Annotated in this window: 53 protein-coding genes (2 of these 53 only partly in view); 29 read left to right on the forward strand and 24 right to left on the reverse strand. The window is 62.1% G+C overall.

Annotation, left to right across the window (positions count from 1 at the left end):
* Together Q5H92_RS22290 and Q5H92_RS22295 are read left to right on the forward strand one after the other, a co-directional pair.
* On the forward strand, window positions 1-1259 hold the 3' portion of the coding sequence (locus Q5H92_RS22290) for a BamA/TamA family outer membrane protein (protein WP_305013777.1). It extends 604 nt beyond the left edge of the window; only the last 1259 of its 1863 coding nucleotides appear in the window; its start codon lies beyond the left edge, outside the window; it ends in the stop codon at window positions 1257-1259.
* A gap of 217 nt (window positions 1260-1476) precedes the next feature.
* On the forward strand, window positions 1477-1860 hold the full coding sequence (locus Q5H92_RS22295) for an Hsp20/alpha crystallin family protein (RefSeq protein WP_305013778.1): 384 nt from the start codon (window positions 1477-1479) through the stop codon (window positions 1858-1860).
* 301 nt (window positions 1861-2161) lie between these two features.
* Here Q5H92_RS22295 and Q5H92_RS22300 read toward each other — a convergent pair whose 3' ends face one another.
* Both Q5H92_RS22300 and Q5H92_RS22305 read right to left on the reverse strand, forming a co-directional pair.
* Window positions 2162-2485 carry a hypothetical protein gene (locus Q5H92_RS22300; RefSeq protein WP_305013779.1) on the reverse strand — a complete coding sequence of 108 codons (324 nt, stop codon included), beginning with the start codon at window positions 2483-2485 and terminating at the stop codon, window positions 2162-2164.
* A gap of 5 nt (window positions 2486-2490) precedes the next feature.
* Window positions 2491-2766 carry a VF530 family protein gene (locus tag Q5H92_RS22305; RefSeq protein WP_305013780.1) on the reverse strand — a complete coding sequence of 92 codons (276 nt, stop codon included), beginning with the start codon at window positions 2764-2766 and terminating at the stop codon, window positions 2491-2493.
* A 97-nt stretch (window positions 2767-2863) separates the two neighbouring features.
* Between Q5H92_RS22305 and Q5H92_RS22310 the strand changes: the two genes are divergently transcribed.
* Window positions 2864-3742, forward strand: a complete 879-nt coding sequence (locus Q5H92_RS22310; protein WP_305013781.1) for a glycoside hydrolase family 25 protein — start codon at window positions 2864-2866, stop codon at window positions 3740-3742.
* Between the two features lie 79 nt (window positions 3743-3821).
* On the opposite strand, the gene Q5H92_RS22315 is transcribed toward Q5H92_RS22310, so the two are convergent.
* A complete protein-coding gene (locus Q5H92_RS22315; protein WP_305013782.1) occupies window positions 3822-4043 on the reverse strand; it encodes a hypothetical protein in 222 nt (73 codons plus the stop codon).
* A 76-nt stretch (window positions 4044-4119) separates the two neighbouring features.
* Here Q5H92_RS22315 and Q5H92_RS22320 point away from each other — a divergent pair, with 76 nt between their 5' ends.
* From Q5H92_RS22320 to Q5H92_RS22330, 3 genes are all read left to right on the forward strand, one after another.
* On the forward strand, window positions 4120-4563 hold the full coding sequence (locus Q5H92_RS22320) for a septal ring lytic transglycosylase RlpA family protein (RefSeq protein WP_305013783.1): 444 nt from the start codon (window positions 4120-4122) through the stop codon (window positions 4561-4563).
* Window positions 4564-4600: 37 nt separating this feature from the next.
* A complete protein-coding gene (locus Q5H92_RS22325; protein ID WP_305013784.1) occupies window positions 4601-4795 on the forward strand; it encodes a hypothetical protein in 195 nt (64 codons plus the stop codon).
* A 277-nt stretch (window positions 4796-5072) separates the two neighbouring features.
* Entirely contained in the window at window positions 5073-6635 is a 1563-nt protein-coding gene (locus Q5H92_RS22330; protein WP_305013785.1) for an alpha/beta hydrolase family protein, read from the forward strand.
* Window positions 6636-6648: 13 nt separating this feature from the next.
* Here the strand turns inward: Q5H92_RS22330 and Q5H92_RS22335 are convergent, their stop codons facing one another.
* The 3 genes from Q5H92_RS22335 to glgP all read right to left on the reverse strand — a co-directional run bounded on the left by Q5H92_RS22335 (window position 6649) and on the right by glgP (window position 9729).
* Entirely contained in the window at window positions 6649-7023 is a 375-nt protein-coding gene (locus Q5H92_RS22335) for a hypothetical protein (RefSeq protein ID WP_305013786.1), read from the reverse strand.
* Between the two features lie 234 nt (window positions 7024-7257).
* Window positions 7258-7920 (reverse strand): SOS response-associated peptidase, encoded by a 663-nt coding sequence (locus Q5H92_RS22340; protein WP_305013787.1) that lies wholly within the window; start codon window positions 7918-7920, stop codon window positions 7258-7260.
* A 156-nt stretch (window positions 7921-8076) separates the two neighbouring features.
* A complete protein-coding gene (glgP, locus tag Q5H92_RS22345) occupies window positions 8077-9729 on the reverse strand; it encodes an alpha-glucan family phosphorylase (protein WP_305013788.1) in 1653 nt (550 codons plus the stop codon).
* A gap of 249 nt (window positions 9730-9978) precedes the next feature.
* On the opposite strand from glgP, the gene Q5H92_RS22350 reads away from it, so the two are divergent.
* From Q5H92_RS22350 to Q5H92_RS22365, 4 genes are all read left to right on the forward strand, one after another.
* A complete protein-coding gene (locus tag Q5H92_RS22350; protein ID WP_305013789.1) occupies window positions 9979-11871 on the forward strand; it encodes an alpha-amylase family glycosyl hydrolase in 1893 nt (630 codons plus the stop codon).
* A gap of 112 nt (window positions 11872-11983) precedes the next feature.
* Window positions 11984-12691 (forward strand): SDR family oxidoreductase, encoded by a 708-nt coding sequence (locus Q5H92_RS22355; protein ID WP_305013790.1) that lies wholly within the window; start codon window positions 11984-11986, stop codon window positions 12689-12691.
* 119 nt (window positions 12692-12810) lie between these two features.
* Window positions 12811-14637 carry an alpha-amylase family glycosyl hydrolase gene (locus Q5H92_RS22360; protein WP_305013791.1) on the forward strand — a complete coding sequence of 609 codons (1827 nt, stop codon included), beginning with the start codon at window positions 12811-12813 and terminating at the stop codon, window positions 14635-14637.
* Between the two features lie 93 nt (window positions 14638-14730).
* The gene (locus tag Q5H92_RS22365; protein ID WP_305013792.1) at window positions 14731-16368 is read left to right on the forward strand and encodes an MFS transporter; all 1638 of its coding nucleotides are present in this window, start codon (window positions 14731-14733) and stop codon (window positions 16366-16368) included.
* 86 nt (window positions 16369-16454) lie between these two features.
* On the opposite strand, the gene Q5H92_RS22370 is transcribed toward Q5H92_RS22365, so the two are convergent.
* The 7 genes from Q5H92_RS22370 to thrA form a co-directional block, all read right to left on the reverse strand.
* A complete protein-coding gene (locus Q5H92_RS22370; RefSeq protein WP_305013793.1) occupies window positions 16455-17756 on the reverse strand; it encodes a protoporphyrinogen/coproporphyrinogen oxidase in 1302 nt (433 codons plus the stop codon).
* Window positions 17757-17779: 23 nt separating this feature from the next.
* On the reverse strand, window positions 17780-18409 hold the full coding sequence (locus Q5H92_RS22375; protein ID WP_305013830.1) for a hypothetical protein: 630 nt from the start codon (window positions 18407-18409) through the stop codon (window positions 17780-17782).
* Window positions 18376-19065, reverse strand: coding sequence for a c-type heme family protein (locus Q5H92_RS22380; protein WP_305013794.1), 690 nt, complete (start codon window positions 19063-19065; stop codon window positions 18376-18378). Before Q5H92_RS22380 ends, Q5H92_RS22375 begins: the two co-directional genes overlap by 34 nt.
* Window positions 19066-19211: 146 nt before the next feature.
* Window positions 19212-20507, reverse strand: a complete 1296-nt coding sequence (thrC, locus tag Q5H92_RS22385; RefSeq protein WP_305013795.1) for a threonine synthase — start codon at window positions 20505-20507, stop codon at window positions 19212-19214.
* A complete protein-coding gene (locus Q5H92_RS22390) occupies window positions 20504-20926 on the reverse strand; it encodes a hypothetical protein (protein ID WP_305013796.1) in 423 nt (140 codons plus the stop codon). Before Q5H92_RS22390 ends, thrC begins: the two co-directional genes overlap by 4 nt.
* 8 nt (window positions 20927-20934) lie before the next feature.
* The gene (locus Q5H92_RS22395) at window positions 20935-21867 is read right to left on the reverse strand and encodes a homoserine kinase (RefSeq protein WP_305013797.1); all 933 of its coding nucleotides are present in this window, start codon (window positions 21865-21867) and stop codon (window positions 20935-20937) included.
* Window positions 21868-21960: 93 nt separating this feature from the next.
* Complete coding sequence (gene thrA / locus Q5H92_RS22400) at window positions 21961-24414, reverse strand: bifunctional aspartate kinase/homoserine dehydrogenase I (RefSeq protein WP_305013798.1); 2454 nt, start codon at window positions 24412-24414, stop codon at window positions 21961-21963.
* Between the two features lie 117 nt (window positions 24415-24531).
* Between thrA and prfA the strand changes: the two genes are divergently transcribed.
* Together prfA and Q5H92_RS22410 are read left to right on the forward strand one after the other, a co-directional pair.
* A complete protein-coding gene (gene prfA, locus Q5H92_RS22405; protein WP_305013799.1) occupies window positions 24532-25605 on the forward strand; it encodes a peptide chain release factor 1 in 1074 nt (357 codons plus the stop codon).
* 104 nt (window positions 25606-25709) lie between these two features.
* Window positions 25710-27272: a hypothetical protein gene (locus Q5H92_RS22410; protein WP_305013800.1), complete on the forward strand. Its 1563-nt coding sequence runs from the start codon at window positions 25710-25712 to the stop codon at window positions 27270-27272.
* Between the two features lie 21 nt (window positions 27273-27293).
* Here Q5H92_RS22410 and Q5H92_RS22415 read toward each other — a convergent pair whose 3' ends face one another.
* Complete coding sequence (locus tag Q5H92_RS22415; RefSeq protein WP_305013801.1) at window positions 27294-27878, reverse strand: hypothetical protein; 585 nt, start codon at window positions 27876-27878, stop codon at window positions 27294-27296.
* Window positions 27871-29412 (reverse strand): 2,3-bisphosphoglycerate-independent phosphoglycerate mutase, encoded by a 1542-nt coding sequence (gene gpmI, locus Q5H92_RS22420; protein ID WP_305013802.1) that lies wholly within the window; start codon window positions 29410-29412, stop codon window positions 27871-27873. Before gpmI ends, Q5H92_RS22415 begins: the two co-directional genes overlap by 8 nt.
* Window positions 29413-29596: 184 nt before the next feature.
* On the opposite strand from gpmI, the gene Q5H92_RS22425 reads away from it, so the two are divergent.
* From Q5H92_RS22425 to Q5H92_RS22445, 5 genes are all read left to right on the forward strand, one after another.
* Window positions 29597-29998, forward strand: coding sequence for a DUF4783 domain-containing protein (locus Q5H92_RS22425; RefSeq protein WP_305013803.1), 402 nt, complete (start codon window positions 29597-29599; stop codon window positions 29996-29998).
* Between the two features lie 249 nt (window positions 29999-30247).
* The gene (nadC, locus tag Q5H92_RS22430; protein WP_305013804.1) at window positions 30248-31114 is read left to right on the forward strand and encodes a carboxylating nicotinate-nucleotide diphosphorylase; all 867 of its coding nucleotides are present in this window, start codon (window positions 30248-30250) and stop codon (window positions 31112-31114) included.
* Window positions 31115-31245: 131 nt separating this feature from the next.
* Complete coding sequence (locus Q5H92_RS22435) at window positions 31246-31878, forward strand: hypothetical protein (protein ID WP_305013805.1); 633 nt, start codon at window positions 31246-31248, stop codon at window positions 31876-31878.
* A gap of 27 nt (window positions 31879-31905) precedes the next feature.
* Window positions 31906-32277, forward strand: a complete 372-nt coding sequence (locus Q5H92_RS22440; RefSeq protein WP_305013806.1) for a hypothetical protein — start codon at window positions 31906-31908, stop codon at window positions 32275-32277.
* Between the two features lie 185 nt (window positions 32278-32462).
* Window positions 32463-33209, forward strand: coding sequence for a ZIP family metal transporter (locus Q5H92_RS22445; RefSeq protein ID WP_305013807.1), 747 nt, complete (start codon window positions 32463-32465; stop codon window positions 33207-33209).
* Window positions 33210-33516: 307 nt separating this feature from the next.
* On the opposite strand, the gene Q5H92_RS22450 is transcribed toward Q5H92_RS22445, so the two are convergent.
* The 3 genes from Q5H92_RS22450 to Q5H92_RS22460 are packed head-to-tail and all read right to left on the reverse strand — an operon-like array spanning window position 33517 to window position 35802.
* Window positions 33517-34476 carry a S41 family peptidase gene (locus Q5H92_RS22450; RefSeq protein ID WP_305013808.1) on the reverse strand — a complete coding sequence of 320 codons (960 nt, stop codon included), beginning with the start codon at window positions 34474-34476 and terminating at the stop codon, window positions 33517-33519.
* Between the two features lie 51 nt (window positions 34477-34527).
* On the reverse strand, window positions 34528-34851 hold the full coding sequence (locus tag Q5H92_RS22455; RefSeq protein ID WP_305013809.1) for a chaperone modulator CbpM: 324 nt from the start codon (window positions 34849-34851) through the stop codon (window positions 34528-34530).
* A gap of 15 nt (window positions 34852-34866) precedes the next feature.
* On the reverse strand, window positions 34867-35802 hold the full coding sequence (locus Q5H92_RS22460) for a J domain-containing protein (protein ID WP_305013810.1): 936 nt from the start codon (window positions 35800-35802) through the stop codon (window positions 34867-34869).
* A gap of 420 nt (window positions 35803-36222) precedes the next feature.
* Between Q5H92_RS22460 and Q5H92_RS22465 the strand changes: the two genes are divergently transcribed.
* From Q5H92_RS22465 to Q5H92_RS22485, 5 genes are all read left to right on the forward strand, one after another.
* Window positions 36223-36747 carry a DUF6799 domain-containing protein gene (locus Q5H92_RS22465; RefSeq protein WP_305013811.1) on the forward strand — a complete coding sequence of 175 codons (525 nt, stop codon included), beginning with the start codon at window positions 36223-36225 and terminating at the stop codon, window positions 36745-36747.
* Window positions 36748-36921: 174 nt separating this feature from the next.
* Window positions 36922-37917, forward strand: a complete 996-nt coding sequence (locus tag Q5H92_RS22470; RefSeq protein WP_305013812.1) for an aldo/keto reductase — start codon at window positions 36922-36924, stop codon at window positions 37915-37917.
* 138 nt (window positions 37918-38055) lie between these two features.
* A complete protein-coding gene (locus tag Q5H92_RS22475) occupies window positions 38056-38934 on the forward strand; it encodes an alpha/beta hydrolase family protein (protein WP_305013813.1) in 879 nt (292 codons plus the stop codon).
* Window positions 38935-39061: 127 nt separating this feature from the next.
* Complete coding sequence (locus Q5H92_RS22480; RefSeq protein WP_305013814.1) at window positions 39062-39982, forward strand: helix-turn-helix domain-containing protein; 921 nt, start codon at window positions 39062-39064, stop codon at window positions 39980-39982.
* Window positions 39983-40051: 69 nt separating this feature from the next.
* Window positions 40052-41419 carry a lysophospholipid acyltransferase family protein gene (locus Q5H92_RS22485; RefSeq protein WP_305013815.1) on the forward strand — a complete coding sequence of 456 codons (1368 nt, stop codon included), beginning with the start codon at window positions 40052-40054 and terminating at the stop codon, window positions 41417-41419.
* An 87-nt stretch (window positions 41420-41506) separates the two neighbouring features.
* Here Q5H92_RS22485 and Q5H92_RS22490 read toward each other — a convergent pair whose 3' ends face one another.
* The 3 genes from Q5H92_RS22490 to Q5H92_RS22500 form a co-directional block, all read right to left on the reverse strand.
* Window positions 41507-43264 (reverse strand): hypothetical protein, encoded by a 1758-nt coding sequence (locus Q5H92_RS22490; RefSeq protein WP_305013816.1) that lies wholly within the window; start codon window positions 43262-43264, stop codon window positions 41507-41509.
* Window positions 43265-43605: 341 nt separating this feature from the next.
* A complete protein-coding gene (locus Q5H92_RS22495; protein ID WP_305013817.1) occupies window positions 43606-44919 on the reverse strand; it encodes a chromate transporter in 1314 nt (437 codons plus the stop codon).
* Window positions 44920-45043: 124 nt separating this feature from the next.
* Window positions 45044-46018: an isopenicillin N synthase family dioxygenase gene (locus Q5H92_RS22500; protein WP_305013818.1), complete on the reverse strand. Its 975-nt coding sequence runs from the start codon at window positions 46016-46018 to the stop codon at window positions 45044-45046.
* 159 nt (window positions 46019-46177) lie between these two features.
* Here Q5H92_RS22500 and Q5H92_RS22505 point away from each other — a divergent pair, with 159 nt between their 5' ends.
* The 4 genes from Q5H92_RS22505 to Q5H92_RS22520 all read left to right on the forward strand — a co-directional run bounded on the left by Q5H92_RS22505 (window position 46178) and on the right by Q5H92_RS22520 (window position 49937).
* On the forward strand, window positions 46178-47017 hold the full coding sequence (locus tag Q5H92_RS22505) for a hypothetical protein (protein ID WP_305013819.1): 840 nt from the start codon (window positions 46178-46180) through the stop codon (window positions 47015-47017).
* 204 nt (window positions 47018-47221) lie between these two features.
* Window positions 47222-48526, forward strand: a complete 1305-nt coding sequence (locus tag Q5H92_RS22510) for an AAA family ATPase (RefSeq protein WP_305013820.1) — start codon at window positions 47222-47224, stop codon at window positions 48524-48526.
* A 30-nt stretch (window positions 48527-48556) separates the two neighbouring features.
* On the forward strand, window positions 48557-48823 hold the full coding sequence (locus tag Q5H92_RS22515) for a hypothetical protein (protein WP_305013821.1): 267 nt from the start codon (window positions 48557-48559) through the stop codon (window positions 48821-48823).
* A 73-nt stretch (window positions 48824-48896) separates the two neighbouring features.
* Window positions 48897-49937 carry a 5-methylcytosine restriction system specificity protein McrC gene (locus Q5H92_RS22520; RefSeq protein WP_305013822.1) on the forward strand — a complete coding sequence of 347 codons (1041 nt, stop codon included), beginning with the start codon at window positions 48897-48899 and terminating at the stop codon, window positions 49935-49937.
* 97 nt (window positions 49938-50034) lie between these two features.
* Here Q5H92_RS22520 and Q5H92_RS22525 read toward each other — a convergent pair whose 3' ends face one another.
* Entirely contained in the window at window positions 50035-50292 is a 258-nt protein-coding gene (locus Q5H92_RS22525) for a hypothetical protein (RefSeq protein ID WP_305013823.1), read from the reverse strand.
* Between the two features lie 135 nt (window positions 50293-50427).
* On the opposite strand from Q5H92_RS22525, the gene Q5H92_RS22530 reads away from it, so the two are divergent.
* Together Q5H92_RS22530 and Q5H92_RS22535 are read left to right on the forward strand one after the other, a co-directional pair.
* On the forward strand, window positions 50428-51036 hold the full coding sequence (locus Q5H92_RS22530; RefSeq protein ID WP_305013824.1) for an RNA polymerase sigma factor: 609 nt from the start codon (window positions 50428-50430) through the stop codon (window positions 51034-51036).
* 80 nt (window positions 51037-51116) lie between these two features.
* The gene (locus Q5H92_RS22535; RefSeq protein ID WP_305013825.1) at window positions 51117-52298 is read left to right on the forward strand and encodes a S1 family peptidase; all 1182 of its coding nucleotides are present in this window, start codon (window positions 51117-51119) and stop codon (window positions 52296-52298) included.
* A gap of 168 nt (window positions 52299-52466) precedes the next feature.
* On the opposite strand, the gene Q5H92_RS22540 is transcribed toward Q5H92_RS22535, so the two are convergent.
* Both Q5H92_RS22540 and Q5H92_RS22545 read right to left on the reverse strand, forming a co-directional pair.
* Window positions 52467-53234 (reverse strand): LytR/AlgR family response regulator transcription factor, encoded by a 768-nt coding sequence (locus tag Q5H92_RS22540; protein ID WP_305013826.1) that lies wholly within the window; start codon window positions 53232-53234, stop codon window positions 52467-52469.
* Complete coding sequence (locus Q5H92_RS22545; protein ID WP_305013827.1) at window positions 53218-54972, reverse strand: sensor histidine kinase; 1755 nt, start codon at window positions 54970-54972, stop codon at window positions 53218-53220. The genes Q5H92_RS22540 and Q5H92_RS22545 overlap by 17 nt, the downstream gene beginning before the upstream one ends.
* Window positions 54973-55235: 263 nt before the next feature.
* Between Q5H92_RS22545 and Q5H92_RS22550 the strand changes: the two genes are divergently transcribed.
* On the forward strand, window positions 55236-56608 hold the 5' portion of the coding sequence (locus tag Q5H92_RS22550; protein ID WP_305013828.1) for a collagen-like triple helix repeat-containing protein. The gene runs 16 nt beyond the window's last position; 1373 of the gene's 1389 nt are visible here — the first part of the coding sequence; it begins with the start codon at window positions 55236-55238; its stop codon lies off the right edge, out of view.

Raw genomic sequence — 56608 nt, forward strand, 5'->3', positions numbered from 1 at the left:
CCATTGCGGGCCGCGTGGTGCTCAAGCGCGGCCCGGCGGTGGTGTTCGACTCGCTGCAAATTGTGGGCAACACCAAGACCAAAAAGCGCTTCCTGACCAAGTACCTGCAGATTTTCCCGGAGCAGCCCTTCAGCCAGCAGCGCGTAGCCGCCGCCGCCCAGCTGCTGCGCCAGCTGCCCTACCTGCGTCTGCGCGCCGAGCCCGAAATCCGGTTTGCCCGGGGCCGCGCCCGCGTGTATTTGCTCATCGATGACCGGCCCAGCAACCAGTTCGACGCCATTGTGGGCATCCTGCCCAATGCCAACGCCCAGCAGACCGGCGTGCAGTTCACCGGCGACGTCACCATCAACCTGCGCAACATCAAGGGTGGCGGCAAGCAGTTGGGCCTGCAATGGCGCAAAACCGACGCCCTCTCGCAGCTGCTCGATGCCCAGTACGTGCACCCCAACTTCTTCGGCACGCCGCTGGAAGTGTCGGGCACCTTCAACCTCTACAAGCAAACCGACGCCTTCACCACCGTGCAGCCGCGCCTGCAGGTGACTTACCCCACGGTGCGCGCGGGCCGCATCAGCTTTTTCGCCGAGCAGCGCAGTTCTTCGCTCGACTCGCTGCGCGACACCACCGTGCTGCCCACCAACCTCGACTCGCGCTACACGGCCTACGGCCTGGCATACGCCTGGACCAGCCTGGATGACCTGTTTTTTCCGCACCGCGGCTACTTGCTAAACGCTCAATCGGCGGTAGGCACCAAAACCATCATCCAAAATGCTCAGCTGAGCGCCGAGCTTTACAACGGCATTCCCATGCAATCGACGCAGTACACGTTTGCCGTGCGAGCCGAGCGCTACTTCCCCGTGAAGCGGGCCGGCGTGCTGCTGGTGCGCCTGCGCACCGAGGGCTTGCTCAACCCGCGCCTTTCCACCAACGACCTGCTGCGCCTAGGCGGGCTGAACTCCTTGCGCGGCTTCAACGAAAACCAGTTTTACGTCAGCTCGTTCGCGCTGGCCACGGCCGAATTCCGCCAGTTTATCGGCGCCGATTCCTACGTGTTTTTGTTTGCGGACCAAGCCTATCTGCGCCACGATGCCGTGGATGAAAAATTCGGTGACCAGCCCACCGGCCTCGGGGCAGGGCTGAGCTTCCGCACCGGCGCGGGCCTGTTTCAGTTCGTGTATTCGGTGGGCCAGGCCAGTAGCATCAACCAGAAGTTCGCGCTGAACGCCTCCAAGATTCACTTTGGTCTGACCAGCCGGTTTTGATGCCTGTGAGCGGGCAATAGGTGCCGAATACCCGCCATTTTGTCGCCTTTTTAAGCGCCGAAAAATGGTTTTATGCCAGCGTGGCCGACATTGCTGAATTTGGATAAAAATGACGGCCAATACGGCTGATTTTCAGGCACACTAAGCCTTAATTCAGATTGGTACATCATTTGTAATAGATGGTCTGAAGCCGACGCCTAAAACCCGGCTCCCAACCATGAAACTCATCAGCCCGAAATTCATCCGTTCCATTGCCCCGCAGCTCGATTTGCTCAACACCATCGGTGGCGGCGTGGCCCAGCCCCAGCTCCGCGTCGACCAGCGTCCCAAAGGCGTGATTCTGCGCGTGGCTATGCCCACCGTGCCGGCCGACAGCTTCCGCGTGGTGCTTAACCAGCAGAAGCTCACTGTGTTCGGCGAGTACCGCCACGAGCCCGACGACCAGCTGGCCGCCCCCCTCTTCGTGCAAACCCTCGACCTGCCTAACAACCTCGACCTGGCCCGCATCGATGCCGTGCACGAAGGCAACGAGTTGCAGGTCCGCATTCCCTTCCTCAACCCCAGCGACCAGCAGCGCGAAATCGACATTCGTCACAATTAATTTCGGGTTTCAAACCGAATTAATTTCGCTGACTATCTGTTAATTAAATATCCATAACGCCGGGACCGACCGGCACCGCAGTCCATCGATAACGCCGGGTCCGACCGGCCACTTTCCGAGTCTTCTGGTTTTCACCATTGAGCCACCGCCCGCAGCGGTGGTTTTGTTTTTTTGGGCGCTGAACCTCTCTTTTTAGAATGTCATGCAGAGCGCAGCGAAGCATCTCGCATGCTTCAACTAATTACTGGTGGCGGGCAAGATGCTTCGCTGCGCTCTGCATGACGTTCTTTTCCATCGTCACCTACCCAAACAGCGGCACCAGTAGCACAAAACTCATCAGCAGTGCCAGGTAAAACCAGCCCATCACCTGGCCCCGGTAGTGCCGCGGCAGCCGGTTGCTGAGCACCAGCATGGCCGCGATGACCAACGCCAAGTGCGACACGAAAAACACCATCGTTTTCAGCCAGTTGCTCACGATGGTGTTTTCGGGCTGCATCTGGTTCGATTCGCCCAGTCCCGAGGTGAGGTACTGCAGGCCATAGAAGGCCACGGTTTCGAAGGCCACAAAGAGCAGCAAACCAATGAAGAGCGATTCTTTCGAGGATTTCGGCGATACGTCGGCCATGGCGGTTAGGGGCGCGGGCGGCCCTGCACTTCGGCCGAGCGGGCCTTAATGTACAGTTCCTCCACCTTGGTGCGGGCCCAGGGCGTGCGGCGCAAAAAGGTGAGGCTGGACTTGATGCTGGGGTTTTCGGCGAAACAGTTCATGCGCAGGCGCGCGTCGAGCTCAGGCCAGCCGTAAGCGGCCACCAAATACTCCAGAATAGCGGCGAGCGTGACGCCGTGCAGTTCGCTGATGAGGTGGCCGGATTCGTCGCGGGCGTCGGCGGCGCGGAGGAAAGACATGGCAAAGGCGGATGGTGCGAAACGCAAAGTTGGCGAAAAGCCGCCGGCCGGGGCACGACGGGGCCGGGTCCGTCGTTATTTTTGAGCCGCACCGCCCATGCCGACCCCCTCCCCCACCCGCCGCGCCCCCGCGCCTGCTCCGCCCCGCGCCCCCCGCCAGGCCTGGCGTAGCGTGCTGCTGGCCGGGCTGCTGATGGGGCTCACGGTGGGCGGCTACTATTACCTGCGCCACCAGGTGCAACTCAACCGCTACGCCCGCCGGGCCTGGGCCACGCTCACCCAAGGCGGCCTCACGGGCCGCGAGAAAACACCGCTGCTGGCCGGCTACTCGGTGCACGGCATCGATGTGTCGGCCTACCAGGGCCGCATCGACTGGCCCGAGGTGGCCCGCAACCGGGTGCGCTTTGCCTTTATCAAAGCCAGCGAGGGCGCCACCATGCGCGACGCCCGCTTTGCCCGCAACTGGCGCGAGGCCCGCAAGGCCGGCGTGCTCTGTGGGGCCTACCACTACTTCCAGCCCAACCGCGACGGCCAGGTGCAGGCCGACCTCTTTGCCCGTACCGTGCCCCTGGCCCCCGGCGACCTGCCCCCCGTGCTCGACGTGGAAGCCGCCAATTTCCACGACGTGGCCGTGCTGCGCCGCGAGGTGGCCCGCTGGCTGCGCCTCATCGAGGCGCACTACGGCGTGCGGCCCATTCTTTACTCCAACCACAGCTTTTATAAGCGCCACCTGGCCGGGCATTTCGATGCCTACCCGCTCTGGCTGGCCCACTACGAGGTGGAGCGCCCCGCCATGCCCCGCAGCAAGTGGATAATCTGGCAGCACTCCGACGAATCGCACGTGCCCGGCATCCGGGGCGTGGTCGATTTCAACGTTTTTCAGGGCAATTTCAAAGACCTGGAGGCCCTGCGCGTGCCGCCTGCCCCGGCCCCAGCCCCGCCCAAAGCGCTGAAGTCCAAATCCCGGCATCGCTGAAACCCGAAAAAGCCGCCCGCCTGCCGCTTCCGGAGAAGCGCGCAAGCCGGGCGGCTTTTTGCGTAGCGAGGTGGTTGGCTTACATTTTATCTTTGGCCATCATCTTGCCGTCCTTCTTCATGGCCTTGCCGTCTTTCTTGGCCATCTTGTCTTTCGAGCCCATTTTGGCGTCCTTCTTCATCATCTTGCCGTCGGCTTTCTCCTCTTTTTTCATCATCTTGTCATCGCCCTGCTGCGCGTGAGCCGCCAGGAAGGTGCACGAAAGAGCCACGGCCGAAGCCAGTTTCAACAGGTTTTTCATGGTTTTGAGTTGGTTGAAAAAGTTGGTGTTGGGTGAGAAACTCGGCCGAAAGGTTATCGCAAATGATTAATTTTAGATGAAGCAGAATCACAAGGCCAAAATTCTATACGCCACCTTCTTACGATGCCTGTTGTGGCTGCTGCCGGGCCTGTTTTTGCTGGCCTCCTGCGGGGGCAGTCGCAACGCGGGCAATGGCAGCACCAAAGCCCCGCGCGGCACCTACACCCAAACCGGCCTTGGCTCCTACTACGCGGCCAAGTTCAATGGCCGGGCCACGGCCAGCGGCTCTACCTACCGCCCAGGCCAGATGACAGCGGCCCACAATACGCTGCCCTTCGGCACGGTCATCCGGGTCACCAACACGCGCAACGGCCGCTCCGTCGATGTGACTGTGACGGACCGGGGGCCGCACACCAAGGGCTACATCGTGGATGTGTCGCGCCGCGCCGCTGAGCAGCTCGACATTGTTTCGGCGGGCGTGGTGCCGGTGCGCCTCGTCGTCATCAAAGCCGCGCCGTAGTCCCGTTTCTTTGTTTTCCGAAACTGTTTCTTTTGCCATGAACATCCGTAAAAAAGTCCGCTGGACGCTGCCGCCCAATACCAACCGCTACGCCGCCCTCGACCTGTGGGTGCCCGCCGCTGAAGACGAAGGCTGGTCGGAGACTGAAGTTCAGCACGTTATCGACGAAGTGGTGGAAGCCGACAACGATGCCGCCGGGCTCGAAGTACTGGCCTGGTACACGGCCTCTTAGCCGGCAGCTGCCTAACGCCGTCTTCCACATCTTGTGCCCCTCGGACTCTGCCGCTTGCGCCAGAGTTTGAGGGGCTTTTTCGTGCCATTTCAGCGGGTATTTCAGCCGAAAAATGGCAGTCGCCAAAACGCATTATAAAACTATGCCGCTAAATATTTTGATAAAATTTATATCGAGTCAATTCACAAAACAAGATTTTATTGTACTTTTGAACACAGTCTCTATTTGACAACCGCGAGTCGGGTTGCTGCGACTCGAAAACCAGAGACCCACTGCTATGAAAACATTCCGTATTCAATTAATTATCAGCACATTTATGATGCTGATAATCCAACTAAGCAACAACGCCCAGGCCGGTGCAATCGACAAACCGCTACTGGCAGGCCAATGGACAGGCCAGCTGACGGTGCCGGGCGGTAGTCGCCAGGTTTCCATTACCATAGCCGAACGGCCCGATGGCACCACAGTGGCCCTGCTGGATATGGCCGCCGCCAAGCTCAAAAACAGCCCCATGCGGGTGGTAAGCAGCCCCGACAGCGTGGCTTTTTATGCCGATAAAGCGGGCTGCCGGTTCGTGGGCTTGCCCGTGGCCGAAGGCAAGCGGCTGCGCGGCCAATGGCAGCAGCCCGGCTTCCGCGCCACGCTGGTCCTTGACCGCACTCCGACGGGTACCGCCCCGGCTTCTTCAGCGCTCAAAGGCAAATCGATGGCCTACAAAACCGAAGAAGTGCGGGTGAGCAGCCTCAGCAGCCCCAATCCCGAACTGGGCCTGGGCGGCAGCCTGAGTATGCCGCTCGGTGCCGGACCATTTCCGGGCGTGGTGCTCTTGGCCGATGGCAGCAAAGCCGAGCGCGCCGAAGGCACCTACGACCTGCTCGATGAACTGGCCGATTACCTCACGCGGCAGGGCCTGGCCGTGCTGCGACTGGAAGGCCGGGGCACGGGCCGCTCGGCCGCCATCCCGGCGGCGAACTCCCGCAACGAGCTGGTGGCGGATGCGCAGTCGGCCCTTGCGTTTCTACGCTCGCATTCGGGCATCGACCCGCTGCGGGTGGGCCTGCTGGGGCACGGCGACGGCGCCAACGTGGCCCTGCAGGTAGCGGCAGCAGCGCCCACGCCGGCCTTTCTGGTGTCGCTGGGCGCGGCGGGCTTGAGTGGCCAGGAGCTTCTGGCGCGTCAAACCTCGCTGGTGAATCAGCCGGGCGAGCCCGATACTGCCCAGTTGGCCTGGGACCGCAAAGAAATGCAGCTGATGACGCTGGCCCGCCGCGAAGCCAAAAAGCAGCTGGCCGCCGGCACCTCGGCCCAGCAAGTGCAGGTGCGCGTGGCCCAGGAGCAAATGCGCCTGAACGCCGAAGCCCAGAAACGCAGCGACGCGCTGTACAAGCGGCAGTACGCCATGCTGGAAATCATTCGGCAAACGCCCAACAATGCCCAGGCGCAGGCCATCGTGGCCAATATGCTGAAGCAGATTTACCCAAGCCTGCCATCGGCCACGGCGCAAAACCGGGCGGCCCAGCTCACCAGCCCGTGGTACCGCTCGCTGCTGGCCACCAATCCGCAAACCGACTTGGGCAAAGTGAGCTGCCCCACCCTCCTGCTACACGGCACCGCCGACTCGCAGGTGCTCACGGCCAGCAACTTGCCGCTGCTCGAAAAAGGCATGAAGGCCAACAAGCGCGTCAACAGCCAAAAGCTGGAAGGCCTGAACCATGATTTTCTGGCCCCGGCCAGTGCTCAGGCCCTGGCGGCCGGCACCGAGCAACACCCCACCGCTTCGGCCGATGCCCTGGAGGCCATTCGGGAGTGGGTGGTGCAGCAGGTGAAGATTTCGAATTAAGGCCAGGAAAACCTTACTGGGCCAGCGGCTGGGACTGAAACGCCTGTCGCAGCCACGCGCCGGCCAGCGCGGCGAGCCCGCCGCTTAGCCCGGCTACCAGGCCCGCCACCAACACCAGCGCCGGCACCGAGCCGCCCAGTGGCAGCAGTTCCGCCACGCGGTGCGCCAGCAGCCCGTCGTTTTGGTAAGTCAGCCACGCGGCGGGCAACAGCCAGCTAAGCGCGGCCCCGCCGAAGCCCGCCCAAAAGGCCACGCGGCCCGTGGGCGCAATGGCCAGCCCTACCACGAAGGCTACCACGGCCAGGCTCCACCACGGCAAGTCCAGCTGCACGGCCGAGGCCAGCACGAGAATGAGAATCGGTAGTAGCCAGGGGTTGCGCCAGTTCATGCGGGCAAGATAAGTCTTTGCTGAATACTGTCATTGCGAGGAGGTACGACGAAGCAATCCGTCCTGTCAAAACCAGACACGCCCTTTCACCAGAAAGCCTCGGCACTGCGCAGTGCCGGGGCTTATCACATTATCAGGCTGGTCGCTGAGAACAGACGGATTGCTTCGGCTCCGCCTCACAATGACAGGCACCACCTGCAATGACAGGCACCACCTCGCAATGATAACGACTACTCAGGCTGCTGCCAGCACTTCCGGGTCGTTGTTCGCAGGCGAGTTCACCCGCTTGCTGATAATGTATTCCTTCATAGCCGCAGCATCGTAGGGTACGAGCAGTTCCTGGTGCGCCTTCAGGCCCAGGCCATCGTCGAGCCAGGCCTGCTCGGCGGCGCGGGTGGGCAGGATGACGGGCATGCGGTTATGGATGTTGGCCATCAGCGCGTTTGGTTCCGTCGTGATAATGGTAAAGGTGGGGTGCAGCTCGCCGGTACTGCGGTCGAGCCACTCGTCCCAGAGGCCAGCGAAGGCGAAGGGCTGCTCGTCGCGCAGCAGGATGCGATGCGGCACCTTACCGGCTGGCGTGGCCTGCCACTCAAAGAAGCTGTCGGCCAGCACTAGGCAGCGCTTGCGGCCCAGCAGCTGCCGAAAGCTGGGCTTCTCGGCCAGCGTCTCTGCCCGGGCGTTGATGGGTTTGGGGCCGGCGCTGGGGTCTTTGCTCCAGTTCGGTACGAGGCCCCAGCTCAGGAGTTGAATCTGGCCGGGCGCGGCGTTGGTGATGATGGGCAGACGCTGGGAGGGCGCGGCGTTGTAGGTGGTTGGCGCCGGCTCGGTGAACGTGGCGTCGAAACGCTGCTCAACGGTTGGAGCCGGGACGATGAAGGTGTAGCGACCACACATGGCAAGGCGGTGATTTAGAATAAAAAAGAACGTCATGCTGAGCGCAGCCGAAGCATCTCTATCGCAAGGAGCAATCCAATCGGATTACGTTATTTGCGCGGTAGAGATGCTTCGGCTGCGCTCAGCATGACGTTCTGATTACGCCATTCGACCTGCTTACGCCTTATACAGCAGCTCGTAGTATTCCTTGGCCATGCGGCCGCTCTCGAACTCCGGTTCCACGTCCTTCATGGCGGTTTTCACCACTTTCAGGAAGTTTTTGGGCTGGTCGTAGTACAGCGGCAACACGGTGTTTTCGAGCACATCGAGCAGCGTGGTAGCCTCTTGGTCGTCCTTCACGTTCTCGGGCAAGGTTTCCTCGGCGTGGGCGATGAGGAAGCCGTTTTCGCCGTCCTTGCAGAACTCGGGAATCCAGCCGTCGGCGATGCTCAGGTTCACGCTGGCGTTCATGGCGGCGGTCATGCCGCTGGTGCCGCTGGCTTCACGCGGGAAGCGCGGCGTGTTCAGCCAGATATCAGAACCCTTTTTGAGGGCGGCCGACAGGCCCAGCTCGTAGCCGGTGAGCACGGCGCAGTTCGGCAGATTGGCAGTGCGTTTGATAATTTCATTGAACAAAGCCACTGCACCGAAGTCTTTCGGGTAAGGCTTGCCCGCCCAAATCATCTGAATGGGGCGTTTGGTGTTGCTGGCCAGTTCCACGAACCGCTCGAAGTGGCGCAGGATGAGGTCGGCGCGCTTATAGGCGGCGAAGCGGCGGGCCCACACGATGGTGATGACCTCGGGGTCGAAGACGTTGCCGGTCTGGTCGGCCACGATTTTAAACAACTCCTTTTTCAGTTCCTGCTTGCGGGCCAGCAGGTCGGCGTCGCTCTTGATTTTGAGGGCGGCGGCCAGCTGCGGGTCGCGCCAGTAGGTGCCGTTCTGGCTGTTGGTGATGGGGATGATGGGGCAGATGCCCTCAAAGTGGCCCCACATTTCGTTGGCCACGCGGCCGTGCACCTTGCTCACGGCGTTGGCTTTGCGGGCGAAGCGCAGGGCGGTGAGGGTGTAGTTCAGCGCGTCGCCGGTGCCGATGCGGGCCTCGCGGCGCACGGCTTCCTCCGGCATGGTGCCGAAGAAGGTCATGTCGAGCAGCAGCTTCATGGGACGCTCCTCGTTGCCGGCCAGTTCGGGCGTGTGGGTGGTGAACACCAGACGCTTCTGCACTTCGGCCAGGTCGCGGCCGTGCTTTTCGTAGAGGTAGAAGGCCAGCGGCAGGCCGTGGCCCTCGTTGAGGTGGTAGACGTCGGTTTTGCGGCCGAGCACGTCGAGCAGCTTGCCGCCGCCCACGCCCAGCAGGATGCTCTGGGCCACGCGGGCCGCCGCGTCCGGGTCGTAGAGGTGGTGCGAAATGGTGCGCGAGATGTAATCGTTTTCCGGGATGTCGGTGGTGAGGAAGAACATCGGCACGGTGCCGAACACTTCCGGAGCGAGATACAGGGCTTTCACATGCACATCAGCGCCGTGAATGGTGATGGGGAACACAATGCCCGTGTCCTGCAGAAACGAATAGTGCTTCTGGCGGAATTCAGCGCGCATGGTCTGGTCTTCGGCGCGGCCCTGGTCGTAGTAGCCGAAGCTCCACAGGATGCTAATGCCGACGAGGTTTTGCTTTAGCTCGAAGCCCGAGCGCATGTGCGAGCCGGCCAGGAAGCCCAGGCCACCGGAGTAGGTTTTGAGGGCCTGGTCGACGGCGAATTCCATCGAGAAATAAGCCGCCGCCGTCTTGTATTTGGCCGCGGGCGCATAGGGTTTGAATGTAAATGCCATAGAGGGGTATGGTGCCGGCTGGGGCTGGCAATGAAAGAAAATTCGGGGTGGAAAAAGAAATTTTTACAAGCTAAGCAATAGCTCAAAGAAGCCGCAATGTGCAAACGTTTCGACAAATAACGCGAAAAGCTCATATTAAGCTTGCGCTAAACGGCTTGCTCCCTAACGGCAAGCAGCGGAGCGGAGTTAGCGGACCCGCCCGGGAAGTTGTTATTTTGCCCCCTCTCCCCCCAACTATCCCTGTTTATTATGACATTTTCCCGCTTACTGCTGGCGCTAGCATTGCCCCTGTTAACTGCCGCCACCAGCCCCGCCGCGGTAGCCGCCACGCCACTAAGCAGCTCAGTTGCGCCCCCGGCCAAAGCCGCGCCCGGCGTCCGCATCGACCCTACCTATTGGTGGGTGGGCATGAAAAACCCCAAGCTGCAGCTGCTGGTGCACGCGCCGGGCATTGCCAGCGCCACGGCCAGCATGGCGGCCTACCCGGGCGTGACGCTGGAGGGCAGCCAGAAACTGGAGAGCCCCAACTACCTCGTTGTCAATCTCAACATTGCCCCCGACGCAAAGCCGGGCCAGTTGAAACTGAGTTTCAAAGGCAGCAAAACCCTGACCTACACCTACGAGCTACGCGCCCGCAACACCGACCCGCAGCGCACGCAGGGCCTCACCCAGGCCGATTTCATTTACATGCTGATGCCCGACCGGTTCGCGAACGGCGACCCGAAGAACGACGTGGTGAAGGGCACCCGCGCCCCCCGCATGGCCCGCGACTCGATGTACGCCCGCCACGGCGGCGACCTGAAGGGCATTCAGAACCACTTTGCCTACTTCAAGCAACTGGGCGCCACGGCCATCTGGCCCACGCCGCTGGTGGAAAACGACATGCCCAAGGCCAGCTACCACGGCTACGCCGTGACGGACTGCTACAAAATTGACCCACGCTACGGCACCAACGCCGAGTACCAGCAATTTGTGAAAGCCGCCCACGCCGACGGGCTGAAAGTGGTGCAGGACATCGTGCTCAACCACTGGGGCAGCTACCACCACCTCTTCCTCGACAAGCCAGCGGCCGACTGGTTCCACGCCTTCCCCAAGTTCACGCGCTCGAACTACAACGCCTACGCCCTGAACGACCCCTACGGCTCGAAGCGCGACTATCAGCTGTTCAACGACGGCTGGTTCGACACGACCATGCCCGACGTGAACCAGGGCAACCCGCTGGTGGCTACCTATCTCATTCAGAACTTTTTGTGGTGGGTAGAGTCGACGGGCATCGACGGCTACCGCATTGACACCTACCCGTATTCGGAGCCGAATTTCCTGATGCAGTGGGGCAAGGCCATTGGCGAAGAATACCCCAAGCTGGCGCTGTTTGGCGAGGCCTGGGAAGGCACCGAGGCCGAGCAGGCTTTCTTTGCGCAGAACATTTTCCCGCCCGTCAATGGCTTTAAGTCGAACCTGCCGGGCGTGCTCGATTTTCAAATCTGCTTCGCCGTTTTAGATGCGTTGAAAACCGAGAACGGCGACCTGAGCAAGCTTTACCACGCCCTGCAGGGCGACTGGCTGTACGTGGACGCCACGCGCAACGTACCCTTCCTCGACAACCACGACATGAGCCGCTTCTATTCGGTGATTGGCGAGGACTTCAACAAGTTCAAGACCGGCATGGCCTGGCTGCTGACGCTGCGCGGCACGCCGCAGCTCTACTACGGCACCGAGGTGCTGATGAAGAATTTCTCGAACCCCGACGGCAAGGTGCGCGAGGACTTCCCCGGCGGCTGGGCCGGTGACAAGACGAACTACTTCGTGTCGCGTCCCGGACAGGCCGGCGAGGCGTTCGACTACATCAGCAAGCTGGCCAACTACCGCAAGGCGCACCCGGTGCTGAGCAGCGGCAAGCTGATGCAGTTTATCCCGCAGGATGGGGTGTACACCTACTTCCGCTACAACGACGCCGGCGAGTGCGTGATGATTATTGCCAACAACACCAAGGAAACCAAGAAGGTGGACGGGACGCGTTTTGCCGAGCGCACGGACGGCTTTTCGTCGGGCGTGGAAGTGGTGAGTGGGGCGACGGTTTCCGACCTGAAAACGCTGAACGTGCCGGCCCACACGGCCTGGGTGCTGGAACTGCGGAAATAGCGCAAGGTTTCGCGAGGTTAAAAGAGGTTTCGCAAAGTCTGGCGTTGTAACTTCAACTGACCCGCGCGAAAACCTTGCGAAACCTCTTTTAACCTTGCGAAACCTTGCGCTCATGAATGACCTCACCGACCAAGTAGCCATCGTATCCGGCGCGAGCCGCGGCATCGGCCGGGCCATTGCCCTGCTGCTGGCCCTGCAGGGCGCCAAAGTGGTGGCCGTAGCCCGAAACGAGGGCGAGCTGGAAGAACTCACCCAAAAAACGCGCGGCCTCTGCATCGTGGCCGACATTTCCATTGAGGAAGACGCCCAATATGTAATAACGGAAACGCTAAACCACTTCGGCCGCTTGGATATTCTCATCTGCAACGCCGGGGTGGGCTCCTTTAATGAGCTGGAAAACTTCGAAGCCGCCGAGTGGGACCGGATTTTCGACACCAACGTGAAGGGCACCTTCCTGCTCTGCAAGTCCGCGGTGCCGCATTTCAAAGCTCAGAAGCGCGGCCACATCGTAGGTATTACCTCCGATGTGGCCAAGCGCACCTTTGCCCACGGCACGGCCTACGGCGCCAGCAAATTTGCCCAGGACGCCGTGCTGGCCAGCCTGCGCAAGGAAGTGCGCCCGCACGGCGTGAAGGTGAGCACCATCTACCCCGGCCTGGTCGATACCTACTTCAACGACACCACGCCGGGCAGCGCCGAGGCCGAGAAAACCCACCTCCGCCCCGCCGACGTGGCCCAGGCCGTGCGCTACGTGCTCGAAGCCCCCGCCCACGTGGTGGTCGACGAGCTGATGCTACACCCGCTCACGCAGGAATGGTGAGATGGTGAAATGGTGAGGTGGTGAGTTTGACGTTCGAATGGCGCAAACTGCGCAGCCAGAACGTCAAACTCACCACCTCACCATTTCACCATCTCACCAATTGACTATCTTGCCGCATCATGAAACAACTGTTGCTGGCTGGCAGCCTCCTTGCGTTGGCTGCATTCGCTTTGCCCAACCCGCCCGTGGACAAAAAACGCCCCGCCGCCCCCCAGGACCCCAACACCACCGCGGAGGTGCCCCAGGACAATAAGCTCGTCATCTACCAGCTGATGACGCGCCTGTTCGGCAACAAAGTGGCCCTGAACAAGCCCTACGGCACCATCACCGAGAACGGCTGCGGCAAGTTCAACGACATCACCGACAAGGCGCTTGACGAAATCAAGAAGCTGGGCGTGAGCCACGTGTGGTACACTGGCGTGATTGAGCACGCTACCATGACGGACTACACGGCATCCGGTATTCCGGCCGACGACGCCGACGTGGTGAAGGGCCGCGCGGGCTCGCCCTACGCCATTAAGGACTACTACGACGTGGCCCCCGACTTGGCCGTGGTGGTAAAAAACCGCATGCCTGAGTACGAGGCCCTCATCAAGCGCACCCACGACCACGGCCTGAAGGTGCTGATGGACTTCATCCCCAACCACGTGGCCCGCTCCTACAAGTCGGATGCCAAGCCGGCGGGCGTGGTCGATTTGGGCGCGGCGGATGACAAAACCAAGGCCTTTGCGGCCAACAACAACTTCTACTACCTGCCCGGCAAAGCCTTCGTGGTGCCCGCCAACTACAACCCGCTTGGCCCCTTGAAAGGCCCGCGCGAGGACGGCAAGTACGCGGAGAACCCCGCCAAAGCCACCGGAAACGACGTTTTCTCGGAAGCACCGAGCGTGGATGACTGGTTCGAGACGGTGAAGCTGAATTACGGCGTGGACTACCAGAACGGCCGCAAAACCCACTTCGAAACCGTGCCCGACACCTGGAAGAAGATGCGCGACATCCTCCTGTTCTGGGCCGGCAAAAACGTGGACGGCTTCCGCTGCGACATGGCCGAAATGGTGCCTGTCGAGTTCTGGGCCTGGGTCATTCCGGAAGTGAAGAAGGTGAAGCCCAACATCATTTTCATGGGCGAAGCCTACAATGCCAAGGAGTATAAAACCTACCTCGACAAGGGCAAATTCGACTACCTGTACGACAAAGTGGGCCTTTACGATGGCCTGCGCCGCCTGATGACGGGCGGCGGCAACACCGAGGACATCACCAAGGTGTGGAAGGAGGAAAGCAACGGCTTCTCGTCGCGCATGCTGCGCTTTCTGGAAAACCACGACGAGCAGCGCATTGCCAGCAAGGACTTTGCCACCGACCCGCGCCGCGCCATCCCGGCCATGACCGTGACGGCCACCCTGGCCAGCGGCCCGGTCATGCTCTATTTCGGGCAGGAAGTGGGCGAGCCGGGCAGCGGCGCCGAAGGCTTCAGCGGCGAAGACGGCCGCACCAGCATCTTCGACTACTGGGGCGTGCCCGAGCACCAGAAGTGGCTGAACCAGGGCAAGTTCGACGGCGCCAAGCTCAGCCCCGAGCAGAAAAGCCTGCGCGAGTTCTACGCCCGCCTGCTCACCGTGACCAGCCAGAACGAGGCCCTGCGCAAAGGCCGCTTCTACGAGTTGCAGGACGCCAACAACCTGGGCAAGGAATACAACCAGCGCTACCTCTACGCCTACCTGCGCTACACCGACAAGCAGCAGGTGCTGGTGGTGGTCAACTTCAATTCCGACAAGACCTACCGGCCCACCATCAATATCCCGGCCGAGGCGATGAAAGCCATGGGCCTGAGCCCCACCAAATTCTACACCTACACCGACCTGCTCGACACCGACGAGCCCCGCAACGGCCTCAGCCTGACGCTGGCGCCGCTGTCGGCCTATATTTTCGAGATAAAGCCGCGCTAACGTTTGCGCTGTGTGGCGTAATTCCCTAAATTTGAAGGCTGTGGTGCCCCGGTTTCGGGCGCGTCGCAGCCTTCACGCTTTCTCCCCTTCTTCATGGCCGCTCCCACCGCCGCACCCACCACTAGCACCAGCGCCAAGCCCCGCCTCAGCTTCTGGCAAATCTGGAACATGAGCTTCGGCTTCCTCGGCATTCAGTTCGGCTTCGAGTTGCAGAACAACAACATCAGCCGCATTTTCGAAACGCTGGGGGCCAACAAGGACGACATTCCCATTCTCTGGATTGCGGCGCCGCTCACCGGCTTGGTGGTGCAGCCCATCATCGGCTATTTCTCCGACCGCACCTGGCATCCGTTCTGGGGCCGGCGGCGGCCCTATTTCTTCGTGGGAGCCGTGCTGGCCACGCTGGCGCTGATATTCATGCCCAACTCGTCGGCCCTCTGGATGGCCGGCAGCATGCTCTGGATTCTGGATGCCAGCATCAACATCAGCATGGAGCCGTTTCGCGCCTTCGTGGGCGACAAGCTGCCCGGCGAGCAGCGTACGTCGGGCTTTGCTATGCAAAGCTTTTTCATCGGCGTGGGGTCGGTGATTGCGGCGCTGCTGCCCTGGATTTTCACCAACTGGTTCCATTTCAGCAACACCGCCCCGAGCGGCGAAATCCCACCTTCGGTAAAATGGTCGTTCTATCTCGGCGCAGCCGCCTTCATCCTGGCCGTGATGTACACGGTGTTTACCAGCACCGAGATTCCGCCCGATAACATGGAGGAATTCCGCAAGGAAAACGCCGAAGCCGGTATTCTCGACGGGTTGAAGGAGTCATTCATGGGCATTTTCCGGATGCCTACGGCCATGCGTCAGTTGGCCTTGGTGCAGTTTTTCACCTGGTTTGCGCTGTTTTCGATGTGGATTTATTCCACCAACGCCGTCACCAGCAACATCTACAACATGAAGGTCGATAACGCCTTTTTTGCCAAAATCGACGGCCTCATCAATAGCCGCGCCCAGCAGCCCGGCCCTGAGAAAACCACCAAGGAGCTACGTGCACTCCAGCAGGACCTCAAAGAAATCAAGCAGTTCCAAAGCGAAAAGCCGGATAAAACCCTCACCATCAACCTCGCCAACTACTACGTTGCCAACGGCAACGCCCTGCCCGAGGAGAAGGCCACCCTGCAGCGCGTACAAAAGCAGTACAACGACGGCGCCGACTGGCTCAGCCTGGCGTCTTCGGTGCGCAACGGCGTGGCGGCCCTCTTCGCCTTCATCATCCCGCTGATTGCGGCCCGCACCAGCCGCCGCAAAACGCACACGCTCTGTCTGCTCATCGGCGGCCTGGGGCTGCTCTCGCTGCAGGTCATCTCCAACCCCACGTTCATCGTGGTATCGATGGCTATGGTGGGCATTGCCTGGGCCAGCATTCTGTCGATGCCCTATGCCATTCTGGCGGGCTCGCTCCCGGCCAACAAGATGGGCTACTACATGGGCGTTTTCAACTTCTTCATCGTGATTCCGCAGATTGTGGCCGCCACCATTCTGGGGTATTGCACCATGCACTTTTTTCAAGGCAATACGCTGCACACCATCGCCCTGGGCGGGTTCTCGATGGTCCTGGCCGGCCTGCTTACGTTGCGCGTGAACGATACAGATGACGCCTCCACCGCCAGCCCGCCGCTGGAGGAGCCGACCGCCACGCTCGGCTACAACACCCTCGGGCAAGCCAACCCGGAGGTATAATTTAGTCGCCTCAATCACAAAAAAGGCCGCTTCTGTTTCGGAAGCGGCCTTTTTTGTGGCAAGTATTTTTCGCGGCAAACTTTCGCTCAACCCTTTATCAGCATCTCGGCCACCTCGCGCCCGGTGGCCAGCGCGGCGTTGAGCGACGGGTAGGCGGCCCAGTCGCCGCAGCGGTACAGGCCCTCGGCCAGCTTGAGGGGCTGCTCCACGGGCTGGCCGGCCAGATACACGGGCAGCGCCGCCGCAATGCGGTAGCTGCGCAGGTGCTCCCACTGCCGCGCCGCCGGCCCAAACCACGCGGCCAGCTCCTCGCGCACGCCGGCCGTGAGCTCGGCTTCGCTCAGGCTGCGTTCGCCGTGGGTGCTCACGGAGATGAGCGAGCGGCCAGCCGGGGCGTAGGCGCCGCTCACATCGGCCGGGAAGGCCACGTTGTGGACCAGCGCGCCGGGGGCGGCGTTGAGGCGCAGGAGCTTGTCGTTGCGGCCGGGCGAGTGGCCGCCGGGCGTGGCGAAATAGGTGCAGGTAGTGATGCGCGCCGCCGTGGGGAAGCTACCGGCTTCGGTGCCGGGCGAGTCGTCGGGGTTGCCGCTGCGGCCGGCCAAGAGGCGCAGGGTGGTGAGGCCATCGGTGGCCATCACCACAGCGCTGGCTTCGAGCACTTTGCCCGACGTCAGCCGCACCTGCGAGCCATCGACAATGGCGGCCACCGGCGAATTGAGCTGCACCGTGCCGGCGGGCAGGCGCGCCGCCAGCTGCTCGGGCAGCTGCTGAATGCCGAGGGCAGGAATGGCCGCGTCGCCCGTCACGAATTGCTGGAAGACAAACTCGAAAAAATTGCTGGCCGTGGTCAATTCCCTATCCAGAAAAACGCCGCCGAAAAACGGCTTGAAGAATGAGTCTATCATCTGCGCGCTCCAGCCGTAGCGCTGCAGGAAGCTGAGCGTGTCGGTGGCCGGGCGGGCCAGCAGTTCCTCCGGCGTGTGCTTCAGCACGTGCCGCACCAGGCTGAGGATGCGCAGCTTATCAGGCAGCGTGCCTATGGGCGAGGCCAGCGCCGAAAATGCCGCTAATGGCCGCTGTAAGGGGTTTTCGAGGGTGGTTTCCTGGCCATCGGCCAGCCGGATGACGGCGCCGGAGCGGAAAGCTTTCAGGTTCAGGGCGCCGTAGTCGAACAGGCGCCGGGCCTCGGGGTAGTTGGTTTGTAGCACCTGAAAGCCGCGGTCGAGCCGGAAGCCCTCGGGCGTGACGTCGGTGCGCACGCGGCCGCCCACGGCATCGGCCGCTTCGAGCACGAGCACCGGCCGGCCGGCGCGGTGCAGCCAGGTGGCGCAGGCCAGGCCCGCCATGCCCGCGCCGATGATGATGATGGGAAGTTGAGGAGTACTCATGTAACGAAACTGGAAAGAACAGGTCAGCCATACAAACCGACACCAAACTCCTGCTTATACGCTTGAATCTGCTCGTAGCTAAGGTCGCGGTGCAACAAAAAGGTTGGCCCATCGCGCCGCCACTCTTTTACCTGCACTTTCAGATGGTACCAGCGCCGGACTTCATTCCGCAAAGTTTCCTGGGCTTGTGCTGTCAGTACTTCGAAGCGGTAAACTTCTCCTTCGTTGAACTGAATAAAGTTGTCAATGCCGCTTGCCGTGATGCGGTTAGTCAGGTGCTCTCCCTTAAAGCCCCGATAGGTGATTTCCACTGTGGTAGCAGCGTTCAGCGGAAAGGTAATTCGCTGCTGACCAATGTTCAACAGCAGTTCCTTGCCTGTGCTCAGCAAATGGCCTTCTGCGGTAATAAACCGGTCAGGCCAGTTCTTTCTAATGAAAAAGAACATCCCTAGCCAACAGATAAAAGCGCAGATGAAAACAGCCACTCCGCTACCACGGCCTAACAGCCACACCATGGGATAACCTAACGGAATAACCAGCAGCGAGAGGTACATCAGGCGCCGGGCTTTAGCAGTATCCACCAGCAACAGACGCAACTTGACCGGGGGCACCTTGTGGCTCAAAACAGCTTGGGCATCTTGTGCTCCTTCCACTTCTTGCGCGTTTTCATGGTCCAGAACTCGGCCACGCCGGGGCGTTGCAGGCGGAGCTGCCAGGCCCCCATGGGCTGGCCCAGGCGGTAGCCGGTGGCCTGGTCCTGCGGGAATTTCTGCTTGATGAGGGCGTAATCGGCCGCCGGAATATCCTTCCCGACCTCGCCGTGGCAGCGCAGGCACAGCGCGTTGTTCACTGTAATCGGCCGCTGGTAGAAAAACACCTCCTGCGACGTGCGCTGGATGGTGCGCGTGGTATCAGAAGCCATTTCCGCCGCCGCCAGCACGGCTTGGTTGGCCGGGTTGCGCGGCCGGTTGCTCACGCGCCGCGCCGTGGCCTTGAGCACCCCGGCCAGCGAATCGACGGCGCTGTAGGTTTCGGGGCGGCAGAAGGCCGCCGCCCGGGCCACGCCGCCGGTCGCCAGCTCGCGGGCCAGCGTGCGGCGCAGCAGCGTGTCGGCGGTGGCGGTGAGGGAGTCGCCGGCCCAGCGGGTGGCTTTTAGCAAATCCTTGGGCATGATGCGCTTAACTTCCCAGTTGGCGGTTTCGATGCCAATGCGCTTGCTGTCCTTCAGGTGCTCGACCTGGTCGGAGCTGCAGGCAGCGAAGGCCAGCACCAGAGCCGGCAGCGCAATTTTACAGAGCAGGGTTTTCACGTATGTTAAAGCTGGTTGAAGCAAGATAAAAGCACGTCATGCAGAGCGCAGCGAAGCATCGTCACCTTGATTGTAGATGATTGCGTTGCGCGGTAAAGATGCTTCACTGTGCCCAGCACGACACTCTTCCCCGAACAACGTTTCGGCTACATCAGGCAGGCTTTGAGTTCTTCGTAATCAACCGAGATAGGCACACTTCGTTTGGCACGGCCCTGCAGGGCCTGCACCACGGCTGGCAGCTCAATGGCCCGGCCCAGAACGGGCTCCACCACATCAGGGAATTTGACGGGATGGGCAGTGGCCAGAATAATTCCGGCCGCTTCGGGGTGCTGGGCTTGGTAGCGGCGCAGCGCCGCGTAAGCCACCGCGCCGTGCGGGTCGAGTAGGTAGCCATGCTCATTCCACACCTGGCGGATGGTGGCCACGGTATCGGCGTCGCTCACCGTGTCGGCACCGAGGGCGGCGCGCATCTGGGCCAAGTCGTTGTCGAACAGCTCCAGAATGCGCACGAAGTTGCTGGGGTTGCCCACGTCCATGGCGTTGGAAAAGGTGGGCACGGCGGCACGGGGCGTGAAGGTGCCCGTGCGCAGGTAGGCCGGCACGGGCTCGTTGGCGTTGCAGGCCGCGATGAAATGCCCCAGCCCCAGCCCCGACGCCCGCGCCAGCAGCCCGGCGCAAATGTTACCAAAGTTGCCGCTCGGCACCGACACCACCGGCGGCGCGGCCCTTTCCGGCCACTGCTGCATGGCGAAGCAGTAGTACAGCTGCTGTGGCAGCCACCGCGCCACGTTGATACTATTGGCGGAAGTGAGGAAGCGTTTCTTCGCCAGCTCCGGGTCCTGAAATGCCTGTTTTACCAGCGCCTGGCAGTCATCGAAGGTGCCCTGCACTTCCAGCGCGGTAATGTTTTGGCCCAGGGTGGTGAGCTGCTGCTCCTGCACCGGACTCACCTTGCCGGAGGGGTAGAGAATAACGACCTCCACGCCCGGCACGCCCAGAAAACCGCTGGCCACGGCCCCGCCGGTATCGCCGGAGGTGGCCACCAGCACGGTCACGGGCGGCGTGTCGCCGCGCTGCGCGAAGTAGCCCAGGCAACGGCTCATAAACCGCGCCCCCACGTCCTTAAATGCCAGCGTCGGCCCGTGAAACAGCTCCAGCGCCGCCACGCCCTCGGCCACCGGCACCAGCGGAAAGGCAAAGTCCACTGCCTCGGCACAGATGCGGTGCAGGGCATCGGCGGGGATGGTGCTGCCCACGTAGGGCTGCATCACGTTCAGGGCCACGGTGGCCTTGCTCAGCGTGCGCAATTCGCGCCGGAAGCCGGGCGCGAACCTGGGGATGGTTTCGGGGAAATACAGGCCGCCGTCCGGCGCCTGCCCGGTGATGGTGGCTTGGCGGAAATCAACCAGCGGCGACTGGTGGCGAAGGCTGTAATATTTCATTTTGTATGAATCGTATAGCAATTACTACCTGTGCTAAGCAGCTTCGGCAACGCCGCACCGATTAACACTTGGTATTCCAGTTGCTGATTATTTGCGCCAGCATACTTGAAGCACAAGCTGCTCTTTTTTATCTTATCCGGCAGTTCTTCAGGCACGTCTACTTCGCAATAAGCCAACTGCTTCCAGCTCTTATCAAAAAACAGGATGCGGCTATGCCCATGCAATACAACGGCTGCCTGCACGGTGTAGAAATGCGTCATCACATGATAAAGCACTTCACCGGTTGGGCCCTTCACACTACCCAAATACTTTTTGATGTTTTTCGCGCTGGGCTGCTTTTGGCGGTAAGCATCAAATAACAAATGATGCTTCTGAATATGAGGTGGTAGCGCAGCATTGATTCCGAGAAACAGTAGCACGAAGAGCCTCATATTTCTTCCACCACATACGCCCCCTGCGTCCCCACCGGCCCCACGTATACATTAAAGGCAATGCCCAACTCGGCAAACACGCTGCCCAGCGCCGCGCCCACGGCCCGCGCCGTTTCTTCCGTCCGGTTCAGCATAAAGATGGACGGCCCCGAACCCGAAATACCGCCCCCAATGGCACCCGCTGCCAGGGCCCGCACCCGCGCCTCGGCCAAGCCAGGAATGAGGGGCAGCCGCGCCGGCTCCACGATGTAGTCATCCAGTGAGCGACCAATCAGCTCATAGTCAGCCGTCAAAAAACCAGCAACCAAACCGGCCACGTTGGCCCACTGCCGCACGGCCAGGCCCAGCGGCACCTGCGTGGGCAGCACCTTGCGCGAGTCGCTGGTTTTCACCTCAATCTGCGGGTGCACCACGGCCACCCACAGCGGCGGGGCCGCCAGCGCCACGATATCTATGCTGGGCTGTAACGCCCGCACCACCGTGAAGCCGCCGAAAATGGCCGGCGCGATGTTGTCGGCGTGCCGCGCGCCGGAGGCCACGGCCTCGCCTTCCATCGCAAAATCCACCAGCTGCATTCTACTGAAGCGGCTGCCCAGCAGGGCGTTGGCGGCCACCACGGCCCCGGCGGCGCTGGCGGCGCTGCTGCCTACCCCACTGCCTGGCATAATGCCTTTCATGATTTCTACCTCGAAGCCTACTGCTTCGGGCACTTCTTTCAGCAGGGCCAGCAAGGCCACGCCAGCCACATTTTGCAGCGGGTCGGTGGGCAGGTTGTAGGGGTCGAGATGTTGGATGCGGACGCCGGGCGTAGCGCTGCGCGTGAGGCGCACGGTGTCGTAGGGAGCGGTCAGGGCGAGGCCGAATACATCGAAGCCGCAGCCGAGGTTGGAAAGCGTGGCGGGGGAATGAACGAGGACGGAATCAGGCATGAATTGTAGCGTGGACTCTGCGAGTCCGCGCATGGAATGGTGGGCAATGATTGAGCAATAGAACCAAGTAAGCGCGGACTCGCAGAGTCCACGCTACAGCCTCGCAGCTCTGATAATATCCGCAAATACGCCAGACGCCGTGACCTCCGCCCCGGCCCCGGCACCTTTCACCACCAGCGGCTGGTCCACGTAGCGGTCGGTGTAGAAGAGCACCACGTTGTCCTTGCCGCGCAGGTCGTACAGGTCGTGCCCTGGCGCTACCTGTTGCAGGCCCACGGCGGCGCGGCCATCGGCATAGCGGGCCACGAATTTCAGGCGCTTGCCAGCAGCCGTGGCGGCATCATACAGGGCTTTGAAGTGGCTTTCGTGCGCCGCCATCTGGGTGTAGAAGGCTTCCACGTCGCCTTCGAGGCAGGCGGGCGGCAGGAAGGTTTCGATTTCGATGTCGCTCATTTCCATCACCTGGCCGGCTTCGCGGGCGAGGATGAGGATTTTGCGGGCCACGTCGGAACCGCTCAGGTCGAGGCGCGGGTCGGGCTCGGTGTAGCCTTCGGCCTGGGCCTGGCGCACCACTTCGGCGAAAGGCCGGCTGCCGTCGTAGTTGTTGAACACGAAATTGAGCGTTCCTGAAAGCACGGCCTCCATGCGCCGCACCACGTCGCCGCTGCGCGTGAGGTCGTTGAGCGTGCCGATGATGGGCAGGGCCGCGCCCACATTGGTTTCAAACAAGTAGCTGGTGTTGAATTCCTTCGACAGGCTTTTCAGCTTCGCATAATGCGCGTAGTCCGACGAAGCCGCCACCTTGTTACAGGCCACAATGGCCACGCTCTTGGCCAGCAAATCGGCGTAGATGCCGGCAGCGGCCGGGTTAGCCGTCACGTCCACAAAAATGGAGTTGCGCAGATTGCGGCCGATGATGAGCTGGGTAAATTCCTCCAACGTCTGAGCAGGGGCCTGAGCCAGCTCCTCGGGCCAGGCGGTGAGGTCGAGGCCGTTTTCATCCACCAGGCAGTGGCGGCTGTTGGCAATGGCCACCACGCGCACCTGCAGGCCCAGCTTTTCAAGCAGGTGCGGCTGCTGCCGCGCCAGCTGTTCTATGAGCTTGCTGCCCACGTTGCCGGGCCCCAGGATGAACAGGTTCACCTGCTTCTTGGTGGCCTCGAAAAAGGCCTCGTGCAGCACGTTGATGGCCTTGCGCACGTCCTGCGCCCGAATCACCGTCGAGATATTCTTCTCCGACGCGCCCTGCGCGATGGCCCGGATGTTCACCCCGTTCTGCCCCAGCGCCCCGAACAGCTTGCCGCTGATGCCGGGGTGGTCCTTCATATTTTCGCCCACCAGCGCCACGATGGCGAGGTCCTTTTCGGGCCGCAGCGGCTCGATGCGGCCAGCGGCTATTTCGGTGGCAAACTCCTCATCTACCGCTACCTGGGCGGGCGCGGTATCCTGCGCGTTCACGCCTACGCAAATGGAATGCTCGGAGGAGCTTTGGGTAATGAGAATCACGTTGATGCGCTCGCGGGCCAGGGCCGCAAACAGCCGCTTCGAGAAGCCGGGGATGCCCACCATCCCGCTGCCTTCCAGGTTCAGCAGCGTGAGGTTGCCGATGCTGGAGATGCCCTGCACCACGGTAGCGGCGCGCGGCGGCGCCACTTCCACCAGCGTGCCGTAGTCATCGGGCGCGAAGGTGTTTTTTATCCAGAGCGGAATCCCGCGCTGCATCACTGGCTGAATAGTAGGCGGATAGAGCACTTTGGCGCCAAAGTGCGACAGCTCCATGGCTTCCTGGTAGCTGATGCGGGCAATGGGCCGGGCGCTGCGCACGAGGCGCGGGTCGGCGGTCATCATGCCGCTCACGTCAGTCCAGATTTCCAGCTTCTCTGCATCGAGGGCGGCGGCCAGCAGGGCGGCGGTGTAGTCGGAGCCGCCGCGGCCCAGCGTGGTGGTGGCGCCGTTGCTGTCAGCGGCGATGAAACCGGGCACGACCCAGATTTCAGCCGGCATCTTCTCCTTGAAGCTCGCTACCTGCTGTTGAGTCGTCACCATGTCCACTTCGGCCGTGCCGAAGCGGGAATTGGTGCGAATGAGCTGCCGGGCATCGGCCCAGACCACGTGCATGCCCTGGGCCTGCGCGGCGGCCGCCACCAGCCGCGACGACAGCAGCTCGCCGTAGCTCATGAGCCGGTCCAGCGTCCGGTTCGACAATTCGCCGAGGGCAAAAATGCCTTTGCAAAGCTCCGTCAGCTCCTCGAAACGGTCATAGACCGATTCGTAGACCGAAGCCAGGGTTTCTTCCGAAACGTTGGCCAGCAGCTTCCGCGCGGCTTCGTCGTGCCGCGCCAGCAGCAGCTGCAAGGTTTCGGAGTAGCTAGCGTCGCCCGCGGCGGCGGCGCGGCCGGCCCCAATCAGCGCATCGGTGGTGCCGCCCAGGGCAGACACGACCATCACAACGGGCGCTTCTACAGCGGCTTGGGCCACGATGGCCAGGGATTTTTGGATGTTTTCGGCCGAGGCCACGGACGTGCCGCCAAACTTCAGTACCTGCATAATCAAACTCCGGCCGGCGGGCGGCGGTTGGGTGACAACACTGAATGAACCCCTCGCCTACATAGCGGTGTTTAGATTCAGTATCTTTGCAAACTACTGACTAATTCCCGAACACCGATGCTCGATAAACTAGAAGCTATTAACCAGCGCTACGAAAACGTCAACGAAGAGCTGATGCAGCCCGACGTGATGTCGGACCTGAAGCGCTACAAGTCCCTGAACAAGGAATACAAGGAGCTGGGCAAGATTGTGGCGCAGTACCGCAACTACCAGCAGGTACTCAGCAACATCGAAAACGCCCGCGAAGTCATTGCCACCGAGAAGGACCAGGACTTCCGCGAGATGGCCAAGGCCGAGCTCGACGAACTGATGCCCGAGCAGGAGCGCCTCGAAGAAGTTATCAAAGACCTGCTCCTGCCCAAGGACCCCAACGACTCCAAGGACGTCATCATGGAAATCCGGGCCGGCGCGGGCGGCGACGAAGCCGCCATCTTCGCCGGCGACTTGCAGCGCATGTACATGCGCTTCGCCGAAAAGCAGGGCTGGAAAATGGAGCTCATGGACGCCATGGAAGGCACCGCCGGCGGCTACAAGGAAATCATCGTGGCCGTGCGCGGCGAGGACGTGTACGGCAAGCTCAAGTTCGAAAGCGGCGTGCACCGCGTGCAGCGCGTGCCGGCCACCGAAACCCAAGGCCGCATCCACACCAGCGTGGCTTCCATCGTGGTGATTCCCGAAGTGGAAGAGTTCGACGTAGAGCTGAACATGGGCGACATCCGCAAGGACTACTTCTGCTCCAGCGGCCCCGGTGGCCAGTCGGTAAACACCACCTACTCGGCCGTGCGCCTCACTCACTTGCCCACCGGCCTCGTGGCCCAGTGCCAGGACCAGAAGTCGCAGCTCAAAAACTTCGACAAAGCCCTGGCCGTGCTCCGCTCCCGCGTGTACGACATGGAGCTGGCCAAGAAAAACGAAGCCGACGGCCTGGTGCGCAAAAACATGATTGGCGGCGGCGACCGCAGCGACAAAATCCGCACCTACAACTACCCGCAAGGCCGCGTCACCGACCACCGCATCGGCTATACGGTGTATAACCTGGCCAGCGTGATGGAAGGCAACGTGGACGACTTCGTGGAGCAGCTCCGCATCGCCGAAAGCGCCGAGCGCCTGCAGGAAGGCGTCACGAAATAATTCACCAGGAGGGCCGGCAGTTGCCGGCCCTTTTGCTGGCGTCGCAATTCTTTTCCAGCTTTTATCGTTTGTTTGCCGCGCTGCTAATTCGTGCGTCCTCCCCTATGCGCTACCTCTTCCCGCTGTTTCTCATCCTTAGCTGCTGCCTCACTTTCCTGCCCGGCTGCGAGCCGAAAGAAGACCTGGTGCAAACCACTGGCAAGCTGGAATTTGACCGCGACTCGGTGAAATTCGACACGGTGTTCACCACCATTCGAACGGTGACGAAACGGCTGTGGGTGTACAACCGCAACAGCGGCGCGGTGAAAACCGACGTGAGCCTGGCCGGCAAGCAGGGCACGACTTATTCGCTGATTATCAACGGCGATGCCGGCAGCTCAGTCAACGGCGTCACCATCCGGGGCAACGACAGCCTGCTGGTGCTGGTGCGCGCTGTGCTCGGCGACAACAGCACGACCAAGCCCTTCCTGCTGGAGGACCAGGTGAATTTCCGCACCAACGGCAACGAGCAGAACGTGAAGCTGGTGGCTTACGGCCAGAATGCCTACTTCCACCGGGCCGATATAATCAATGTACCCACGGGTAATAAAACGGCTATCTGGCGTAATGATAAGCCGCACGTCATCATTAATACGCCCTACAAGCAAGGCACCAACACCTTCAACGTTGGCGTGTATGTGGTGAGCGGTTCGACGCTGCAGATTGAGCCGGGCACGAAAATCTATTGTCACGCCGGGGCCACTATTCAAGTAGATGGCACACTCAAAATCAACGCCGCGCCCAACCTGACGCCCGGCGATACCACCGCCGCCAAACGCGCCATGGTACTCTTCCGGGGCGACCGGCTGGAGCCGTTCTACAACGAGGTTGCCGGGCAGTGGGGGGGCATCTTTTTCACTTCCACCAGCCGCAACAACGACATCCGCTACACGGAAATCAAGAACGCCAATTTCGGCGTTTCCCTGCTCAACACCGACGCCAACTCCGCGCCTATTGACTTGTGGCTGGATAACGTGATTTTCCGCAACATCTCCGGCTCCAACCCCAACTACGTGGGCACCGGCCTGCCGCCCGGCGGCATCATCGGCGTGCGCAGCACCATCACTGCCACCAACTGCCTGCTCACCAACTGCGGCGAGTATGCCGTGCGCGGCTTCGGCGGCACGTTCAACCTGAACTTCTGCACTATTGCCAACTACACGCCCTCGTTCCAACGCCAGACTTCATCGGTTTCCTTTTCCAACGAGCTGAGCGATGCCGTTGGCAATCCTGTGAAATTTCCGCTGGTTATCAACCTGACCAACAGCATCGTGTGGGGCAACTACGAGAACGAACTGGAACTCGTCAACAACGCCGACCCGAACTACACCATCAATATTCGCAACACGCTGCTGCGCACCAAAGACTTTCAGGCCGCCACCAACGCCACCAACAAGCCCGGCCTGGGCGCCACCGCCCTGGCCAACCTGGTCACGGTAGCAGACCCGCTCTTCGTTCGCACCACGCTCACCAGCAGCCGCCCCGACTACCGGCTGCAGGACACCTCGCCCGCCAAACGGCGCATGCCGTACACTTCAGCTAGCCCGCCCATTTCGGTGCCCGCCGTTGACCTGCTTAATCTACAGCGTCGTACCCCAAACCAGACCAGTCTGGGGGCTTACGAGTAAGCAGCGTTTAAGCGGAATCTGCTACTCCACGCGCCCCGCGGCCATGTAACGTAGCGTATCGAACAGCACCAGCTTCTGGGTGCCCAGCACTTTATAGGCCCGCAGCTGCCCGTTGCTGAGCTGTAGTTGCAGCTGTTTCTGGGCCGAAAACAACGGATTGTCTTGGTTAATGGTGGCGGTAATGTCCACCGGCGCCCCATTTTGCTGCACCACCGTGAGGCGGGCCACCGGCGCATTGGGCTGGCCGGGCAGGCGCGTATAGGTGCGGCGCAGCAACCCGCCGGGCAACGCCACCGAATCGACGGCGTAGGCGCCACGCAGGGCGGCCTTGTTGATGTCGGCTTGGAAGAAAATCTGCAGTTCATCGGACCACTTCACGGCCGGCACCCGCACAATTTCGGCAGCTTGGTTGCGCAAGCTCACGCGCTTCGTGACGGCGGCCCGGCGCTGGGCCAGTTGCGCAATCTGCTTATCCAGCAAGCCTTTTACGTCGAAGTATAACGGCCGGCGCGCAGCCGGCGCACTCGGGCCCGCGTCACCGCAGGCCGTGAGCACACTCAGCCCGGCCAGCATCGCGGCCGCCAGCGCAACGCTTCGCTTACGCATTCGGAGCGGCTGGGCGGAGAATGCTCAGGCCCGTCATTTCCAGCGGCTTGGGCACGCCCATCAGCTCCAGGATGGTGGGCGCGAGGTCGCCCAGCTTGCCGTCGGCCAGGGTGCCGCGGTAGTCGTTGTCGACCAGAATGCAGGGCACCAAGTTGGTGGTGTGCGCAGTGTTAGGCGAGCCGTCGGCGTTGCGCATGTATTCGGCATTGCCGTGGTCGGCAATGATGATGCTGGCGTAGCCGGCCGCCTGGGCGGCTTCCACCACGGCGCGGGCGCAGGCATCGGTGGTTTCCACGGCCTTCACCACGGCCTCGAACACGCCGGTGTGGCCAACCATGTCGGGGTTGGCGAAGTTGAGCACCACGAAATCGGCCGAGCGGGCCTGCAGCTCCGGTATCAGGGCGTCGCGCAGGTCGGCGGCGCTCATTTCGGGCTGCAGGTCGTAGGTAGCCACTTTGGGCGAGGGCCGCAGGATGCGCGTCTCGCCCTCGAACTCATTCTCCCGGCCGCCCGAAAAGAAGAACGTGACGTGCGGGTACTTCTCGGTTTCGGCAATGCGAATCTGCTTCTTGCTGTTAGCCGCCAGAACTTCGCCCAGCGTGTTGTTGAGGTTATCCTTTTCAAAAATGGGCGTCACGCCCACGAATGTATCGTCGTAGTTGGTCAGGGTCAGGTAATGCAGGTTTAGGCGGTGCATCTGAAAGGCATTCATGTCCTGCTGCGTCAGCACTTCCGTGATTTCGCGGCCCCGGTCGGTGCGGAAGTTGAAGCACAGCACCACGTCGCCCTCCTGAATGGTAGCCAGCGGCTGGCCGTCGACCCCGGTTTTCACGATGGGTTTCAGGAACTCATCGGTCACGCCGTCTTTATACTGCTCCTGCACGCTCTGAATGAGATTTTGCGAGGGCGTGCCCACGCCGTTCACCAGCAGGTCGTAGGCCACTTTCACCCGTTCCCAGCGGCGGTCGCGGTCCATGGCGTAGTAGCGGCCCACCACCGAGGCGATTTTGGCGCCGTTGCGCTCGTTGTGCTGCTCTAGGTCGTTGATAAAGCGCACACCGGATTTCGGGTCGGTGTCGCGCCCGTCGGTGAAGGCGTGAACGAACACGCGGCGCACCCCGGCCTCGTGGGCAATGGTGCAGAGGGCTTTTACGTGGTCGATGTGCGAATGCACGCCGCCATCGCTCAGCAAGCCAATGAGGTGCAGGGGTTTGTCGTTGGCAATGGCGTACTCAAACGCCTTCGTCAGCGCGGGCATCTGGCCCAGCTTCCGCTCGCGGATGGACTTGCCGATGCGCACCAGCTCCTGGTCGACCACGCGGCCGGCCCCGATGTTCATGTGGCCCACTTCGGAGTTACCCATCTGGCCCTCGGGCAGGCCCACAGCCTCGCCCGAGGCCTGCAACGTGCTGTGCGGAAACCGCTGCAACAGCTCGTGGTAGAACGGCGTATTAGCTGCATCCACCGCCGACACGGCCGTATTCGGGGCAATGCCCCACCCATCCAGAATCACCAACAAAACCTGCTTATTCATGCCGCGAAGATACGGCCGACCCGCCTATGGGTTGGAATTATCTACCTTCGCATTTGCTTTGCCTTGTTTTTCTTTCCATTAAGTTTACGGACGCGCTTTTTCGCATTAGTTTGCAGCACGTTTCACTTCTTGGCACCATTTTCGCTCCGAACCAGTCGCGTATGACGCACTTATTACCCTTATAATGAAACGCTATTTTGTTAGGACGCTATTTTTAGGATGGCTCTTCCTGTTGGTGGCTGGCGCGGCGCACGCGCAAACCGATATTCTCGGGGCGGTGCGGTCGGCGTTGCGCAATGGCTCGTCCCGCGAGCTTTCCCAGTACTTTGCCCCCACCGTAGAAATTGGTTTTGACGGTGACAGGCAAAGCTACAACTCGACCCAGGCCGAGATTGTGATGAAAGACATCTTCGCCAAGAATGCGCCCAGTACGTTCGAGTTTATTCACCAGGGCCAGAGCGGCGAAGGCATTCAATACGCCATTGGCCGCTACACGGGCCGCGGCGGCGCCTACCGGGTTTTCGTTAAGCTGAAGCCAACCCGTGGGGCTCCACTGATTGACACACTGGAATTTACGAAAGAATGAATGTGAGCCCCGACCCAATCAGGTCGGGGCTTTTTCGTGGGCCTGAACCGAGTCGTTTAAGTTAAGAAAGCATGTCACGTCGAACGCAGCCGAGACAGCTCGCGTGCTGTCACTAATTCCGTTGATTGGATTACCTCGGCACGCGAGCTGTCTCGGCTGCGCTCGACCTGACGGTTCTGGTGGCTTCCTCCGTTGCTATAGTATTACGTCCGGTTTTCCCAGCCGCCGCAAGGGCCGTACCTTTGCGCCGTGCAAATCCCTCCCGCTCCGTATCTGACTCCCGAAGCCATTACCACCTTCATCCGCACGGCCCTGGCCGAGGACGTGGGCGACGGCGACCATTCGGCCCTGGCCGCCATTCCGGCCGATGCCCGCAACCGCGCCCACCTGCTGGTGAAGGGCGAAGGCCTGCTGGCCGGCATGGCGCTGGCTCCGCTGATTTTCAAGGAAGTGGACCCGGCCCTGCAACTAACGCCGCTGCTGGCCGATGGCACGCCCGTGAAACACGGCGACATTGCCTTCATCGTGGAAGGCCCGGCGCGCAGCATCCTCACCGCCGAGCGGCTGGTGCTCAACTGCATGCAGCGCATGAGTGGCATTGCCACCTACACGGCCCATTTGAATAACCTCATTGCCGGCACCACCGCCAAGCTGCTCGACACGCGCAAGACCACGCCCAACTTCCGCCTGTGTGAGAAGTGGGCCGTGCTCATTGGCGGCGGCGTGAACCACCGCTACGGGCTGTTCGACATGATTATTCTGAAGGACAACCACGTGGACTACGTCGGCGGCATTGCCCAGGCCATTGCAGCCACGCACGCCTACTTAGCCCAAACTGGCCGGCAGCTACCCATTGAAATCGAAACCCGCTCCCTAGAAGAAGTGCAGCAAGCCGTAGAGGCCGGCGGCATCACGCGCATCATGCTCGACAACATGAAGCCCGACCAGCTGCGCGAGGCGGTCGCCCTCGTGGCCGGCCGCTACCCCACCGAGGCCAGCGGCGGCATCACGGAGCAAACCATAGCCGAAGTGGCCCAGACCGGCGTGGACTACATCTCGGTGGGTGCCCTCACACACTCCGTCAAGAGCCTGGATTTGAGCTTGAAAGCGTATTAATTCCTTTTTAAAAGAACGTCATGCTGAGCGTAGTCGAAGCATCTCTACCGCGATACTAATCAGATTTACTACTACGGTAGAGATGCTTCGGCTGCGCTCAGCATGACGTTCTACCTAGCCATACCCACTATATGAACCAACCCAACCAACGGGGCGGAGGCGGCGGTTTCCGCCAGGCGCAGCAGGCATCGCCGCTGGCCATTCGCACCAAAAAATCGCAACTTACCACCGATGCTTACACCAAGATGGTGATGGGCGAGGTGTGGAAAAAAGACTGGCCCTACGCCCTGATTCCGTTCGTGCTGGGGCTGCTGCCGGCCATTTTCCTGCCGTCGTGGTGGTGGATTGCCTTAGCCGTAGTGCTCACCATTCTGTTCGTGCTGTTCCGCTCGGCGCAGGTGACGGGCATTACCCAGATGGAGCAGAGCAAGCCGCTGTTTGAGCGCATGGCGTTTGAGATGGATAACAAGCAACTGCTGCTGCGCGTAGGCCCCGAAAAGGAAGGCAAGGCCATGCAGCTGACCTGGGACATGATTGACCGGGCCCGCCGCGACCCCGACGCCTACCTGCTCTACCTGAAGCCCGGCACGCCGCCGGAAGGACTGGCCGCGTGGCGCCTGTGGCTGGCGCGCACGTTTGATGTGCCGGTGTTTTTACATTTGCCTTTCAAAATCTTCAACGCCGACAACGACCGCAAGCTGTTTGAGGCCCTGTTGCGCCGCAAAAACCTGCTGCCCGCCGAAGCCGGCGCGGCCACCGTTTAAATTTTAACCTCTGCTAATTTTACTTCGATGAAATTGACCTCCACCCTGTTGCTGGCCGTTTCCGCCGCTACTTTGGCCCTGACTTCCTGCAGCAGCGAGCCCTCCGACTGGCGCCCCGACGAGAAGGTATCGACCGACCTGGTGGCCCCCGGCACCCGCGACACCGAGAACTTCGACCATTCGGTGCCCAACGCTTCCATCGAAAACGCGCACTCGCCGCTGATAGAGGCCGCCGAAGCCGACAATCAGAGCCCGGCCTCAGCTACGATGCGCGTGACGCCGGAATCGGCCACGTCGGCCAACGCGGAAGAGGGCATGATTAAGCGCGGCAAAATGGACGACGCCGGCAAATCGAGCCAGGCGGATACGGCCGAAAACGGCCACGCCATTCAGCGCTAACCCGCGCGGCATATTTCGGTTGTTATCGATTGGGTGGCAGCTTTGCCCGCCGGCTGGCGGTCGCAAAGCTGCCGCTTTGCGTCATTTTGGAATGAGGAATGGGGAATGAAGAATGAAGAATTGGCGCTTGTGGCGTCGGTTTCTCGTTTTTCATTCCTCATTCCTTATTCCTCATTCTTTGCGTTATGGGGTTTGCTATTTTCTTGCTGCTGCTCACGGTGCTGGGCGCGGGCGCGGCGGCGGCGTGGGTGCCGGTGGCGCAGGGCGGCCGCTGGATGAAGCCGCTGCTGGCCTTTAGCGGCGCCTATCTGTTCACGCTCACGGTCACGCACATTTTGCCCGAGGCGCTGGAACTGCTACCGGGTCATTCGGCGCGGGTGGGCTATTGGGTGCTGGCGGGCTTTTTCGGGCAGCTGCTGCTGGAGGTGCTGTCGCAGGGCGTGGAGCACGGGCACGTACACCACGAGGCCGCGCACGGGCACGACGCGCCGGGCCGGGTGCCGTTTTTGCTGCTGGGGGCGCTGGTGGTGCACTCGTTTCTGGAGGGCAGCATCTTGGTGCGCAACCCGGAGGTGGGCGACATCAGCCAGAATTTCTACGCCATTGTGGTGGGCGTAGCGCTGCATCACATGCCGGCGGCGTTTGCGCTGGCCACGCTGCTGCGGCTGCGGCTGGGCAGCTTCCGGCGGGTGTGGCCGGGGCTGCTGATTTTCGCGCTGGCCTCGCCGGTGGGCATTCTGTTCAGCAACTACGTGGTGCTGAGCAAGCTGCTGAGCACGGGGCTGTACGCGGCGCTGCTGGGGCTGGTGGCTGGCAATTTCCTGCACGTATCCACCACCATCCTCTTCGAAACCAGCCCCGAGCACCGGCTCAACTGGCCCAAGCTGGGCGCTACACTGGCGGGGCTGCTGCTGGCGCTGGCAGTGGCGTAGCGCAGTTTTGTGAGCCGGAGTTGGCATTCCAAGTCACAGCTCCACTTTCAAATGAAGTCGTTTAGAAAGTCTGAAAATTTAAAACTGAACGTCATGCTGAGCGAAGTCGAAGCATCTCTACCGCGCAAGCATATCATTTACTACTGCGGTAGAGATGCTTCGACAAGCTCAGCATGACGAGCTGAAGACTTCCTAAATAGCTTCCATAGCAGGAACGGTGGTTTGCAATACGTTATAAAGTCATTTGGCTGCAGTTTTATCTGGCATCAAGCCAGTAAAGACCCCGCTATTCTTTCGGCCAGACTACTTATTGCTTCGCCTTGTATTCTTCTCTAATCCAGCCAATGGCACGCGCCACTACTTCTGCTGGCTTGAGCGGTTCGTCGGGGGCTATTGAGTGGCCATACCGTACCAGGCGGCGGTCGGCGAACACGGCGGTTGTCAGCAAGAGAACGGACCCATCGGACAAGTAAAAGCGGCTTCTGCTGGTAGACACGCCGCACGTGCCCGCCCCAAAGCTGCGGGTGTGTTTCCGGGCTTTGAAGGCAACCGCCACGGCCTCGCCCGAGCTGGCCGTTAAGGTATCGGTCAGCACAGCCACTACCGGGCTAGTAGACTTCAACGTGTAATAACTGGCTGTTTCTGCCTGTACATCGCCGTCAAATAAGGCCTTGCCTTTTTCGTAGCGCCAAACGGCTTTCGTATTGTTCGGGTCTAAAGAGTAACCCAGCGTGTCTTCTCCCAAAATCGGCCCTACCCCCACGAGCATCGGCCACATATTCCCCCCCATGTTTCCTCTCAAATCCACGAGCCAGCCTTTTAACTCTCGTTTATCCCGCTCCTTAATTTGGGCCTGCACGTGGGCGATGTACGCGTCCAGCTTTTCCTGGCTGCCGACAACCCAGGGAATTCTGATGTAGCCGATGTCCTGGGGCACCGGCTCGTCGGGGTATATTGGGGGTTGCTGGTCAGCGGGGGCCTCGGGGCTATTTACTGGGCTGGCGGGCACAAAAGCACTGTGCTTATCGCCCAAGGCAACGATGGCCAATAAAACCGCTGGATAGGCCTGCTCAATTGTTTTGGCGCCGCTTGCCTGCGCTAGCAGATTCTTCCTGAAATTTACCCAGTTTATCGCCGCCCGGTTGATGGAATTGGCTTGCATGATACCGGCCACTTCCTCCAGGTATTTCTGCACCGCAGGGGCGGGCGGTCTACGTTGGGCATCACAAGAGATAACGAGGAAGCATAAAAGACAGAGCTTGACCATCCTGTTTGCGTGGGGTGTTGAGGCGAAGCTCAAGCAGACTCAGACAGTTGCTTATAAATCCAAGGTAGGCCCAACACCCAATAAAAACGCCTCCAGCTGGCGGGCGCGGGCCGTTTCGCGGGCCAGCAGCGTCTGCAGGCGCACCAGGCGCTGGCGCATGGCCAGAATCACGTCGAGGGCTTCGGGGGCCAGGCCCAGCTCGTGGTGCAAGCGGGCGAGGCGCGGCAGGTCGTCGGGCTCATCGACGATAACGGTTTCGGGCGCGGGGGCCAGGCGCAGCAGGCCGGCTTGCAGAAACTCGTGCAAGGCTGTGGGTGCCAAGCCGTAGCGGGCCGAGCATTCCTGAAAAGTGAGGGTGATGAAGTGCGTTTCCATGGCAACGAAACAAGGTTAGGCTTCGGGACGAAAGGCGGCCAGTTGCTGAATCAGTTCTTTTTCGGGCTCGGTGAGGTGCTGCGGGAGCGTCAGGTTCAGGCGCAGGTACAGGTCGCCGAACTGGCCGTCCTTGCGGTACACGGGGAAGCCTTTGCCGCGCAGGCGCAGGCGGGTTCCGTTCTGGGTTTCGGGCTTGAGCTTGATTTTGACGGGGCCGCTGAGCGTATCCACGGTTTGCTCGCCGCCGAGCAGGGCTTTGTAGATGCTCACGGGCACGTCCTGGGTGAGGTCGTCGCCGGTGCGGGCGTAGCGGGCATCGGGCCGGATGCGAAAGGTGATGAGCAGCGAGCCGTTGGGTCCGCCGTTGCGGCCGGGGCCGCCCTGGTCGCGCAGCCGGATGGTCTGGCCGTCGGCCACGCCGGGCTGAATGGTGATGCGCAGGTTTTTGCCGTTCACCGTAATGGTGCGCGGGCCGCCGTGGTAGGCTTCCTCCAGGCTCAGCTCCAGCTCGGCCGAGTAGTCCTGACCGGCGCCGGGGCGGCTGCTCCGGCCCCCGCCGCCGCCCATGTTGCCAAACAACGAGCCGAAGAAGTCGGAGAAATCCTCGCCTTCGCCGCCGAAACCGCCCCCAAAGCCGCCGCCCTGGCCCTGAGTGTACTGGCTCCAATCGAAGCCGCCGCCGGGCTGGCCGCCGCGGCCGGCCCCGCCGCCGGGCTGCTGCTGGTAGCGCTGCCAGTCGGCCCCGAACTGGTCGTACTTCTTGCGCTTTTCGGGGTCGCTGAGGACTTCGTTGGCCTCGTTGATTTCCTTGAATTTTTGCTCCGCGCCTTTGTCGTTGGGGTTCACATCGGGGTGATGCTGGCGGGCGAGCTTGCGGTAGGCCTTCTTGATTTGCTCGGCGGTGGCCGTCTTTTCGAGGCCCAGCGTCTTGTAATAGTCTTTGTAATCCATCGCGGGAAGGAGTTGAAGAGGCCGTGGTGCGGCCGGGCAGCAAGTTATCTGCTATTCGTACATACGGCGTTTGCGGTTGCAGAAATACGCCCGCTTATTATCGCCACAAGCCGCCCCCGACAACGGCCCGGCCCGCTGTCCGCATAGGTGCGGCAGAACCAATCCACTAACACCAATAGGGGCGTACAGACCAGCAGCAAGGCGTACAGACCAGCAGCAACAAACAGGCATCAAAATTGAATATGGCCTTTTTGACCAAACTTTTTCAGCCAGAAATCGGTACAAACCGGACAACTGAAACATTTTTCTAATTTGCACTCGTACATTAAGAGAAGATGAAGTTGAATGTAAAAAAAGGTGTAACTTGCGTTCTATTAACGATTCACCCAATGCTTAACTTATTCTATTTTTAACTTTACCATGAAATACCCGACGCTCATCTGCCACATTCTCGTGCTGTTGTTGCTCACGGGCGCTGCGGCCCAGGCCCAAACTAAACTGCCACCCCGCCGCCCTGGGGGCGCCGTGCCGGCACGAGCCAAACTGGCCGCCAACGGCGAAGGCCGCAAAGACGGCCTGACCATGGAAAAAGGCCGCGTCATTCTCACAGAACTGGGCATCTCGAACCCGCTCACGGCCGACAAAAAGCTGATTAACGGCACCACCATCAGCGCCGGCGGGCTGGTGACGGCCACCAATGGCACCACCACCCAAATCAACGAGGGCGACCATGTGTCGCTGAGTGGGCGCGTCACCTCCCGCCGCGAAATTGCGGTGGCCGACAGCCTGGCCAAAATCAAGTCCTTCGATGCCTTACATCCCGGCAAGCGCGAGAAAATGCAGGAAGCCGCCGAGAAAAAGGAAAAAGCCCGGGCCAAGCTGGCCGAGCAGCGCGCCAAAAACCTGGAGAAAGTAGCCGAGCGGGCCGCCCGCCGCAAGAAATAAGCACCGGCTCCCACTGCTGGCCGCGCGCCGCTTCGCTTTCGGGCGGGGCGGCGCGTTTGCTTTTGAAACCAGCGGCGGTTTGTGTTGCAGAAGCGGGGTTTTGTGTAGCTCCGGTCCCCACCCCGGGCCGGAGCTTTGTGTTATCAAAAAACACTCACATCCAACCCTAACAAGATGAGCGATATCAAACGAGTAGCCCTGGGCAGCCAAGGCCTGGAAGTGCCGGCCGAGGGCCTGGGCTGCATGGGCATGACGGCCGGCGTGAACGGCATGAGCGTGTACGGCGAGGCCGACGAGGCCGAAAGCGTGGCTACCATCCACCGCGCCTTAGAGCTGGGCGTGAACCTGCTCGACACGGCCGACCTGTATGGCCCCATGCTGAACGAGCGGCTGGTGGGCCGAGCCATTGCGGGCCGCCGCCAGGAGGTGATTCTGGCCACGAAATTCGGTTTTGAAGTAGACGATGCCGAAACCTGGACGGGCCAGTACAATGGCCGGCCCGAGTACGTGCGCAAGTGTATCGAACGCTCATTGCGCAATCTGGGCACCGATTACGTCGACCTCTATTACCTGCACCGCATCGACCCGAAAACGCCACTGGAAGACACGGTGGGCGCCATGAGCCGGCTGGTGGAGGAAGGCAAAGTGCGCTTCCTGGGTCTAAGCGAAGTGACGGCCGAAGAGCTGCGCCGGGGGCACGCGGTGCACCCCATCACGGCCTTGCAAACCGAGTATTCGTTGTTTGACCGGGGCGTGGAGGAAAACGGCGTGTTGCAAGCCACCCGTGAGATGGGCATCGGTTTCGTGGGCTATTCGCCGCTGGGCCGGGGCTTTTTGTCGGGCGATATCAAGACGCCAGACGACTTCGAGGCCAACGACTCGCGGCGCTGGTTCCCGCGCTACCAGGGCGAGAACTTCTATAAAAACCTGGCGCTGGTGGAGAAGCTGCAGACGCTGGCACAGGCCAAAGGCGTGACGGCCGCGCAGCTGGCCCTGGCCTGGGTGCTGGCGCAGGGCGTGGTAGCTATTCCGGGCACCAAGCGCCGCAAGTACCTGGAAGCCAACGTAGCGGCGGCCAGCCTCGTGCTGACTCCGAATGAACTGGCGGAGTTGGAAGCCATTATGCCGGTTGGCAGCCAAGCAGGCGCGGCTTACCCGGACGGGTTTTAAAAGGGTTTCAGGTGCAAGGGACATAACATTCAAGCACGTCACGCTTCAACTGCGCTCAGCATGACGTGCTTGAATTTTCCTTACACTATCACTACGCAATGGAATGGCGAACTTGCCGGCCTATTTTCCTGAAAGCGTATGGACTATTTTGTTGGCTACCGCGAGCTGCAAGTGACGGACAGTGAGCGGAACCTCACGTTTCCCCTGAGAGTGCTGTACCCTACGCCCCTACCCAGCCAGGCCGAAAGCGTGGGCCTCTATACGCTGGACGTGGCGCGTAATGCGCTCATCGGCCCGGGCGTGTTTCCGCTGGTGCTCATCTCGCACGGCACGGGCAGTTCGGGGCTGGTTCACCGGAATCTGGCCCACTACCTGGCGCGGCAAGGTTTTGTGGTGGGCCTGCCGGAGCACCCGCACAACAACCGCGACGACGACGCCTGGGCCCACACCACCCAAAACCTGATGGCCCGGCCCCGGCATCTGCAACTGGCCATTGATGCCTTGTTTGAGCATTTTCCAGCCTCGCTGAAGCCGGACACGGTGGGGCTCATTGGCCATTCGCTGGGCGGCTACACGGCGCTGGCACTGGCGGGCGGGCAACCCACCGCCACCCCGCGCGACTCGCCCGACTGGCAGCAGCGGCCCATTCCGGTGCCGGCCGATGCGCGGGTGAAAGCCCTGGTGCTGCTGGCGCCGGCCACACCCTGGTATCTGAACGAAGGCGCGTTGCACCACGTGCGGGTGCCCATCCTGCTGATGGAGGGCGCGCAGGACGAGCACGCCACCGCCTGGCACGGCCAGATTGTGCTGAACGGTGTGCCCGACCGCCGCCAAATCATGCACCGCGTGGTGCCCAACGCCGGGCATTTTTCCTTTTTGAGCCCGTTTCCGGCGGCGCGGGTGAGCCCGGCGTTTCCGCCGTCGCAAGACCCGCCGGGGTTTGACCGGGCGCGGTTTCAGGAGGAGATGAAGGCGGAGATTCTGGCGTTTCTGACGCGGGAACTGGGGGCTGGCTGAGTACCATACTGTCATCCTGAGCGCAGCGAAGGACCTTATCACGCAAGAAAAAGTCGTTTCACCATGATAAGGTCCTTCGCTGCGCTCAGGATGACAATTAGCGAACAAAACGACACTACCACCACTCATGAAACAGCCCAGCAAAGATTTCCAGGTGCTGCATACCGTCACGGACTACACGCGCTTTTGCGGGCGGCCGGCGCCGGCGCACCCGCTGCTCACCATCATCGACCTGAGCGAGACGCGCGGGCAGGCCCGGCCCACGGGCCTCACGCCGGTGGTGCCGCAGCTCTACAGCATCTGGCTGAAAAAGGGTCTGAAGGGCAATATTTACTACGGTCGGCAGTCCTACGATTTTGGCGAGGGCGTGCTGGGCTTTCAGGCGCCGGGGCAGGTGTTTGCCATTGACGAGACGCTGGACTTGTCGGAAATCAGCGGCTGGATGCTGGTGTTCCACCCCGACCTGCTCACGAAGTACCCGCTGGCCAAGAAGATTCTGAGCTACAGCTTCTTCTCTTACGATGTGCACGAGGCGCTGCACCTTTCGGCCAAAGAAGAAGCGGTGCTCGATGGCCTGCTGCGCAACATCAAGGCCGAGTACGAGCAGCCCATCGACGCCTTCAGCCAAGATGTGCTCATTTCCCAGCTGGAGGTGCTGCTGAGCTACGCCAACCGCTTCTACCACCGCCAGTTCCTGACGCGGCGCACACCCGCGCACGACCTGCTCAGCCGCTTCGAAACCCTGCTGACCAGTTACTTCGCCCACGAAGGCGAGCAGCCGCTGCCCACCGTGCAGCACTTCGCCGATGCCTTGAGCGTGTCGCCGGCCTACCTCAGCGACCTGCTGCGCACCCTCACCGGTCAAACCACCCAGCAGCACCTGCACCATGCCCTCATCGAGCAGGCCAAGCACCTGCTGCTCAGCACTTCGCTCACCGTGAACGAGGCAGCATTTCGGCTGGGGTTCGAGTATCCGCAGTATTTTACGCGACTCTTCAAGAGCAAAACGGGGCTCACGCCGGCGGCCTTCCGGTTTTCGGCGCAATAAGCGGGCGGCCAGAGCGGGCCGGATTGCGGAGCTTACGGCTACCTTCGCCCGCCTTACGTATTCCCGCTCATGCTTTTCTATACTGTGATGAAACCGCTGGTGCAGGTGGCGCTGCGGGTGTTTTTCCGCCGCATCGAAACCCGGCACCGCGAGCGCCTGAACCAGCCCGGCCCCCTGCTCTTCGCAGGCAACCACCCCAACACCCTCATGGACCCGCTGCTGACGGCCATTCAGACGCGGCAGCCGGTGGCGTTTCTGGCCAAAAGCACGTTTTTCGTCAACCCCATCGTGCGGGCCATCATGCAGTCGGGCAACTCCATTCCCATCTACCGGCGGCACGACGCCGAAGTGGACGGCGCCCGCGCCACCCCCGAGCAGGTAGCCGCCCAAAACGAAGCCAGCTTCGGCCGCTGCTACGATTACCTGGACCAAGGCGGCACCATCATGATTTTTCCCGAAGGCACCAGCGTGAGCGAGCGCCGCCTGCGCCCCCTCAAAACCGGCGCCGCCCGCATTGCGCTGGGCGCCGAGGCCCGGCACGACTTCAAGCTGGGTTTGAAGGTGGTGCCGTTGGCCATCAACTACTTTGACCCCAGCCGCTTCCGCTCCGACGTGCTGCTGAACGTGGCCCCGCCCATTCGGGTGGCCGACTACGCCGCCGCCTACGCCCAGGACCCCGAAGCCGCCGCCGACCAGCTCACTGACGCCATTCGGGAGGCGCTGGAGCGGCGCCTGGTCATCACCCGCGACGCGGCCGAGGACGCCTTCGTGCAGCAGGTGGAGCGCACCTTCGGCAACCACCTCAACCCCGACGACGACCCCAACACGCTCTACGACAACTTCCAGCTCAGCCAAACGCTGCTGCAGGCCCTGGCCTGGTTCGAGCAGCACGCCCCCACCCGGCTGGTGGCCATGCGCCTGCAGTTCCAGACCTACCTCGCCGACCTGCGCCGCTTCCGCATCACCGACGAAGCGCTGGAGGGCCAGCGGCGCGGCACCTTCGCGGGCCTGCTCAACCTGTTTTTTGGCGCGCCGGTGTGGCTTTACGGGGTGCTGAACAACTACCTGCCCTATATTCTGCCCTCGGTCGTAGCCAAACGGGCCACCAAAGAGGCGGAGTTTGTGGCGCCCATTATGCTGGTGGTGGGCATGATTACGTTCCCGCTGGCCTACGCGCTGCAGGCCGCCGCCGTGCAGCACTACCTCACGCACGACTGGCGCCTCACGGTCCTCTACGTGCTCAGCCTGCCCCTCACCGGCTTCTACGCCCTGGGCTACTGGAACAACCTGAGCGCCCGCCTCGAGCGGCTGCGGGTGCTGCGTTTCTTCCGCGCCACGCCCACTTTGGGCGAGGAACTATTGCAGCGCCGCGCGGGCCTGGTACGGCAGCTGGAAGAGGCCCGGAAGGAGTACCTGGCGGGCCGGGCAAAGGCGTAGGTGCAATAGAAGGGTAACACTGAAAAAAGCACGTCATGCTTCGACTCCACTCAGCATGACGTGCTTTTTTGCTGGCTCTCTGCCCCCTTATTCCAACGGCATCTGGCCGAACCACATGGTTTTGCCGCTCTTATTCTCACCGAAATACACGATGCTATTTTTGCCGCCCATGGGCAGCTGCGGCATCGAGTTGTTGAGGAAATACTGCTCGTTGCCGAACTTGGTGAAGTTGCTGAGCTTGGCCGAAGCCAGGTCGATTTTGGCCACCGCCGGGTAGTAGAGCACCTTGGCCGTACCCGATTCCATGCCGCCCATTTCGCGCACGCCCGTGATTTCGCCTATCATCCAGTACACGCTGCGGCCGTCCTGGCCGAGATAGGTGTGCTGCTCGTTGGGGTTCTGCTCGCTGAACTTGTTGTTTTCCTGGCGGCGCACGCCGTACTGGGCGCGCAGCTGGCCCTTGTTGTCGAAGTGAAACATCATCACGTCGCGGTAGTCTTTCAGGTTTTCGCTGCTGCTCATACTGGTACCGCCTTTCCCAGCCAGGCTCATCAGCCCCCCGGCCAGCCCGCCGCCGCTGGAGGCCGTTTTTTGCGCCCCCAGTCCCAGGCCCTTGCGCTCAAATTTGAAGGCCTGGCCCTGAATGAGCAGGTCGCCGTTGGGCAGAATCGTGCCGCCCGTCACCTTGAAGCGCTTGCCCGTGTACTCGGGCGTGCGCTTTTGCGAAGGCGGCGTTTGCAGCTTCTTCTCAAACTCCTCAATCGGCGTGCTGCTGATGAAGCGCACCGCGCCGTCCTTAATCTGGGCCAGTTGGAAGTTTTTGGCCTTGAAGGCTTCCTCTTCGGGCTCGCGGGTGCCGCCGTTGGCGATTTGCGAGGGAATGTACTTGGCGAAGTATTCGTCGGCTTTGTCGTTGGCCGGGCCGAAGAGGGAGACGGTACCGTCGGCGCTTTGGGCCATGCCGTTCACCAGCCACGCGCCGTTGGGCGAGGCCAGGGCCACCCGGCCGCGCTCCTTGGTATCGGCGCCCACGCGCACGAAGGCGTAGTTGGTGGGCGCGTCGGCGTTCTTCTTGCCGGCCACAGGCGAGGGCGCAAACACGAAGCCCAGGTCGTATTCGGGGTCGGCGCTGTCGTCGGCGTCCTCGTCGCGGTCGCCCTGCGGGTCCAGCTTTTTGGCTTCCACCACGCTCATGGGCTTGTCAAAATTCAGCGGCGTATCGGCCACCAAATCCAGGTCCTTGTTGAATTTGAGGACGTGGAATTCCTTGTACATCTTCATCGGGTCCATGCCCTTGCCGATTTTGTCCTTTACCGAAGTAAGGACCACCACGGTGCCCGTCTGGTCGTAGTCGGCGTGGGTGAGGTACTGGTAGTAGGCGCCGTTGTCGCCGCGGGGCTTCACCTTTTCCAGGATTTCCACCTTCTTGTTGTAGCCGCCCCACACCCAGTCCCACTTGTAGTGCACCTGCTTGCGGCGCAGCACCAGCGTGCCCATCATATTGGGCTCTACGGTCACGCCCAGCACGTCGTACAGGTCGCCCTTGTAGCGCTTCACCTTTTCCATAGGCTCCTCGCTTTCGTCCATGCCCTTGAAGTTGAATTGCTTATCGAAGTGATAGGTTTCAAACTTCACCTTGCGGTTGGTGGCCTTGGTGCAGAAAGTCAGGTCCACCTTATTGGCCGGCTCGTCAATTTTCACGTCGTCGAGAAAGCCGCGCTTGGCCTTGCCCGACACGTCGTGGGTTTTTTCAAGGGCCAGCTTCTGGGCCAGCAACGGGGCAGGGAGCAAGGCGACGGCCACGGCAGCAGCCGGCAGCCAGCACCCAAGGGCACGGTTTTTCATCAGAACGAACAGAAAAAGGATGGATGGCGCGGCCAACGTTTTAGCCCTGACAAAGGAACCCGTCCCTCTTGCCCTCGTCAATCCGTGCCAGCGGGCATATTTCCGTCCGTGCTGACACGGAGAGTTGGCGTGCCAGACACTTTCTCCTACCAGAAAGCCCCGGCCCCGAGAAAGCGCACCCCCAACCCTTCTCCTCAGGAGAGGGGAGCCGGACGAGAATTTTCTGGAAATGATAAAGCCCAGGCACTACGCAAGGCCGGGGCTTTGTCAAACTGTTAAGCCAGACGCTGGAAACAAGACAGATTAGCTGCACTTCGCTTGCTTCGCCACGCTCGCAATGCCTACCCCAACACCGCTCCTGCCAACAGCGCCACCGCAATGATGGCCACACTCGGCACCTTGTCCCAGAGCAGCAGCAGGAAGGTGGTGCCCACCAGCAGCGGGTTCAGCGGCAGCGTGTCGATGGGGCCCAGGTGGAAGGGCAGGTCCAGCAGGCGGTAGGGCAGCGGGTGGTAGAGCAGGAACGTGGCCGCGCACACCAGCCCCGCGCTCACGGCGTTGATGCCCTCCAGCGAGGCCTTCACCACGCGGTACTGCCGCAGCCGGTCCCAGAAGCGGATGACGAAGAAGATAAGGAAGGTGCCCGGCAGGAAAATGCCCGTCACGCCCACCAGCGCGCCCAGTACTTGCATGCCCACGCCGCCCCCCGCCGGCCGCATGGCCAGCGCCCCGATGTAGGCCGCCACCGAAAAATTGGGCCCTGGCATGGCCTGCACCAGCCCCAGCCCCGACAAAAACTCCGGCCCCGTGAGGTAGTGTTTAAACTCCACGAACTCGGCGTAGAGCAGCGGCGCCAGCACCTGCCCGCCGCCAAACACCAATGAGCCGTTGCGGAAGAAATTTTCGAACAGCCGCACCGGCAGCAGGCGCGTGTAGTGCCCCAGCACGGCCGCCCCCACCAGCGTGCCCGACCACAGGAAAAAGTTGGCCCACTCCACGCGCAACGGCTTTTTCTCCTGCTCGATGGCATGCTTGCGGTAGCGCACCGTCGTCACGGCGCCGCCGGCCAGCAGCAGCAGCGGCAGCATCCAGGGCAGCTGGAAAAAGTAGGCCAGCATAGCCGCCGCCACCATCAGCCCCACCGAGGTTTTGGTGTGAATGACCTTCTCCGAAATCTTGTACGCCGAGAACGCCACAAACCCCACCGCCACCGGCTGCACAAACTGCACCAGCGCTGCCACCCGGGCCGGGTCGAGGTAGCTCAGGGTAAGGGCCGCCAGCGTCATCAGCACCACGGCCGGCGCGGCCCACACCAGCAGCGTGAGGTAGGCCAGATTGGGCCCGCCCAGCCGGAACCCGATGACGGTGATGGTCTGCGTCGACGTCGGGCCCGGCAGCAGAGCACACAGCGCCTGCAGTTCCAGCAGCTCGGCGGCCGAAATGTAGCGGCGCTTCTCCACCAGCAGCCGAAAAAACATGGCCAGGTGCGCCTGCGGCCCGCCAAAGGCCGTGCAGGCGAGCACGGCCACGTCTTTCAAAAAAATAATGCCCCGCACCCGCCGCGTCCGCTGGCCCGAGCGCCGCGGGGGCGGCGTGAGCGACACGGGGGCAGCAGCGGGCGGCGGGGCAGAATTTGGTGGCGTTGGAACGGCCATAAAAAGAACGTCATGCAGAGCGCAGCGAAGCATCTTTACCGCGCAATGCAATTAATTACTATTGCAGTAGAGATGCTTCGACTTCGCTCAGCATGACGTTCCAAATTAATGGTCTGGTAATGCCTTACTTCTTCTTCAAGCCCAGCTCAATCAGGCGCTCGTTCAGGAACTCGCCGGCCGTGATGTCGGCCTCCTTCTTGGGGTTGTCGGGCGTCACGCAGTGCTCCAGGGCGGCCAGGCTCATTTCCGAGCGCGGGTGCATAAAGAACGGGATGCTGTAGCGCGAGGTATTCATTTTCTCGCGCGCCGGGTTCACCACGCGGTGAATGGTGGATTTCAGCACGCCGTTGGTGAGGCGCTGGAGCATGTCGCCCACGTTCACCACAATCTGGTCGGGCAGGGCCGTAATGGGAATCCACTTGTCGTCGCGGCGCTTCACCTGTAGGCCGTCGGCGCTGGCGCCCATCAGTAAGGTAATCAAGTTGATGTCGCCGTGTTCGGCGGCGCGCACGGCGTCGGCCGGCACCGCGTCCGGGTCTTCGATGGGGAAGTAGTGAATGGGGCGCAGGATGCTGTTGCCGTGCTTCACCTTGTCGTCGAAGTAGTTTTCGGGCAGGTGCAGGTAGAGCGCAATGGCGCGCAACACGTCCTGGCCGGCGCTTTCCAGCGTGCGGTAGGCGCGGAAGGTGCTTTCCTTAAACGAAGGCACTTCTTCGGGCCAGATGTTGGCCGGGTACTCTTTTTTGATGGGGTCTTCGGTTTCTACTTCCTGGCCCACGTGGTAGAATTCCTTGAGGTCGCCAGTGTTGCGGCCCTTGGCGTGCTCCTTGCCTTTGCTGATGTAGCCGCGCTGGCCGGCCAGCTCGGGGTTTTCGTAGCGCTGCTTGGCGGCGTCGGGCAGCTGGAAGAAGGCCTGCACATCGGCATACAATTGTTTGGTCTGCTCGTCGTTGAGGCCGTGGTTTTTCAGGGCCACAAAGCCGATGTTCTGGTAGGCCTCGCCGAGCTGCTGCACGAAGCGGGCCTTGCGCTCGGGGTCGCCGGAACGGAAATCGGCGAGGTCGAGCGAGGGAATTTGGTCAAGAAGTTGGTCTTGCATGGGAAAATTAGGTTTACTTTGGGGCGGCAAGCCCCCGGAAGTCGGAAGGCAAGGCCGCAAGTTAAGAAAAACCCCGAACCGGACACCCTGCGTAAGCGGATGCGGCTACGGGTCTACCCTAAAATTACTGCCAAACTTTTTTTGAGCCTTCTTTATACCATGAAAACTTCTCATTGGCTGCTGTGCAGCACCTTGACGCTGGCCGCCCTTGCTGGTTGCGAAACGAGCAAACCGGCCACCGACGTTAGCGCTTCCGCTGGCAAGCCCGGCACGACCACCCGCAGCACCACCGGAGAAAGCATGGAGTCCAACGGCATTCGCCTGACGCCCTTCGGCGACTCGCCCAAGTTCCCGGAAGCTCAGATGCAGCTGCGGCAGCCCATCGCCAACTCCACCGTGCCCAGCGGTGAGGTGACGTTCAACTACCAAATCAGCAACTTCCAGCTCACTAAAATGAGCGGCGGCCCGCACATGGGCGAAATGGCGAACTCGATGAAGGGCCAGCACATCCACAACATCGTGGACAACGAGCCCTACACCGCCCACTACGAAACCACCTTCACCAAAGCCATTCCCGATGGCCAGCACGTGGTGCTCTCGTTCCTGTCGCGCTCCTACCACGAGAGCCTCAAGCACCGCGGCGCCTACGACTTGCGCATCATCAACGTAGGCAACGGCGAAAAGCCCGCCACGCCCGTCATCAACGTGAACGGCCCGAACCTGTTCTACAGCCGCCCGAAAGACACCTACTCCGGCGCCGATGCCAAGCGCATCATGCTGGACTTTTACCTGGTGAACACCACGCTCGAAGCCGGTGGCAACCGCGTACGGGCCACCATCAACGGCACCGAATTCATGCTCGACCGCTGGATGCCCTACATGATGGAAGGCCTGCCCGCCGGCGAAAACACCGTGAAGCTGGAACTCGTGGACAGCAGCGGCACCCTCATCCCCGGCCCCTACAATTCGGTGACGCGCAAGTTCACGGTAGCCCCGTAAAGCGGGTTGCCTTTTCAGCGAGAACGTTGTCATAAGAACGTCATGCTGAGCGAAGCCGAAGCATCTCTACTGCGACAGTAATCCAATCGAAAGGATTTACTATTGCGGTAGAGATGCTTCGGCTTCGCTCAGCATGACGTTCTTCTTTTATACATTCTGTTTTCAGGGAAAACCGTTTGCCGGATTTCATCCACTTTCCTCGCCATGCCGTCTGATTCGCTCAATTCTGCCCGCACACTGGTCTCGCTGCTCACCCGCGAGCAGGTGCTGCGCGCCCTGCGCCAGATAGCCCGCGAAGGCCGCCCGCTGCCGCCCGGTACCGTGTACGAGTTGGTGTACCGGGGCCGGCGCTACCCGCCCCGCGCCGTGGCCGAGCTGGCCTACCGCCTGGCCACCGGCAACCCCGCCGCCCACTGGCCCCGCCCCGCCGGCGCCCCCACCAACGCCCTGCTCGAAAGCCTCGACTTCACCATCAGCACCCGGCGGCCGGTGCTCACTTCCGGCTCGGGCCCCGACGGCGAAGAAGTGGCCCACCAGCAAGCCGAGGACCTTTACACCGGCCTGCCCAAGGAAACCCCGGATGCCCAGTTGGCCAGTGCTGCCGCCGAGCCAGCCCTGCCCTACGCGCCCGCTACTTATACCCGCACTGATGCGCTGGCGGAGTTATTCATCGAGGAAGCGGCGCTGGATGCGGCCCTGGCCGGCCTGCAGCGCCGCCGCAACCTGCTGCTGCAAGGCCCGCCCGGCACCGGCAAAACGTTTCTGGCCCGGCGCCTGGCCTGGCTGCTGCTCGGCGCCCAGGACGAGCGCCGCGTGGAACTGGTGCAGTTCCACCCCAGCTATGGCTACGAAGATTTTATGCTGGGCTTCCGGCCCGATGCGAAAGGTCAGTTCCACCTTGTGCCCGGCGTGCTGCCGCTGCTCTGCCAGCGCGCCGCCGCCGACCCCGGCCGGCCCTATTTTCTGCTGATTGACGAAGTGAACCGCGGCAACGTGCCGCGCATTTTTGGCGAGCTGCTGCTTTTGCTCGAAGCCGACAAGCGCGGCCCGACCCACGCCCTGCGCCTGCCTTACGCCCCGCCGGACGCGCCCCGATTTTTCGTGCCCGACAACCTCTACGTCATCGGCACCCTCAACCTGGCCGACCGGTCGCTCAGCCCGCTCGATTATGCCTTGCGCCGCCGGTTTGCCTTCGTGGTGCTGGCGCCGCAGTTTGGCGCGCCGCTGCGGCAGTATCTGGCGGCGCGGCAGGTGCCGCCAGCAATTATTGAGCAGCTATGCACCCGCATGGCCGCGCTCAACCAGGTCATTACTGATGACCCCGAGTTGGGGCCGGATTTTGAAGTCGGCCACAGCTACTTCTGCCAGCCGCCCACCGAGCCGGCGCAAGCGGAGGCGTGGCTGCAACTGATTTTCGAGCAGGAAATCGGGCCGCTGCTCGCCGATTATTGGCGGGAGCAGCCGGCCACGGCCGCCACGCAGCTGCGCAAGCTGCTGGCATACAAATAGCTTTAGTTTTTGAAGAAGCCACAAACCCTCATGCTCAACTTTCGCAAAGGGTGCATCATTCTGTTCAATCTGGCAGTTGGCGCGTGGCTGGCGAAAGTCATCTTCTTCGATGAAAGCAGCGATGATATTGGGTTGTTTGTCCTGCTTACCTTATTCTTCTTGGGTATTTACGATGTGTATACGTGGATTCTGTACCGCCGATTTCCTGCGAATGAGCAGCATCGGTATTTCACCGAAGTACTGCTTGTAGTATTTCTTGTTCTACCATTGATTCTGCTTTGGGGCATGACATCTTGAAAAAACCTGTATGGCAAATGGCTGGCATGGCAAGCAGAGGTGTTATTTGACAGCATAGCATGATTTTGCACTCGTGATACCGCTACCCACCCTCTACTACTTCCTCTGCTACGCCTGGAACCGGCTGCCCGAGCCGGCCGTGCTGCAAGCCAGCGAAGCCACGCCGTTTCATCGGCCGTTGGGGCTGCTGGCGCAGGTGCTGCTGCACGCCACGCGCCGCCTGCTCCGCGCCGGTCTGCCGCGCACTTTCGAGCTCCGAACGGCTGAGCTCACCAGCCTGCGCGGAAGGGTGGAACTGGCCCCCAGCCTTGGGCGCGGCTTGCTGGCGCAGGGCCGCGCCGTGTGCTCGTTCGATGAGCTAGACACTGATTCGCCGCTACACCGCCTGCTGGCCCAGACGCTGACCGTGCTGGCGCGCGCCACGGACCTGCCCCTGGCTTTGCGGCGCGAGTTGGGGCACGTGCGGCGGCGCCTGCCCGATGCGCAAGTTGATACGCCGCCGGCCCCGCCCACCGCCGCCACCTTTCGTGAGTTGCGGCGGCAGCGGCCGAGTAGCCAAGAGGCGTTTTTGCTGCACATCTGCGAGTTGGTGTGGCTCACGGCGCTGCCCGAGCCGGCTGCCAACGGCCGGAGCCGCTTCGCCGATTTCCGGCGCGACGAGGTGCTGATGGCGCGATTGTTCGAGCAGTTTACGCGCAACTTTTTCCGCCGCGAGCAGCGCCGCTACCGCGTGTATGCCGAAACCATCGCCTGGCAGGCCGAAGCTCCGCAGCCCGACGACCTGGCCCTGCTGCCCACCATGCTCACCGACACCACCCTCGACGCGCCCGACCGCAAAATCATCCTCGACACCAAGTACTACGCCGCCGCCCTGCGCCCGCGCTACGACCGGCAGCGCCTCATCGCGCCGCACCTTTACCAGCTCTACGCCTACCTCCAGAACCAGCGCCCCGCTCCTGGCCAGGCCCTGGAGGGCATTCTCCTCTACCCGGCCGCCGCGCAGGCCATGGACGTGCGCTACACGCTGGGCGGCCACCCGGTGCGGGTGGTCACCCTCAACCTGCACCAGCCCTGGGCCGGTATTGCCGCCGATTTGCTGGCGTTGGTTGAATAAAAGTGCAGATATTGGGCACAAAAAAACAGCCCGAACTTGCGTCCGGGCTGTTTCTATAAGCAAAGGAATCAGATGCTGACCGAAGGCCAGCGGCCAATTACTTCTTAACTTCTTCAGTCGTGGTGGTGGTGGTAGCGGCAGGAGCCGTAGCATCAGCAGCGGGAGCAGCGGCAGGAGCCGTAGCGTCAGCAGCGGGAGCAGCCATGGCGGTGGTGTCGGTGGTAGTGGTGGTGGTCGTCTCGGTGCTAGCAGCAGGAGTCTCAACGGTGGTTTCTTCGGTCTTCTTCGACTCGCACGAGGTCAGACCAGCGGTGAGGGCCAGGCCCAGAGCAGCAACTTTGAACAGGTTGTTCATTTTGAGGGTAATTTTGAAAGTGGGTTAACTTAAAAACGCCCTTTATCCCGCCCTACCGAAAAGGTAACCCGGGTTAGAAAAATATTTTTTCGCCGGGTTACTTACCGCCCGCTTTCGTATTAATTCCCAAAGTGAATGAGCAGGGGCAATCCAACTTCCTCTTCTTTGACTCCTACCGACGACGCGCTGATTGCCGCCATTCGCTCCGGCGATGAGCGGGCGCTGGCCCACCTCTACCGGCTGCACTGGCCCATGGTGTCGCACTTCGTGCTGCAAAACAGCGGCTCCGAAGACGATGCCCAGGACGTGTACCAGGAAGGCGTGATGGTGTTTTATGAAAAAGTACGCGACGGCTCCTTGGAGCTGAGCTGCCAGATTAAAACCTACCTCTACGCCGTGTGCCGCCGCCTGTGGCTGAAGCGCCTCACGAGCAAAAGCCGCTTCGGCGTGCGCCTGCTCGACGACGAGGAGCACGGCCCCTACCTCAACACGGGGGCCGAGGAAGATGTGCTGGCCGCCGAGGAACAGGACCGCCGTTTCGCCACCATGAGCGAGGCCCTGAACCACCTGGGGGAGCCCTGTCGTTCGCTTTTGGAAGGCTTTTACCTACTCGACAAGTCGATGCAGGACTTAACCAGCGAATTTGGCTACACCAACGCCGATAACGCTAAGAATCAGAAATATAAGTGCCTCGTGCGCCTCAAAAAATTATTTTTTGCCCATTATAAGGAAGAGCCTATCTGATATCGTTAGCTGCGGGCAAACGGCCCGCAGAATTTCCAATACGCTTACCGCTGCCGGTTCCCACCCCGCGGCTTTTACCCATGATGACTGAAGCAGACTACTACGCCTTATTTGAAGCTTACTCGCACGGCGAGCTGGCCGGGCCCGCCCGCACCAGCCTCGAAGCGCGCCTGTCGGCCGACCCGGACTTTGCCCTCCGCTACGCCGACTTCACCGAACTGACCGGCACCCTGCGCGCCTACGGCCGGCGCCAGCAAACGCGGCAGCAGCTACGCGGCCTCCACGCCGCCATGCTGGCCGCCGAGGCCCCGGCCGAAGCCGTTGTGGCCGAAAAACCTGCCACTGGCCTCACCCACACCGTGAACCCGATGCTGCGCATTTCGCGCACCGAGCGCAAGCTGCGCGAATTCTGGAGCGGGCACCGCGCCACGGTGGGCGTGGCCGCCTCGGTGGCCGTGATGGCCGTGTTTGCCACGCTGCTGGGCCTGGATATTTGGCGCAACTCGCATTTGCCCACGCGTTCGGGTTATCAGGCATTGCGCTTAGAGATAAATAACCTCAAGCATAATCAGAAGGTATTGGACAAGACTATCAAGCGTATCGATGGCGGCGTTGCGCCACCGTTAGCGCCGGTTAGCAAGTTCAGTGGCACGGGCTTCGCTTTGACTTCGGAAGGCTATCTGGTGACTAGCTACCACGTTATACAAGGTGCTGACTCGTTGCTGATTGAAGGCAAAAACCATCAGCGCTACCACGCTGAGCCGGTGTATTCCGACATCAAGCACGACCTGGCCATTCTGCGCATTACGGACCGGAAATTCACCGGCTTCGGCCGCCTGCCTTACGCTATCAAATCTGGCCAGGCTGATTTGGGCGAGCGGGTATTTACGCTGGGCTACCCCCGGGAGGACGTCGTGTACGGCGAAGGCTCGCTGAGCGCGCGTTCGGGCTTCGAAGGTGATACGGCCTTCTACCAAGTGAGCATTCCGGTAAACCCGGGCAACTCGGGCGGCCCGCTGCTCGATGAGCGCGGTAACCTGATTGGGGTGGTGAGCGGCCGTCAGAACGACGCGCAGAGCGCCGCTTTCGCCACGAAGTCGTCGTATCTGGTGCGACTGGTCGATTCGTTGGCCGCCACGGCCAAGGCCACCGCGCCTTACCACTTGCCCCGCTATGGCCAGCTGGCCGGCTCGGGCCGCCCACAGCAGCTCAAAAAGCTGCAGGATTACGTGTTTGTAGTAAAGGTGTACGAGAAAGACTAATGGCGGCTTGCTGCTGCCGTTGCTGAGAAGCGCCCTGTTCCTGGTGGAACGGGGCGTTTTTATTTTTGGGCGAGCACCCCGAAGCTCCTGCTTCGGCTCGTTGAACGATTCAAACGCGGGCCGAAGCAGAAGCTTCGGGGTACTCGGTCTGATAGCGCCGTACCATCCTCACGGCAGCAGCAGTTCCTGGAGCTGCTTGAGGGCGGTGCGGCCGTTTTCGTAGCGGTCAGAACCGCAGTACACATGCTCATGGTCATAGGCAGTGATAAGGGCGGCGTTGATGGCTTCGCGGCGGTTGATGCGCAGGAACTGCGGGCGCAGGGCTTCGGGCACGAGCTGCTCGAGCACGTAGGTGAGGGAGCCGCGCAGGGGGTAGCTCACGCGCTGGTCGGCCAGATGCAGGGTCACGTAGTTTTTGCTGGCTTCGAGGCGTTGCACTTCGCGCCAGTAGAGCTTGTGGGTGCGCTCGCCCAGCTTCACGAAGAAAAAATCGGGGGCGGGGGCCAGAGGAGCGGCTTCCGGCATGGCCTGCCGGTAGCTGGCGTGCTCCAGCGCCGCCTGAATGGCCGCGAACAGCGCCGGCCCGCCCACCGGCTTGATGAGGTAGCCGCTGGGCCGCAGCTGCGTGGCCTGCCGAATAGTGGCCAAGTCGGAATACGCGGTGAGGAAGACGAACGGCGGGCCGCCGGCGTCGCCCAGCTCGCGGGCCAGGGCCAGGCCGGAGTGCGCGGGGTCGGCGCTGCCGAGGTTGATGTCGAGCAGCACCAGGTCGGGCCGCAGGGCGGCATCGGCCAGGGCGGCGCGGGCTTCGGCCAGGGTGTAGCAGGTGGCGGGTATCTGGTAGCCCAGGTCTTCCAGGGTCAGGCGCAGGTTTTCGGCAATCAGGGCTTCGTCTTCCACGACGAGTACCCGGAGGAGGTTAGGCGAGGGTTCCATGGGAGGTAGAAAAGCACAGCTCGTAAAAGTAGGGCTGGCCGGGCGGGGTGTGCAGGGTGGCGCCGAGCTGACGCGTGAGCAGGGCAATGAGCTGGGTGCCCAGGCCGGCCACGGGCGGCGGGGTGCCGGAGGCGGGCGGCAGGCCGTTGTCGGCGTAGGTGAGGCAGGTGCGGCCGGGCTCGTGGCGCAACGACACGATGATTTCGAGCACCGGCTCGCGCGGGGCGGCGTACTTGATGGAGTTCGTCACCCACTCGTTGAGGATGAGCGAGAGGGGCAGGTACTGGGCGGGGACCAGCTTGAGCGACATGGTTTGCAGGTGCGTCACCACCTGCCGGTCGTTGGCCAGGCAGCCCACCACCGACGAGATGAGTCCCTTGAGGTACACGGCCAGGTCGGGGCCGGTGTCGGGGTTGGCGAGGAGCTGGTTGTGCAGAGCGGCGATGCTCTCCACGCGCAGGCGGGCGGCCTGCAGGTGCCCGATGACCTCCTCGTTGTCGGTGCGGCGCTCCTGCATGTGCAGCAGGCTGTACACCATGTGCAAGTTGTTTTTGACGCGGTGCTGGATTTCCTTGTTCAGCACTGCCACCTCCTCGGCTTGCGCGTCGAGTCGGGTGTTCGAGTCGGCTAGCTCGGCGTTGGCGCGGGCCAGGGCCTGGGCCTGCTGGCGCGAGCGCCGCTGCTGGTCATACAGGTAGAAGCTCAGCAGCGTGATGACGGCCAGGCACACGCTCAGGCCCCACAGGGCGCGGGTGCGCAGGCCCTGGCGGGCGGCCTCGGCCTGGTGCTGGCGGCGGGCGGCGCGCTCCTCCGACTCCACCAGCGTCTGGCGCAGCTGGGCCAGGTCGCCGCCGTTGTTGAGGCTGTCGCCGAGCTGCCGGCTCAGGCTCAGGTAGCGGTAGGCGGGCGCGTACTGCCCGGCGGCAGCGTAGAGGTCGGCCAGGTTCAGGCCGTAGTAGATGCGGTCGAAGGCGTTGCCGACGCGAGCGTAGCCCTGGCGCAGCGAGTCGAGGTAGGCTGGGCGCGCCGGGCGGCGGTAGTACACGTCGAGCCGGGCCTGGGCCAGGAAGTAGTGGTCGAGGTAATTATACGTTTCGGGGTCGTTGCGCACGGCGGGGCGATGCACCAGCTGGCGCAGCAGGCTGTCGGCCAGCGGGTAGTTGCGCACTTCGGTGGCGGTGAGGGCCATCTCGACGGTGGTGGGCACCTGGCGCCGCACCGATTCGGGGCGGGCCAGCAGCTCGGTGCGCAGGGCCCGCAGCTCGCGCACGGTGCGCAGGCTGTCGGGGATTTTGTCGTAGGCGTGGGCCACCAGGTAGCGGGCGTAGAAATAGCGCCGCCACGCCGCCGGCCGCCGCCGAAACAGCGCCGCGGCCTCCTGAAAGGCGGCCACCGTCTGGCGGGGCTGCCGGTTCCAGGCGTCGTACACGCGGGCTTTGGCAAACACGGCCTCGGCCAGCAGCAGCGTGTCGCCGGAGCGGTCGGCCAGCACGCGGGCGCTGTCGTAGTAGCGCTGGGCGCGGGCGAAGCTCTGGTAGCCCTTCTTCTCGGCGTAGACTGAATCGCCGCGGTGCAGCAGCTGCCGGAAGCGGGCGGCCAGGGCGGCTGGCGGCGGGCCGGGTGCAGCCGGCGCGGGCCCGCTGACCAGCAGCCACAGCGCCCCAAGCAGCTGGCGGACCAGCCGCCCCCGGGAGCGAACAGCAGCACTTAGCGGGCGCATGGCATTGATTTGACGCATCAAACAAAGCGCAAAAGTAGCGCCCGCCCGGCTCGCGGCCGCGCCGCCCAACCTCAAAAAACCGGGCTTCGTGCTCAAAGCCAGCGGGGCCGCTGACGCCCCTTTTGCCCCGACCTCAAAAACCCAGGCTTCGCGCTCAAATACCTTGACAAACGCGGCCCAAAGGCCCTGCTTTGCACTTTCCACCCACCCCGCACCTGCCCGGCCGCCCGCCGGGCAGTTTCTTTTTCCGCCATCCGCTACTTCCAATTTTATCGCATAAGATGAAAAAACGTTTCCTCCCGCTGCTGGCCTTCGCGCTGCTGGGCCTCGGCACCACGGCCGCACGGGCCCAGGGCAACTTTGGCGTGGGCACCACCACCCCCGATGCCTCGGCCGTGCTCGACGTGAGCAGCACCACCCAGGGCCTACTGGTGCCCCGCATGAGCGCCGCCCAGCGCGGCCTCATTGCCAGCCCCGCCACCGGCCTGCTCGTGTACCAGCTCGATGGCAGCACCCCGGGCTTCTACGCCTACAACGGCAGCGTCTGGGCGCCCGTGGGCGGCACCGGCACCGCGGGCAGCACGGGCAGTGCGGGCCTGAATGCCCTGGTGCGCACCACCGCCGAAGCCGCCGGCGCCAACTGCACCACCGGCGGCACCCGCATCGAATCGGGCCGCGACACCAACGCCAACGGCACCCTCGACGCTGCCGAAATCACCGTCACCCGCTACGTGTGCAACGGCGCGGCCGGCGCCAGCGGCACCAACGGCAGCGCTGGCACGGCCGGCGCGGCGGGCACTGCTGGCCGCAACGCCTTGGTGCGCACCACCGCCGAAGCCGCCGGCGCCAACTGCGCCACCGGCGGCACCCGCATTGACGCGGGCCAGGATGCCAACGGCAACGGCACCCTCGACGCCGCCGAAATCGCCAGCACCCGCTACGTGTGCAACGGCGCGGCCGGCAGCAAAGGAGCTACCGGCGACCCCGGCGACCCCGGCACCCCCGGCACCCCCGGCAGCAAGGGCCCGAAGGGCGACCCCGGCGACCCCGGCACGGCCGGCACGACGGGCGGCAAAGGCCCGACCGGCGACCCCGCTCCCGGTCTGCCCGCCGGCGGCACCGCCGGCCAGGTGCTCGCCAAAGTAGATGCCACCGACTACAACACCCAGTGGACAACCCTTGTGTCGGCCAGCAGCTCGGTGCAGCTGCGGGCCGACAAAGTGGGCGGCACCGGCGAAACCGTGGCCCTGCTCAACGCCACCACGCCCACCACCATCGCCTTCAACAACGTGCTGGCCGCCCCCACCCTGGGCAGCTGGGACGGCAGCACCTACACCGTGGGCACCGGCGGGGCCGGGGCCTACCTCGTCCAGGCCGCGCTGCTGACCGCCGATGTGGCCAGCCGTTCCCTCGGCATCAACCTGCTGGTGGAAGTGAACGGCGCGGCCTACGGCAGCACGGCGGGCGACGTGTACTACAGCGCCTTCATCAACAGCAACAACCAGAACACGCCCACGGGCACCCGCATTCGGGGCGAGCTCTGCAAGGTGGTGTTTCTGAATGCGGGCGACACGTTCAAAATTCGGGGGGTCAGCAACAGCCAGCTTTACCAGCCCAACCCCATCACCACCACCGCCGCCAGCTACCTCACGGT

Source organism: Hymenobacter mellowenesis, assembly GCF_030581005.1.
Classification (GTDB): Bacteria; Bacteroidota; Bacteroidia; order Cytophagales; family Hymenobacteraceae; genus Hymenobacter; species Hymenobacter mellowenesis.

Coding starts and splice junctions, on each gene's coding strand:
- Q5H92_RS22295 (WP_305013778.1), top strand. CDS start 1,477: ATGAAACTCATCAGCCCGAAATTCATCCGTTCCATTGCCCCGCAGCTC.
- Q5H92_RS22300 (WP_305013779.1), bottom strand. CDS start 2,485: ATGGCCGACGTATCGCCGAAATCCTCGAAAGAATCGCTCTTCATTGGT.
- Q5H92_RS22305 (WP_305013780.1), bottom strand. CDS start 2,766: ATGTCTTTCCTCCGCGCCGCCGACGCCCGCGACGAATCCGGCCACCTC.
- Q5H92_RS22310 (WP_305013781.1), top strand. CDS start 2,864: ATGCCGACCCCCTCCCCCACCCGCCGCGCCCCCGCGCCTGCTCCGCCC.
- Q5H92_RS22315 (WP_305013782.1), bottom strand. CDS start 4,043: ATGAAAAACCTGTTGAAACTGGCTTCGGCCGTGGCTCTTTCGTGCACC.
- Q5H92_RS22320 (WP_305013783.1), top strand. CDS start 4,120: ATGAAGCAGAATCACAAGGCCAAAATTCTATACGCCACCTTCTTACGA.
- Q5H92_RS22325 (WP_305013784.1), top strand. CDS start 4,601: ATGAACATCCGTAAAAAAGTCCGCTGGACGCTGCCGCCCAATACCAAC.
- Q5H92_RS22330 (WP_305013785.1), top strand. CDS start 5,073: ATGAAAACATTCCGTATTCAATTAATTATCAGCACATTTATGATGCTG.
- Q5H92_RS22335 (WP_305013786.1), bottom strand. CDS start 7,023: ATGAACTGGCGCAACCCCTGGCTACTACCGATTCTCATTCTCGTGCTG.
- Q5H92_RS22340 (WP_305013787.1), bottom strand. CDS start 7,920: ATGTGTGGTCGCTACACCTTCATCGTCCCGGCTCCAACCGTTGAGCAG.
- glgP (WP_305013788.1), bottom strand. CDS start 9,729: ATGGCATTTACATTCAAACCCTATGCGCCCGCGGCCAAATACAAGACG.
- Q5H92_RS22350 (WP_305013789.1), top strand. CDS start 9,979: ATGACATTTTCCCGCTTACTGCTGGCGCTAGCATTGCCCCTGTTAACT.
- Q5H92_RS22355 (WP_305013790.1), top strand. CDS start 11,984: ATGAATGACCTCACCGACCAAGTAGCCATCGTATCCGGCGCGAGCCGC.
- Q5H92_RS22360 (WP_305013791.1), top strand. CDS start 12,811: ATGAAACAACTGTTGCTGGCTGGCAGCCTCCTTGCGTTGGCTGCATTC.
- Q5H92_RS22365 (WP_305013792.1), top strand. CDS start 14,731: ATGGCCGCTCCCACCGCCGCACCCACCACTAGCACCAGCGCCAAGCCC.
- Q5H92_RS22370 (WP_305013793.1), bottom strand. CDS start 17,756: ATGAGTACTCCTCAACTTCCCATCATCATCATCGGCGCGGGCATGGCG.
- thrC (WP_305013795.1), bottom strand. CDS start 20,507: ATGAAATATTACAGCCTTCGCCACCAGTCGCCGCTGGTTGATTTCCGC.
- Q5H92_RS22395 (WP_305013797.1), bottom strand. CDS start 21,867: ATGCCTGATTCCGTCCTCGTTCATTCCCCCGCCACGCTTTCCAACCTC.
- thrA (WP_305013798.1), bottom strand. CDS start 24,414: ATGCAGGTACTGAAGTTTGGCGGCACGTCCGTGGCCTCGGCCGAAAAC.
- prfA (WP_305013799.1), top strand. CDS start 24,532: ATGCTCGATAAACTAGAAGCTATTAACCAGCGCTACGAAAACGTCAAC.
- Q5H92_RS22410 (WP_305013800.1), top strand. CDS start 25,710: ATGCGCTACCTCTTCCCGCTGTTTCTCATCCTTAGCTGCTGCCTCACT.
- Q5H92_RS22415 (WP_305013801.1), bottom strand. CDS start 27,878: ATGCGTAAGCGAAGCGTTGCGCTGGCGGCCGCGATGCTGGCCGGGCTG.
- gpmI (WP_305013802.1), bottom strand. CDS start 29,412: ATGAATAAGCAGGTTTTGTTGGTGATTCTGGATGGGTGGGGCATTGCC.
- Q5H92_RS22425 (WP_305013803.1), top strand. CDS start 29,597: ATGAAACGCTATTTTGTTAGGACGCTATTTTTAGGATGGCTCTTCCTG.
- Q5H92_RS22435 (WP_305013805.1), top strand. CDS start 31,246: ATGAACCAACCCAACCAACGGGGCGGAGGCGGCGGTTTCCGCCAGGCG.
- Q5H92_RS22440 (WP_305013806.1), top strand. CDS start 31,906: ATGAAATTGACCTCCACCCTGTTGCTGGCCGTTTCCGCCGCTACTTTG.
- Q5H92_RS22445 (WP_305013807.1), top strand. CDS start 32,463: ATGGGGTTTGCTATTTTCTTGCTGCTGCTCACGGTGCTGGGCGCGGGC.
- Q5H92_RS22450 (WP_305013808.1), bottom strand. CDS start 34,476: ATGGTCAAGCTCTGTCTTTTATGCTTCCTCGTTATCTCTTGTGATGCC.
- Q5H92_RS22455 (WP_305013809.1), bottom strand. CDS start 34,851: ATGGAAACGCACTTCATCACCCTCACTTTTCAGGAATGCTCGGCCCGC.
- Q5H92_RS22460 (WP_305013810.1), bottom strand. CDS start 35,802: ATGGATTACAAAGACTATTACAAGACGCTGGGCCTCGAAAAGACGGCC.
- Q5H92_RS22465 (WP_305013811.1), top strand. CDS start 36,223: ATGAAATACCCGACGCTCATCTGCCACATTCTCGTGCTGTTGTTGCTC.
- Q5H92_RS22470 (WP_305013812.1), top strand. CDS start 36,922: ATGAGCGATATCAAACGAGTAGCCCTGGGCAGCCAAGGCCTGGAAGTG.
- Q5H92_RS22475 (WP_305013813.1), top strand. CDS start 38,056: ATGGACTATTTTGTTGGCTACCGCGAGCTGCAAGTGACGGACAGTGAG.
- Q5H92_RS22480 (WP_305013814.1), top strand. CDS start 39,062: ATGAAACAGCCCAGCAAAGATTTCCAGGTGCTGCATACCGTCACGGAC.
- Q5H92_RS22485 (WP_305013815.1), top strand. CDS start 40,052: ATGCTTTTCTATACTGTGATGAAACCGCTGGTGCAGGTGGCGCTGCGG.
- Q5H92_RS22490 (WP_305013816.1), bottom strand. CDS start 43,264: ATGAAAAACCGTGCCCTTGGGTGCTGGCTGCCGGCTGCTGCCGTGGCC.
- Q5H92_RS22495 (WP_305013817.1), bottom strand. CDS start 44,919: ATGGCCGTTCCAACGCCACCAAATTCTGCCCCGCCGCCCGCTGCTGCC.
- Q5H92_RS22500 (WP_305013818.1), bottom strand. CDS start 46,018: ATGCAAGACCAACTTCTTGACCAAATTCCCTCGCTCGACCTCGCCGAT.
- Q5H92_RS22505 (WP_305013819.1), top strand. CDS start 46,178: ATGAAAACTTCTCATTGGCTGCTGTGCAGCACCTTGACGCTGGCCGCC.
- Q5H92_RS22510 (WP_305013820.1), top strand. CDS start 47,222: ATGCCGTCTGATTCGCTCAATTCTGCCCGCACACTGGTCTCGCTGCTC.
- Q5H92_RS22515 (WP_305013821.1), top strand. CDS start 48,557: ATGCTCAACTTTCGCAAAGGGTGCATCATTCTGTTCAATCTGGCAGTT.
- Q5H92_RS22525 (WP_305013823.1), bottom strand. CDS start 50,292: ATGAACAACCTGTTCAAAGTTGCTGCTCTGGGCCTGGCCCTCACCGCT.
- Q5H92_RS22530 (WP_305013824.1), top strand. CDS start 50,428: ATGAGCAGGGGCAATCCAACTTCCTCTTCTTTGACTCCTACCGACGAC.
- Q5H92_RS22535 (WP_305013825.1), top strand. CDS start 51,117: ATGATGACTGAAGCAGACTACTACGCCTTATTTGAAGCTTACTCGCAC.
- Q5H92_RS22540 (WP_305013826.1), bottom strand. CDS start 53,234: ATGGAACCCTCGCCTAACCTCCTCCGGGTACTCGTCGTGGAAGACGAA.
- Q5H92_RS22545 (WP_305013827.1), bottom strand. CDS start 54,972: ATGCGTCAAATCAATGCCATGCGCCCGCTAAGTGCTGCTGTTCGCTCC.